This window comes from Rhizobacter sp. P2_H3 (assembly GCF_056403355.1).
This window is the reverse complement of record NZ_JBFUFQ010000016.1, coordinates 1-53,923: the sequence shown is the minus strand read 5'-3', so window position 1 is coordinate 53,923 and position 53,923 is coordinate 1. Positions and strand designations below refer to the sequence as shown.

Sequence of the window (53,923 nt, the reverse complement as noted above, 5' to 3'; positions counted from 1 at the left end):
AAGCGCGCCAAGACCGTCACCGTGCTGATCGAGCGCCGCACCAAGCACGAGCTGTACGGCAAGATCGTCGGCAAGTCGAGCAAGTACCACGCCCATGACGAAAAGGGCGAGTACAAGCTGGGCGACGTGGTCGAGATCGCCGAAGGCCGTCCGATCTCCAAGACCAAGTCCTGGGTGGTCACGCGCCTGATCGAGAAGGCTCGCGAAGTCTAAGAAGGACAACGGAGCCTGAGGGCTCCGCACAAGACGGTCGGAACGCTGGGATACTGGCGTCCGGCCGTTTTTTCATTTGGAGATCGAGATGCTCAAAGTTGGTGACAAGCTGCCCGCAGGTTCGCTGCAGGAATTCATCGAAGTTGAAGGCAACGGCTGCAGCCTGGGCCCGAACACCTTCGACGTCGAGAAGGAAACCGCCGGCAAGAAGATCGCGATCTTCGCGTTGCCCGGTGCCTTCACGCCGACCTGCTCGGCCCAGCACGTGCCGGGCTACGTGAAGAACGCCGAGGCGCTGAAGGCCGCCGGCGTCGACGAGGTCTGGTGCGTCTCGGTCAACGACGCGTTCGTGATGGGCGCCTGGGGCCGCGACCAGCACACGCTGGGCAAGGTGCGCATGATGGCCGACGGCAGCGGCACGTTCACGCAGGCCACCGGCCTCACGCTGGACCTGATCGCCCGTGGCATGGGCGTGCGCTCGCAGCGCTATTCGATGCTGGTCGACAACGGCGTCGTGAAGACGCTGAACATCGAGGCGCCGGGCAAGTTCGAGGTCAGCAACGCCGAGACGATGCTCGCGCAAGCCAAGGCTTGAATCTGGCAACCCGGATTGCCGTCCGGGCTACGACATCCAGCGGTCGGCGGCCTTGTGCACCACGGAGGAGAGCGGCTCTCCTTCGGCCCGCAACCTGCGCAGCCACTGCGCATCGTTGCCGTGCCGCAGGCTGTCGCGGATCAGGTTGCTCGCGTCGAGCGAGCGCAGGTCCAGCGCATGCTCGTCGACCCGCGCGAGCGTGCGCACGATGTTGTCGCGCAGCTTCTCGCGCTGCTTGGTCTGCGGGTCGACGATCTCGCCCTCGAGCCCGAAGCGGCAGGCCTGGAAGCGGTTGAAGGTGTAGACGAGGTAGTCGTCTTCCGACGGCTCGAACGGCCGCTCCTCGCGCAGGTAGCGGCAGATCGCCTGCAGGTAGCACGCGAGTGCCGCGGCCTTGTCGACGTCGAGCGGCGTGTCGCACACGCGCAGCTCGATGGTGCCGAACTCGGGCTTCGGCCGGATGTCCCAGTAGAAGTCCTTCATCGACTGCACGACGCCGGTGCTCGTCATCTTGTCGAAGTACAGCCCGAAGTCGTCCCAGGTCGTCACGAACGGCGCGCGCCCTGACAGCGGAAACGCGAACACCGAGTTCAGGCGCGCCGAATCGAAGCCGGTGTCGACGCCCTGCACGAACGGCGACGACGCGCTCAGTGCGATGAAGTGCGGCACGTAGCGCGACAGCGCGTGCAGCAGCCACAGCGCCGTGTCGCCATCCTCGCAGCCGACGTGCACGTGCTGGCCGAACACGGTGAACTGCTTGGCCAGGTAGCCGTACAGCTCGCTGATGTAGTGGAAGCGCTCGGTCGGGAAGATCTGCTGGTCGCTCCAATGCTGGTACGCATGCGTGCCGCCGCCGGCGATGCCGATGTTCAGCTTGCGTGCCGCCTGCGACAGCTGGCCGCGCAGGTCGTGCAGCTCGGCGACCAGGCCGCTGTGCTCGCGCTGGATCGAGGTGCCGATCTCGATCATGCTGCGCGTGATCTCGGGCTTCACGTCCCAGGCGCCGGTGTGCTTGGCGAGCACGCGCAGCAGGTCCTCGGCCTGCGGTGCGAGGTCGAAGTCGTGCGTGCTGACCAGCTGCAGTTCGAGCTCGACGCCCAGTGTCAGCGGCTCGGAGGTGGTGAATTCGGCCAGGGCCATGTCAGGGAACCTTCGTGTTCGAGATGGGCGGGCACTCCTGGGCGAGGTCGCGCACGGCGCGTTCGGCCAGCAGCGGGCCGATGAACTGCAGCAGGGTGGTGGAGATCAGCAGCGCCTGCAACACGCCGCCATTGGCGCCGGGCAGCTGCGACGGCCAGCCGAAGGTGTCGGCGGTCAGCAGCACCGCGAGGCTGCTCATCGGTTGCAGCGCGATGGTCAGCGCGCCGGCCTGGCGCCAGCCGAGGCCGCTGGGCTTGGCCAGCACCGCGATCGCGATGCCCTTGCCGATCAGGCGCGCGACGACGATGACCAGCACCCAGGGCCACAGCGTCGAGAAGCCGTCCAGCGTGAACAGCATGCCCAGGCAGATGAACAGCATCACGCTGAGCGTCGCGCCGGCCGTACCGAGCTGGGGCTCGACGGTCAGGCCGTGCGCCATCCGCGAGCGGGCCACCATGCCGGCCACCAGCAGTGCGAGCAGCGGCGAGAGCCGCCATTGCGCGGCCAGCATCGCGGCGATGATGACGAGCGCGATCTGCAGCACCGGCGCGGTGGTCAGGCCCCGCACCTGCTTCATGAGTTGCGTCAGCACCCAGCCGGCGGCGACGCCGAGCAGGAACGAGCCGCTGACCACCAGCAGCGCGCTGGTGATGGCCGGCTCGAGGCCCGGCTCGGCTGCGGCCAGCCCGCCGCTCGCGGCGAGCACGCCCCAGGCCTTCAGCGCCACCACCGCGAGCACGCTGTTGATCGCCGACATCATCAGCAGGCGCTCGGTCACCTGCCCGCGCGGGCGCATCTGGTGAACCAGCGCCAGCACCAGGACCGGCGAGGTCGACATCGCGACGGCGCCGGCCAGCGCGGCCGAGAGCGACGGCGCGTCGAACGCGAGCAGGCCGAGGTAGACGCCGAGGCCGGACAACACGCCCTCGAGCACGCAGGTCAGCGCGAGCCACGGGTTGTCGATCAGCCAGCGCGGCCGGATGCGGCTGCCGAGTTCGAACACCAGCACGCCGATGGCCAGGTCGATGAGCGGCTTGACCGGGTCGAGGTCGGTGCGCTCCAGCAGGCGCAGCGCCAGCGGGCTGGCCAGCGCGCCGGTCAGCATGTGGCCGCACAGCCGCGGCAGCCGGAAGCGCCGGCGCAGGATCTCGCCGAGCACCACCGCGACGACCATCACGATCGCGAAGCCCAGCACCGGGTCGACACCGCGCAAGTGGTCGAGGGTCCAGGAGGCGGTGGCAGCGGAGGGGGCGAACCAGTTCTCGAGCGTGGAAGACAAGGACATGCGGGAGCCGGCAAGGAAAGACGAGACGTTCGCCCGGATCGCAGCAAGGATCGGGGAAACTGCGGGGGATCTTGAAGGTAACCGTATCCGACCTCAAGTGCAGCGCCTTCGCGGCGCAACTTCTTGTAAGACAGCGCCTACACGCCGGCGCTCAACAACATTCAGCTTCAGCACGACCATGGACAAGCAAACACTTTCCTTCCAGGCCGAGGTCAAGCAGATCCTGCACCTGGTCACGCACTCGCTCTACTCCAACAAGGAGATCTTCCTGCGGGAACTGGTCTCGAACGCCTCGGATGCCTGCGACAAGCTGCGCTTCGAGGCGCTGAACAACGCCGGGCTGTATGAAGACGCGCCGAACCTCGAGGTGCGCATCGCGTTCGACAAGGCCGCGAAGACGCTGACGATCACCGACAACGGCATCGGGCTGTCGGCCGACGAGGCGGTGGCCAACCTCGGCACCATCGCGAAGAGCGGCACGCGCGAGTTCATGAGCAAGCTCGAAGGCGACCAGAAGAAGGACGCGCAGCTGATCGGCCAGTTCGGCGTCGGCTTCTACAGCGGCTTCATCGTCGCCGACCGCATCACCGTCGAGTCGCGCCGCGCCGGCCTGCCGGCCGAGCAGGGCGTGCGCTGGAGCTCCGAGGGCAGCGGCGACTTCGAGGTCGAGACCATCACGCGGCCGCAGCGCGGTACCTCGGTGATCCTGCACCTGCGCGAGGGCGAGGAGGAGTTCCTCACCGCCTGGAAGCTGCGCTCGATCATCAGCAAGTACTCCGACCACATCTCGCTGCCGATCCTGATGCAGAAGGAGGAGTGGGATGCCGAGAAGCAGGAGCAGGTCGTCCACGACGAGTGGGCGCCGGTCAACAAGGCGGCGGCACTCTGGACGCGCAGCAAGAGCGACATCACGCCCGAGCAGTACACCGAGTTCTACAAGCAGATCAGCTACGACACCGAGGCGCCGCTCGCGTTCACGCACAACCGCGTCGAGGGCCGCAGCGAGTACACGCAGCTGCTGTACGTGCCGGCGAAGGCACCGTTCGACCTGTGGAACCGCGACAAGCGCGGCGGCGTGAAGCTCTACGTGAAGCGCGTCTTCATCATGGATGACGCCGAGGCGCTGATGCCGGTCTACCTGCGCTTCGTGAAGGGCGTGATCGACAGCGCCGACCTGCCGCTCAACGTCTCGCGCGAGCTGCTGCAGGAGAGTCGCGACGTGAAGGCGATCCGCGAGGGCTCGACCAAGCGCGTGCTGGGCATGCTGGAGTCGCTCGCCGACAGCGAGGACGCGGCAGAGCGCGCGAAGTACGCCGCCTTCTGGAAGGACTTCGGCGCGGTGCTGAAGGAGGGCGTCGGCGAGGACCATGCGAACCTGGAGCGCTTGACCAAGCTGCTGCGCTTCGCTTCGACGCAGGCCGACGAAGGCGTCTCGTTCGCCGACTACCTGGGCCGCCTGAAGGAGGGCCAGGACACGATCTACTACATCACGGCCGACAACCTGGCCGCGGCGAAGAGCAGCCCGCAGCTCGAGATCTTCCGCAAGAAGGGCATCGAGGTGCTGCTGCTGGTCGACCGCGTCGACGAGTGGATGCTGAGCCACCTGTACGAGGTCGAAGGCAAGTCGCTGCAGAGCGTCGCGAAGGGCTCGGTCGATCTCGGCAAGCTGCAGGACGAGGCCGAGAAGAAGCAGGCGGAAGAAGTCGCGACGGCGTTCCAGCCGGTGCTCGACCGCCTGAAGGAAGCGCTGAAGGACCGCGCGAAGGACGTGCGCGTGACGACGCGGCTGGTCGACTCGCCGGCCTGCCTGGTCGTCGAGGAGGGCGACATCAGCGGCCACCTCGCGCGGCTGCTGAAGCAGTCCGGCCAGAGCGCGCCGAAGACGAACCCGGTGCTCGAAGTGAACGCCGAGCACGCGCTGGTGAAGCGGCTCGAATCGAGCCCGCAGTTCGACGAGCTCGCGAACATCCTGTTCGACCAGGCGGTGCTGGCCGAGGGCGGGCAGCTCGAGGACCCTGCCGCGTATGTGCGCCGCGTCACGGCGCTGCTGACCGCCTGATCCGGCGCGCTCAGTAGGCGGGGCCGCCGAACGCCGGCGGCTCCCGCAGCGTCGCGATCTGCTCGCGCAGGCGCACCGCCTGGTCCGTCCAGTAGACCGGCGCACCGAACCACGGGAACGCGATCGGGAAGGCCGGGTCGTTCCAGCGGCGTGCGAGCCAGGCGCTGTAGTGGATCATCCGCAGCGTGCGGAAGGCTTCGATCAGCCGCAGCTCGCGCCAGTCGAACTCCATGAAGTCCTCGTAGCCGGTCAGCAGCGCATGCAGCTGGCGGGTCGCGACGCTGCGCTCGCCCGACAGCAGCATCCACAGGTCCTGCACCGCCGGGCCGGACAAGGCATCGTCGAGGTCGACGAAGTGCGGGCCGGCCTCGGTCCACAGCACGTTGCCGGCGTGGCAGTCGCCATGCAGGCGGATCGTGCGGGTGCTGCCGACGGCGTCGAAGCAGGCGGCAATCTCGGCCAGCGCATCGCGCGCCGCGCGCTCCCAGCCGGGCTTCGCATCGGGCGGGATGATGTCGCCGGCGAGCAGCCAGTCGAGCGGGCCTGAGCCGTAGGTCGCGATGTCGAGGGTGAGTCGGTGCTCGAAACGCGATGTCGCGCCGACCATGTGCATGCGGCCGACGAAGCGGCCGATCCACTCCATCGTGGCTTCATCCTCCAGCTCGGGCGCGCGGCCCGAGCGGCGCTCGGTGATCGCGAAGCGGTGCGGGTCCGAGCCGCCGGTGAAGTGGCACAGCGTCGAGGTGACGCCGCTCTGCTCGCTGGTCAGCGACCAGGGGCTGACGATCGGGATCTCGGCCTCGGCGAGTTCGTTGGCGAACGCGTGCTCTTCGAGGATCTGCGCGTCGCTCCAGCGTCCGGGCCGGTAGAACTTCGCGACCACGACGCGCTTGTCTTCGAGGAAGACCTGGAAGACGCGGTTCTCGTAGGAGTTCAGCTGGATCAGCCGGCCGTCGCCGCGCAGGCCGACCGAATCGAGGGCGTCGAGGACGACTTCCGGCGTCAGGCCGGCGTAGGGGGTTTCAATCGGCGAGGCGGATGACATGCCCGCATCGTAAGCGGCAGCCGCGTTGTTGCCGCGAATCGTTCAGTGCCGCGTGCTCGACGCGTAGTGCGGCGGGTCGACGACGACACCGCCGACGTCGTCGCCCAAGGTGCTGTCGCCACCGGGGTTGGTGGTGGCGAAGGCGGGGCCCTGCCGCGGGGCGGCCTTGCCGTTGCGGTCGCCGAGCCCCGAGAACTCGCTGCTCGCGAACGCATCGAGCCGGCTGTCGGGCGAGAAGAAGGAGTCCTGGAACAGCGTCGAATCACTCCACAGCGCGGTGCGCTCGGCGCGCTTGGTCGCGACGGTGGTGGCCAGCGTGTCGCGCGCTTCGTGCAGCGTGTGCGTCGGCGCGGGCTGCGGTGCGCGTGACGCGGCCCCGCTGTGCGGCACCAGCAGCTGCAGTTCGGCGATCGACGGCAGGTGGTCGGTCGAGCAGCGCAGGTAGCGCACGCGGCAGGCGGCCAGCACCGATTGCTTGATCTGCTGCAGCCGGCGCGAACCGCCGCGCTCGACATCCAGGTCGATCGCGGCGAGCACGCGCCCGTTCGCGCTGCAGACCGCGAAGGTCACATGGTTGGAGCCGAGCAGGTCGAACCAGAAGCGGACTTCGGAGGGGTCGTTCGGCTGGCAGAAGCGCACCAGCGGCAGCTTCGACAGCACGATGTGGTGCGGCAGCGCCTCACGCAGCAGGCGATAGATGCGGCGCTCGTCGGTGCTGAAGACGGGGCGGGCAGTGAGTGACCACTCGGTGGGGAGCGGCTTCGGTTGGGGCGGCTTGCGACCGCGCCACAGCAGCACGAGGAGCGCGAGGGCCAGCAGCGTGGTGACTGCCAATGCGGCGATCCAGGGCAGGACTTGCATGATCAGGACACAGACTTGGATGGGGTCCATCGGACCGGGGCCGAAAGGCACCCGTCGAGCGACGAACCGAAGGCATCCTAGCGGTCGGCCTCAGCAGGCGCATCCCCCACATCGGGGCCGTACAGTTGTCAGATTGGTGTCTGAAAACGGATTTCGTCGCTTATTCCGAGGCGACGCGTCGTGTGCTGCTCACGTGGGCCTTCACTTCCGTGACGGTGTCGAGCAGGTCGCTCATGCGCTGTGCATGGCGCTTGAACTGGTAGTTCAGCTCGGCCGCATGGCGCTCCATCAGCTGGCCCATCTGCGATGCGAGGCTGTCGGGCGGCAGCTTCAGCCAGGCTTCCGACTCCGAACCGTCGCGCTCGACCAACGCACCGGCGCGGCGGGCGATCTTCAGCATCGCGGTGTTTTCGCTGAGCGCGTGGATGAACAGGCGGTCGCAGCCGCGGTTGCGCGCCTGCAGCACGGCGCGTTCGAACAGCCGTGCCCCGTAGCCGCGGCCGCGCGCATGGCCGGCCACGGAAACGCCGAACTCGGCCATCGCCGCGTCTTCGGGGTGGCTCACCGGCACGTAGGCCAGGTGGGCCAGCGCGATGAGTTCGAGGCGCCGGTTGAAGATGCCGAACAGCTCATCGCGCTCGAAGTTCAGCGACGCGACGTAGCGCTCGATCTGGGCATCCGTCGCCGGATAGCCGAATCGAAGATAGCGGTCACTTTCGTTAAGTGCCAGCAAGTGTGTAGAAATGCGCTCCCGATGACGCTCGGACATCGAGCGGATCGGCACCCAGCTGAAACGCGGCGCCTCCGGCGCTGAGCCGTGGTTCGACGCCAGTGGCGACGAACGTTCGGGGGTGGCGGTGGTACTGCTCATGGGATGACTCGGTAGAAACCCTAGTGTACCGGTTCAGGCATCCCCTTGCGAGCGGCGCCAACAAGGCGGCCCCTCTAGCCAGCGTTACCCTTGATCAGCTACACTCGAAGGCTTTTCCGCCGTGGCCCGGGGGGAATACGCAAGAGAAGCGCGCCTGAGAGGCTGCCTGAACAAGCAGCACCGATGGCCGTGAGATTTCAGCAATGAAATTTCAGCAGGGCCTTAACCTGCTGGCCGCATGTCGCGGCCGGCTCATTGAAAGAACCTCATGAAGACCTTCAGCGCCAAGCCGGCCGAAGTGACGCACGAGTGGTTTGTGATTGACGCCACCGACAAGGTGCTCGGACGTGTTGCCAGCGAAGTGGCACTCCGTTTGCGCGGCAAGCACAAGGCCATTTACACGCCTCACGTCGACACCGGAGATTTCATCGTCGTCGTCAACGCAGACAAGATCCGCGTCACGGGCAACAAGGCCACCGACAAGGTGTACTACCGTCACTCGGGYCACCCGGGCGGTATCCACGCCACGACCTTCAAGGACATGCAAGCCAAGCACCCCGGCCGCGCGCTGGAAAAGGCTGTCAAGGGCATGCTCCCCAAGGGACCGTTGGGTTACGCGATGGTGAAGAAGCTGAAGGTGTACGCCGGTGGTTCCCACCCGCACACCGCCCAGCAGCCCAAAGTGCTGGACATCTAAGGAGCGGCCATGATCGGAAATTGGAACTACGGAACCGGCCGCCGCAAGTCTTCGGTGGCTCGCGTCTTCATCAAGAAGGGCACTGGCCAGATCGTCGTCAACGGCAAGACCGTCGATGAGTATTTCGGTCGCCAGACCTCCATCATGGTGGTCAAGCAGCCTCTGGTGCTGACCTCCAACGATGGCGCGTTCGACGTCAAGGTCAACGTGCACGGTGGTGGCGAGTCGGGTCAAGCCGGTGCGGTGCGCCACGGCATCACCCGCGCCCTGATCGACTACGACGAGACGCTCAAGCCTGCCCTCAAGCACGCCGGCTTCGTGACGCGCGATGCGCGTGAAGTCGAACGGAAGAAGGTCGGCCTGCACGGCGCTCGCCGCAGGAAGCAGTTCAGCAAGCGCTGATCGACGCTCAGGCGTTGCAGGAAGGGGCCGCTTTCGAGCGGCCCTTTTGCTTTCCGCTCGCCGTTCCGGCAAGGTTTGGAAACAAGCATGCCGTGGGCCGCTTCTACAATCCCTAGCTCCAAGGAGCGCCGGGCTCCGCAGCACGAGCCCTTCACTTCCCCCTGTCCTGACCCATGCGCTGGAAACTGCTTCGTCGTCGCATGTCCATCAGCGCACCGCGCATGATCGTGCGCAGCCACCTGCCCTGGCCCTTGCGCTGGGTCATCGTGGCGCTGGTGTTCGGATTCTCCGCGGCCTTCGCCCTGTGGGCTTTCGAGTTCGGCAAGGACATCGCCGGGCTGGACCGTGATGCGAAGGCCGAGCTGGCGCAGCTGCGTGTCGAGGTCGCGCAGCTGCGCGCCGAACGCGAAGGCGCCCAGTCGATCGCCAACACCGCCGGCAGCCTGCTGCGCACCGAGAAGGTGGCGCAGGACAAGCTGGCCCAGCAGCTCAAGCAGCTCGAGTCCGAGAACATGGCGCTGAAGGCCGACCTCGGCTTCTTCGAGCGCCTGCTGCCGGCCGGTGCCGCCGAGGCGCTGACGGTGCGCGCACTGCAGGCTGAAGCCAAGGCGCCGGGACAACTTCGTTACCAATTGCTGGTGATGCAGGTGGGCAAGTCGGCCCCTGAATTCAACGGCCGCTACGACATCGTGCTGACCGGTCTGCTCGACGGCAAGCCGTGGTCCCTGTCGATGCCCAATGGCGGCTTGCCACTCGCCGTGAAGCAGTACCTTCGTCTCGAAGGAATGATCGATCACCCGCTGCAGGCCGTGGTAAAAACCGTCCAGGTCAAGGTCATTGACAGCCGCGGCACCGTCAGGGCGACGCAGATGCTCAAGCTCTGAAGCCAGCCTCCGAAGAAGCACTCAGCACAGAGCCGGCACAAGAGACGGCCCCCCTCGTTGGATCACGTTGGAGCAATCACCATGTTCGGCAAAACCAAGCAGCCCCCCATCCGCACCCTGATCGGCGAGGGCACCGTGATCACCGGCGAACTGCGCTTCGCCGACGGCCTGCGCATCGATGGCGAGGTGCAGGGCGACGTGATCGCCAGCAGCGAGGCGTACAGCATCCTCGTCATCAGCGAGAAAGCCAAGGTCATCGGCAAGGTCAAGGCTGGCCACGTGATCATCAACGGCACCGTGATCGGCCCGGTCCTGTCGGATCAGCTGCTCGAACTGCAGCCCAAGGCCAGCATCGTCGGCGATGTGCGCTACGAATCGCTTGAAATGCACCAGGGCGCCCGGATCGACGGCGAACTCCACCCCTTGAAGGCCGACGAGAAGGCCCCTTTGAAGCTGGCCACCGCGAACGCGGGGCCGGCGATCAATCCCACAACGGCACAAGCGGCGTGAGCTCGGCGGATAATCGGTCCGTTCGTCCCCCAAGGAATACCCCATGAGCGCAGTTGCAGAGAACCTCCAGAGCCTTGATTCCAGCGAGCCGCCGGTGCCGCTGGTGTTCACCGACAGCGCCGCGAGCAAGGTCAAGGAGCTGGTCGACGAAGAGGGCAATCCCGAGCTGAAGCTGCGCGTCTTCGTGCAGGGCGGCGGTTGCTCCGGCTTCCAGTACGGCTTCACGTTCGACGAGATCGTCAACGACGACGACACGCAGATGAGCAAGAACGGCGTCACGCTGCTGATCGACGCGATGAGCCTGCAGTACCTGGCCGGTGCCGAGATCGACTACAAGGACGACCTCGAAGGCGCGCAGTTCGTGATCAAGAACCCGAACGCGACGACGACCTGCGGTTGCGGGTCCAGCTTCTCGGTCTGAGCCCTGCGGCTCCCGCGACAGGCCGCTTTCGAGCGGCCTTCGTCATTTCAGGCAGGGTAGAGCGCACCCAGCACCCGTGGGCCCCGCGCGCCGGTGACCGACACCAGGTTGCCGGGTTCGCGTCGGACAAGTGCCCGCGCCAGCCACGCGAAGGCAGCTGCCTCGACCTCGCTGGCCGGCAGGCCGCGCTCATCGCTGCGGGCCACCTTGCGACGCGGCAGCAGGGCGGCCAGCCGCCCCATCAGCTGATCGTTGAAGGCGCCACCACCGCACACCAGCACCTCCTGAGCGTCGCCGGCATGGCGATCGACCGAATCGGCGCAGGCCATGGCCGTCAGCTCGCACAGCGTGGCCTGCACATCCTCCGGCCGCAACGCATGGCCAGCGCGTGACAGTTGCTCGTCGAGCCATTCGGGATTGAACAGGTCGCGGCCGGTGCTCTTCGGTGGCGTCAGCGCGAAATACGGATCGGCATGCATCTGCGCCAGCAGGCTGGCCTCGACCCGCCCCGAGGCCGCCCAGGCGCCTCCGGCGTCGAAGGGCCGGTGGCAATGGCGCTGGCACCAGTGGTCCATCAAGGCGTTGCCGGGCCCGCAATCGAAGCCGGTCGTCGACTCGCCATGCCTGGGCCAGGCCGTCAGGTTGCTGATGCCGCCGATGTTGAGCACGGCGCCGGCGCGGTCGGCCTGGCCGAACACCGCGCGATGGAAGGCCGGCACCAGCGGGGCCCCCTGGCCGCCCGCGGCGATGTCGCGGCTGCGGAAGTCGGCGACCACGTCGATGCCGGTCAGCTCGGCCAGCACGGCCGGTGCGTTCACCTGCACGGTGTAGGCGACCTCGTCGCCCGGGCGGTGCCGGACCGTCTGGCCGTGCGCACCGATGGCCCGGATGTCTTTCGCCGCGAGTCCGGATTGCGCGAGCAGCAGGCTCACGACGCCGCCATAGACCTGCACCAGCGCATGGCCCGCGTGGGCCGCGCGGTTCAGCTCGTCGTCACCGGCGCGCTGCAGCGCCATGAACGCTTCGCGCAGATGGGCGGCGAACGGCAGGTGGGCATGCGCCAGCACCGCCAGGCGCGGCCCGCTGAAGTCGACGACCACACCGTCCACGCCGTCCAGCGAGGTGCCGGACATCAGGCCGATGTAGCGTTCCGTGGTGGGATGTGCGGTCATCGCGCGATGGTAGCCGCGCGGCGCGATCGGCGGGCCGTGCTCGGTGTGCGTTACTCGGTGTGCGTTACTCGGCGTCGCCGGTGTAGCTCGCGAGCGATTCCGCACCCTTGAGCTGCTCGCGCCAGGTGCCGGTGACCTTCGCCAGCTCCTGCTGCGCCGAGGCGGTCAGCACGATCGCTTCCGAGGTCTTGGCCACCACCAGCGGATCCTGCTGCTGGCCGCGCAGCTTGAACTCGAAGTGCAGGTGCGGCCCGGTCGCCCAGCCGGTCATGCCGACGTTGGCGATGTGCGTGCCCTGTTCGACCCGCTGGCCGCGCTTCACGTCGATGCGGCTCAGGTGGGCGTACACCGTCTCGCGGTCGTTGCTGTGGCGGATCTTCACGACATTGCCGTAGCCGTTCTGCCAGCCGGCGAAGTCGACCACGCCGTCGCCGACGCTGCGCACCGAGGTGCCGGTCGGTGCGCCGTAATCCACGCCCAGGTGGGCGCGCCAGCTCTGCAGGATCGGGTGGAAGCGCATCGAGAAGCCGGACGTCACGCGCGAGAACTCCAGCGGGCTCGCGAGGAACGCGCGGCGCTTGCTCTGGCCGTCGAAGCCGAAGTAGCCGCCCTTGCCGGACGGGTCCTTGAACCACACGGCCGAGTAGCTGCGGCCGTTGCTGACGAACTCGGCGGCCAGCACGCGGCCGGCGGCCTGGTTCCAGGTGATCACCTCGCCGTCGGCGGTCAGTGCCTCGTAGACGACGCTGAAGCTGTCGTTCTTGCGCAGCTCGCGGTGGAAATCGATGTCGGTCGAGAAGATCTCGGCCATCTGCACGGCCACCGGGTCGGGGATGCGCGACTCGTCGGTGGCAGCGAACAGCGAGCTGCGGATCGTGCCGCTGCCCAGCCGCACCTGCGCCGCGAGCGCTGCCTGCTCCACCCGGGCCTCGAAGCGGCCGTCGACGCGCTTTACGCTGAGCCGCGAGAAATGGGTCGCCCATTGCGCCGGATCGGCGGCCGGGAAGCGGGCCACCAGTTCCTCGAGCTGGCCCGAGGCGTCGCTGCGCACCTGCACCATCTTGCCGGCGCGCCCTTCGAGCAGCAGGCGGGCCGTCTTGTCGCTGCGCAGGAACGCGGCGGCTGCGACATCGGTCACGTTGACGCGGCGCAACAGGCTGTCGGCGGTGTCGGCGTTGCGGGTCAGGTCGCTGCGGTAGAGCGACAAGTCGTGGCTGGCCAGCGCCTCCAGCTGCGATCCGACATCCTCGGGGGTGACGCTTTCCGTCACCACGCGGCGCGGCAGGTCGGATGCATCGGGGGCCATCGGCGCGATGGCGAAGGCGGTGACGCCCGCGCCCATCAACAGCGCGACCACAGTGCCGGCGAGCGTGCGCGGGTGGCGGTGGACGAAGCGCTGGGTGGAGGTGCCGGCCGAGGCCAGCGCGTGATCGAGAGAATCCAACGAGTTCACTGCTGTGAAGGGCGGTGAAGCCCTGTCTGCAAGCACACCGCCATCGGACGCCGCGCTCTGGGTCTGTCTTGCTGCCTGCAGGCGTCCACTAGAATCGCGGTCGCTTGCGGGCCCCTGTCTTCGATGGGGCCGGCACCCGGAAGCGGCGCAGTATAGCCACCGACTTCCGCGCCATTGTTTCCGGCACTATTCCCGGAATACCCCCACAAGTTCGTTCTGCAACCGGCCCCGAAAACCATGTCCGCCCAGCCGCCTTTTCCGATCACCGACCGCACGCGCGAGGCGCTGGCGGTGTCATTGAGGGGCTGTGACGAGCTGTTACCCGAGGGCGAGTGGCTGAACAAGCTTGCACGCTCTGAAGCAACCGGCGTGCCACTGCGCATCAAGCTCGGGCTGGATCCGACCGCGCCCGACATCCACATCGGCCACACCGTGGTGCTGAACAAGATGCGCCAGCTGCAGGACCTGGGGCACACGGTGATCTTCCTGATCGGCGACTTCACGTCGATGATCGGCGACCCGTCCGGGCGCAACAACACCCGCCCGCCGCTCACCCGCGAGCAGATCGAGGCCAACGCGCAGACCTACTACCGCCAGGCCGCGCTGGTGCTGGACGAGAGCCGCACCGAGATCCGCTACAACTCCGAGTGGAGCGATCCGCTGGGCGCGCGCGGCATGATCCAGCTGGCATCGCGCTACACGGTGGCCCGCATGATGGAGCGCGACGATTTCACGAAGCGCTTCAAGGCCGGCACGCCGATCAGCGTGCACGAGTTCCTGTACCCGCTGATGCAGGGCTACGACTCGGTCGCGCTGAAGAGCGACCTCGAGCTCGGCGGCACCGACCAGAAGTTCAACCTGCTGGTGGGCCGCGCGCTGCAGAGCGAGTACGGCCAGGAGCCGCAGTGCATCCTGACGATGCCGCTGCTCGAAGGGCTGGACGGCGTCGACAAGATGTCGAAGAGCAAGAACAACTACATCGGCATCACCGATGCGCCGAACGACATGTTCGCGAAGATCCTGTCGATCAGCGACACGATGATGTGGAAGTACTTCACGCTGCTGAGCTTCCGCCCGGAGGCCGAGGTCGCGGCGCTGAAGGCCGAGGTCGACGGCGGGCGCAACCCGAAGGATGCGAAGGTGCTGCTCGCGAAGGAGATCACCACCCGCTTCCACAGCGCGGCGGCGGCCGACGCGGCCGAGGCCGACTTCAACAACCGCGCGAAGGGCGGCATCCCCGACGTGATCGACGAGATCGCGCTGTCGGGCGCGCCGCTGGGCATCACCGCGCTGCTGAAGCAGGCGGGGCTCGCGCCGTCCACCAGCGAGGCCGGCCGGCTGATCGAAGGCTCCGGCGTGCGCGTCGACGGCGACGTCATCAGCGACAAGGGCCTGAAGCTGAACGCCGGCACCTACGTCGTGCAGGTCGGCAAGCGCAAGTTCGCGCGCGTCACGCTGGGCTGATCGCGATGCGGCGGCGCAGCGTTCTCGTGAGCCTGGCGGCAGGCGTGTTCCTGGCGGGTGCGCAGGCCGCGCCGTCCGAGGCCGAGCGCGCGCGCATCGAGCGCCTGATCGCCTGGGTCGGTGCCCAGAAGGACCTGAAGTTCGTCCGCAACGGCAGCGCCTATTCGCCGGCCGATGCGGCGAAGTTCCTGCGCGGCAAGTTCGACAAGATGGGCGAGCACGTCACGACCGCGCGGCAGTTCATCGACGAGATCGCGAGCCGCTCCAGCACCAGCGGCCAGCCCTACCTGATCCGTTTCGCCGACGGCCGCAGCATCCCTGCGGCGCAGTTCCTCGGCGACGAACTCCAGCGCATGGACCGCTGATGGGTGTCGAGGCACTGCTGCGCCTGTCGGTGGTCGCGGCGCTCGCCACCATCGCGCTGAAGACGGGGGCCTGGTGGGTCACCGGCTCGGTCGGCCTGCTGTCGGACGCGATGGAGTCGCTGGTCAACCTGGTCTCGGCGCTGTTCGCGCTGCTGATGGTGAACATCGCGCGCCGGCCGGCCGACGAAGACCATCCGTCGGGCCACACGAAGGCCGAGTACTTCTCCAGCGGCTTCGAGGGCATGCTGATCGCCGCAGCGGCGGTGAGCATCGTCTGGGCGGCGGTGCTGCGCTTCGCGCACCCGCAGCCGCTCGAGTCGCTGGGCTGGGGCCTGGCGCTGTCGGTCGCCAGCTCGGCGATCAACGGCGTGCTGGCCTGGCGGATGATGGCCGGCGCACGGCAGCACCGTTCGATCGTGCTGGAGGCCGATGCGCGCCACCTGATGACCGACGTGTGGACCTCCGCCGGGGTCATCGTGGGCCTGCTGCTGGTCCAGCTGACCGGCTGGCTGTGGCTGGATCCGGTGCTGGCCGTCGGCGTCGCGCTGAACATCCTGCGCGAAGGCGCGCAGCTGGCATGGCGCTCGGTCGAGGGCTTGATGGACAGTGCCGTCGAGCCGGAGATCCGCGAGCAGATCGATCGCACGCTCGCGCAGTTCGGCCACCACCCGATCCGCTTCGACCATGTCGTCACGCGGCGCGCCGGGCAGCGGCGCTTCATCGATATGCACATGCACGTGCCGGCCGACTGGACGCTCGGCCGCGCGGCGGCGTTGCGCGCCGATGTCGAGCAGGCCTTGATGGGTGACGTGCCTGGCCTGCGGGCCTCGATCCAGCTGCTGCCGACGAATGTCGAGGCGGCGGCAGCATGATCTCCATCACGCAGCGGGTGGCGCAGGCGCGTGTCGAGGTGGCGGGCGAAGTCATCGGCGCGATCGACGCCGGCCTGCTGGTGCTGGTCTGCGCCGAGCCGGGCGACACGCCGGCGATCGCCGACAAGCTGGTCGCGAAGCTGCTGAAGCTGCGCATCTTCGGCGACGAGCAGGGCAAGATGAACCGCAGCGTCACCGACATCGGCGGCGGGCTGCTGATCGTCAGCCAGTTCACGCTGGCGGCGGACGTGTCGGGCGGCAACCGGCCCAGCTTCACCGCGGCGGCGCCGCCGGCGCTGGGCCGCGAGCTCTATGAGCGGGTGCTCGCCACCGCGCGGTCACAGCACCCGACCGTCGCCAGCGGCGAGTTCGGGGCGGACATGAAGGTTCACTTGATCAACGACGGGCCCGTCACGATACCGATCACGTTGCGAGCATGATCAAGCAACTCCCGCGGAACCGGCTTTGCCGGGCCGCTGGGAGGCGCCCCTTGGGGGCAGGAGTGAAGCGACTGGGGGGCCAACAATCAGTCGGCGTATTGACCGGCGGCCTTGATGATCGGGCCCCACTTGTTGATCTCGGCCTCGACGAACTTCTTGTGCTCCGGGCCGTTGACGCGGGCATCGGTCATCACCACCGCGCCCAGGCCTTCTTCACGGTGGATGAAGTCCGGATCCTTCAGCGCGACCTTCAGCGCCGCGTTGATCTTGTCGGTGACGGCCTTCGGCGTGCCCTTCGGCGCATACAGCGCGTGCCAGATGCTGACGTTGAAGCCCTTCAGCCCCGATTCGTCGAGCGTCGGCAGCTTGGCCAGCGCCGGCGTCGTCAGGCGCTTGGTGCTCGTGACCGCGAACGCCTTCACCTTGCCGCCGGCGATCTGGCTGGTGGTGTTGGTGGTCTGGTCGCACATCAGGTCGACCTGGCCGCCCAGCAGGTCGGTCATCGCCGGGCCGGTGCCCTTGTACGGCACGGTCGTCATGTCGACCTTGGTGGTGCTCATGAACAGCAGGCCGCACAGGTGCGAGGCCGATCCGAGCCCGGCGTTCGCCAGGTTGATCTTGCCCTTGTTCGCATCGAGCCACTTGGTCAGCTCGGCATAGTTCGTGGCCGGCAGCGTCGGCTTGCCGATCAGCGTCATCGGCACTTCGTTGATCATGCCGAGGTACTCGAAGTCCTCCAGCGTCTTGTACTGCATGTTGCGGTACAGCGCCGGCGAGGTGCTCATGCCGATGTGGTGCAGCAGCAGCGTGTAGCCGTCGTTCRACGCCTTGGCCACCTTGGTCGCGCCCAGCGTGCCGCCGGCGCCGCCGACGTTGTCGATGATGATGACCTGGCCGCCCAGCGGCTTGCGCAACGCCTCGGCCAGGTCGCGCGCGACCTTGTCGGTCGGGCCGCCTGCGGAGAACGGGACGACGATGGTCACCGGCTTCTCGGGGTACTCGGCCAGGGCGGCGGTCGCCGTCAGCAGTGCGGCGCCAGCCAGCAGGAGTTTCTTCATGGTCGTGTCCTTTCGAGCAAGCGTGTCGGAGAGTCGGAAGACCCGAGCTTAAGGAAGCTCCGAGGCGCCGGCATGGCGGAAACTACGTAACCCGGAGACCCCGCAAGGCCATTCAGATCAGGTGGTCGGCCAGCACCCGCGCGACGTGCAAGGCCTCGCGCTGCGCGCCGTCGGCGATCTGGTGCCTGCAGCTGGTGCCATCGGCAACGATGATCGCGTCGGGCGCCTCGCGCACCGCCGGCAGCAGGCTCAGCTCGGCCATCTGCATCGACACCTCGTGGTGGCTCGCCTCGTAGCCGAAGCTGCCGGCCATGCCGCAGCACGAGCTCTCGATCAGCGCCGGCTGCGCGTCCGGGATCAGCTTCAGCACGTCGAGCACCGGCTGGATCGCGCCGAATGCCTTCTGGTGGCAGTGGCCGTGCACCCGCATCGCCTGCGTCGCCGGCCTGAAGCGCGGCGCGAAGCGGCCCGCCTTCGCCTCGCGCGCGAGGAATTCCTCGAGCAACAGCGCGTGATCGGCCAGCACCTTGGCGTCATCGCCCAGGCCCATCACCAGCATCTCGTCGCGCATCGTCAGCAGGCACGACGGCTCCAGGCCGACGATCGCGATGCCGCGCTGCGCGAACGGCAGCAAGGCCTTCAGCAGCTCGCGCGCATTCGCCCTGGCCTGCTCCGGCATGCCGGCGGCCAGGTAGGTGCGGCCGCAGCACAGCGCCGCGCCCGGCCGGCTCGCGGCATGCACGGCGTAGCCGGCCGCCTGCAGCACGCGCACCGCGGCGGTCGCGTTCTCGCTCTCGAAGGCGCCGTTGAAGGTGTCGACGAACAGCACGACCGGCTTGTCGGCCTGCAGCACCTCGGCGCGCGTGACCAGGCCGATGTGCGGCGCGGCGCGGCGAAAGGTGTCGCGGCGAAAGCGCGGCAGGCTGCGCCTGGCCGAGAGGCCCAGCCAGCGCTCGGCCAGTCCCTTCGCGCCGGGCAGCGTCTCGCGCAGGTTGAACAGCCACGGCGCGGCGCTCGCGAGCCGCGCATAGGCCGGCAGGTGGGCGACCAGCCGGTCCTTCAGCGTGTGGCCGTGGCGGGCCTTGTCGTGCGCGGTGAACTCGAGCTTCATCTTCGCCATGTCGATGCCGGTCGGGCAGTCGCGCTTGCAGCCCTTGCAGCCCACGCACAGGTCCATCGCGTCGCGCACCGCATCGCTCGTGAAGCCCTGTTCGCCGAGCTGGTTCGACAGCGCGAGCCGCAGCGTGTTCGCGCGGCCGCGCGTCAGGTGCTGCTCGTCGCGCGTGACGCGGTAGCTCGGGCACATCGTGCCGGCGTCGAACTTGCGGCAGTGCCCGTTGTTGTTGCACATCTCGACCGCCTTCGCGAAGCCGCCGCTCGCGTCGCCACCGGTGCCGGGCGCCGTCGTGGTCTCGGTCGCCGGGTCGTTCTGCACGTTCCAGGCCGACCAGTCGAAGACCGGCTTCAGCGCGATCGTCCGGTAGCCCGGCGCATAGCGGAACAGGCTCGCATCGTCCATCTTCGGCGGATCGATGATCTTGCCCGGGTTCATCAGGTTCAACGGGTCGAGGTGCTGCTTGATCGCGCGGAAGGCCTCGTTGAGGCGCGGCCCGAACTGCCACTCGATCCACTCGCCGCGGCACAGGCCGTCGCCATGCTCGCCGCTGTAGGCGCCCTTGAACTTGCGCACCAGCGCGCTGGCCTCCTCGGCGATCGAGCGCATCTTGTGCGCGCCGCCGCCCGGGCCGCCCTGGCGCATGTCGAGGATCGGCCGCACGTGCAGCGTGCCGACCGAGGCGTGCGCATACCAGGTGCCCTTGCTGCCATGCCGGTGGAACACCTCGGTCAGCGCGTCGGTGTACTCGGCCAGGTGCTCGAGCGGCACCGCGCAGTCCTCGATGAAGCTGACCGGCTTGCCGTCGCCCTTCAGGCTCATCATGATGTTGAGGCCCGCCTTGCGCACCTCCCACAAGGCCTTCTGCGGCGCCTCGTCGCGCATCTCGACCACGCTGCCCGGCAGCTTCAGCGCATCGCCCATCAGCTCGACCAACTGCTTCAGTTGCGCAAGCAGCACGGCCTTGTCGTCGCCGCTGAACTCCACCAGCAGGATCGCCTGCGGCTCGCCGACCAGGGCCGACTCGATCGTCGCGCGGAACGCCGGGTTCGCGCGCGACAGCTCGATCATCGTGCGATCGACCAGCTCGACCGCGCTCGGGCCCAGCTTCACGATGTGCTGCGCCGAATCCATCGCGGCATGGAAGCTCGGGTAGTTGACGACGCCGAGCATCTTGTGGCGCGGCAGCGGCGCGAGCTTCAGCGTCAGGCTGCGCGTGAAGGCGAGCGTGCCTTCGGCGCCGATCAGCAGGTGCGCCAGGTTGACGCTGCCGTCGGCGGTGTACGGCCGCTCGCTCTGCGGGTGGAAGATGTCCAGGTTGTAGCCGCCGACGCGGCGCATCACCTTCGGCCAGCGCAGGTCGATCTCGTCGCGCTCGGTGGCCGCCAGGCCGCGCACGAAATCGGCGATCGCGGCTTCCTTCGCGCCCAGCTGGTCGACGCGGCCGAAGCGCACGTTGCTGCCGTCGCTCAGCCAGGCCTCGGCGGCGAGCACGTTGTGCACCATGTTGCCGTAGGCGATGCTGCGCGAGCCGCAGGAGTTGTTGCCGGCCATGCCGCCGAGCGTGGCCTGCGCGCTGGTCGACACGTCGACCGGGTACCACAGCCCGTGCGGCTTCAGGAAGGCGTTCAGGTGGTCGAGCACGATGCCGGGCTCGACCTGCACCGTCATCGCGTCGCGGTCGAACGCGATCACCTGGCGGTAGTGCTTGCTGGTGTCGATCACGAGCGCCGCGCCGGTGGTCTGGCCGCACTGCGAGGTGCCGCCGCCGCGCGGCAGCAGCGGGGTCTTCAGGTCGCGCGCGATGTCGATCGCGGTGGCGATGTCCTGCGCGCCGCGCGGCACGAACACGCCGACCGGCATGATCTGGTAGATCGACGCATCGGTCGCGTAGCGGCCGCGCGAGGCGATGTCGAACAGCGTCTCGCCCTGGGTGTGGGCGGACAGGCGCTTCGCCAGCTCGGCCGCCTCGGGGGTGCCGAAATCTCGCAGCGAGCGGCCGGCCTCGCGGGCCACGCCGGCGTCGACCAGCGTGTTCATGCCGACACCTTCGGCGACGAATCCAGCTCGCCGTGCTTCATCAGTTCGAGCACCACGTCGCGCTTGTTCAGCAGGTGCTGCACCAGCAGCTGGCGCAGGCCGGCACCATCGCGGGCCGTGAGCAGCTCGACCATGCGCTCGTGCTCGCCCATCGCGCGGGCCCACTTGGCCTCGTCGCAGTTGGAGCGGAAGCGCAGCGCCTGCAGGCGGGCGTTCACCGTGGCATAGGTCTGCGTCAGCACCGGGTTGCGTGCCGCGGCATTGATGTGCCGGTGGATCACCGCGTTGATGCTGTAGTAGGTGGGCAGGTCGCGCCGCGTGTAGGCCGCGAGCATCTCGAAGTGCAGCGCGCGGATCTCGGCCAGCTCGGCCTCGGTGATGCGCTGCGCCGCCAGCTCGCCCGACAGGCCTTCCAGCCCGGCGATCACCTCGAAGGTGTCGGAGACGTCCTGCGCCGAGAGCTCCATCGCGACCGCGCCGCGGTTCGGCAGCAGCTCCACCAGCCCTTCGGCGGCCAGCATCTTGATCGCCTCGCGCAGCGGGGTGCGCGACACCTTCAGCTGCTCGCACAGCGCGCGCTCGTTCAGCTTGCTGCCGGGTGGGATGTGGTTCTCGACGATCAGCTGGCGCAGCCGCGTGCACACCTGTTGGTGCAGCACCTGGCGAGGGATGGAAATGATGTCGGCCATCGTGGACTTTCTGAATTTGTATTCATTTTCTGTGCAGGTTGATGGTCATCATACGGATGCCATCGCGGGTGGCAACCATTGACAAAAGAATTTTGTATGCAAAACTCAGGCGCATTCGGACCTCGTCAGGAGTCGTCATGATCGCGCTAGACCAGCACCCCAGCGGCCGTCATTTCCTGCAGATCCCCGGGCCCAGCCCGGTGCCGGATCGCATCCTGCGGGCGATGAGCCTGCCCACCATCGATCACCGCGGGCCGGAGTTCGGCGTGCTCGGGCTGAAGGTGCTGTCCGGCATCCAGCAGGTGTTCCGCACGCGGCACCCGGTCGTGATCTACCCGGCGTCCGGCACCGGCGCGTGGGAAGCCGCACTGGCCAACGTGCTGAGCCCCGGCGACGCGGTGCTGATGTACGAGACCGGCCACTTCGCGAGCCTGTGGCAGAAGATGGCGCTGCGCCTGGGCCTGAAGCCGGAGTTCCTGGCGCTGCCCGGCACCGATGCGCTGACCGGCCTGCCGAACAGCTGGCGCCACGGCGTGCAGGCCGACCTGATCGAGAAGCGCCTGCGCGAGGACGCCGGCCATGCGATCAAGGCGGTGTGCGTGGTGCACAACGAGACCTCGACCGGCGTCACCTCCGACATCGCCGCGGTGCGCCGCGCGATCGATGCGGCGAAGCACCCGGCGCTGTTGCTGGTCGACACGATCTCGGGCCTGGCCAGTGCCGACTACCGGCATGACGAGTGGGGTGTCGACGTGACGGTCAGCGGCTCGCAGAAGGGCCTGATGCTGCCGCCGGGCATCAGCTTCAACGCGGTGTCGCCGAAGGCGATCGAAGCCAGCAGGAAGGCGCAGCTGCCGAAGGCCTTCTGGGCCTGGGACGAGATCATCGAGATCAACAAGACGGGCTACTGGCCCTACACGCCGAACACCAACCTGCTGTACGGCCTGAGCGAAGCGCTCGACATGCTGCTCGACCAGGGGCTCGAGACGGTGTTCGCGCGCCACCAGCGCTGGGGCGAGGCGGTGCGCAGCGCGGTGCGGGCCTGGGGCCTGCCGATCCAGTGTGCCGACGCATCGGTCTACTCGCCGGTGCTGACCGGCGTGATCACGCCCGAGGGCGTCGACGCCGATGTGCTGCGCAAGCTGATCCACCAGCGCTTCGACCTGTCGCTCGGCACCGGCCTCGRCCGCGTCAAGGGCCGCATGTTCCGCATCGGCCACCTCGGCGACTGCAACGACCTGACGCTGATGGCGGCGCTGTCGGGCGTCGAGATGGGGCTGAAGCTGTCGGGCATCGTCACCGCGGGCAGCGGCGTGCAGGCGGCGATGGACTACTTCTCGTCGCATCCGCAGAGCCCGGCCCTGAAGGCCGCGGCCTGAAGACATCGCATTCCACAACAGTCAGGAGGTTCGCATGCAACGTCGCTCCCTTCTACAGGCCGCGGCCGGCACGGTCGCCAGCCTCGGGGCACCGCGCCTGTTCGCGCAGGGACTGCCTTCGGGCCCGATCCGCATCATCGTCGGCTTCCCGCCGGGCGGCGGCACCGACGCGCTGGCGCGCGTGCTGGGCCAGAAGCTGGGCGTGATGTGGGGCCAGCAGGTGATCGTCGAGAACAAGGCCGGTGTCGCCGGCGTGCTCGCCGCCGACTACGTCGCGCAGCAGCCGAGCGACGGCAGCACGCTGCTGATGGCGCACATCAACAGCCACGCGCTCGCACCCAGCCTGCAGCCCAAGCTGAACTACAACGTCGAGCGCGATTTCGTGCCGATCATGCTGGTGGGCGTGACGCCCAACCTGCTGATCGCCGGCACGATGCAGCCGGCCGTCACGGTGAAGGACATCGTCGCGCTGTGCAAGGCCAAGCCCGGCGAGATCAGCTTCGGCTCGGCCGGCTCGGGCTCGGCCCAGCACCTGGCGCTGGAGATGTTCAAGCTGAGCGCGAAGGTGAATGCGCTGCACATCCCGTACAAGGGCAGCGCACCGGCCATCACCGACCTGATCGGCGGGCAGATCAACTACGTGTTCGAGACGATGACGGCCGCCACGCCGCACGTGAAGGGCGGCAAGGTGATCGCGATCGCGCAGACGCGCACCAAGCGAGCGAAGGGCCACCCGACGGTGCCGACGATGGCCGAGCAGGGCTTCCCCGATTTCGAGGCCACCACCTGGTATGGTCTGGTCGGGCCGGGCAAGCTGCCGAAGGGGCTGGCGCAGAAGATCAACGACGACGCCAACAAGGTGATGGCGATGCCCGACGTGCAGGAGCGGCTGGAGAGCTACGGCGCCGAAGACGGCGGTGGGTCGTCGGAGAAGTTCACCGCGTTCATCCACGCCGAGATCGCGAAGTGGGCGAAGGTGGTCAAGGAAGGGCACGTGAAGGCGGACACCTGAACGGCATCCGCAGCCAACCGTTCGGGCTGAGCCTGTCGAAGCCGGCGCATCGCGCGGGCGTTTCGACAAGCTCAACGCGACCCTTCGACAAGCTCAGGGCGAACGGGGAGGCTAGGTGTATTTGCGCGCGTCCTCGATGACGCGTCCGTCATTGGGCAGGCTGCCCGGTGCGCACAGTTCCACCTCGCCGCGCAGCTTGGTCACGTCGCGGATCGCATCGGCGATGCGCGTGGCCAGGCCCTCTGGTTCGGCGGTCACTTCGACGCGCAGCGCCATGCGGTCGCTCGCCATCTCGCCGCTGACCACCAGCCGCGCCCGCACGATCTCCGGGAAGCGCCTGGCCACCTCGGCCACCTGCGACGGGTGCACGAACATGCCGCGCACTTTCGCGGTCTGGTCGGCGCGGCCCATCCAGCCCTTGATGCGCGTGTTGGTGCGGCCGGTCGGGCAGCGGCCCGCCAGCACCGCCGACAGGTCGCCGGTGCCGAAGCGCACCAGCGGGTAGTCCGGGTTCAACGTGGTCACGACCAGCTCGCCGACCTCGCCATCGGGCACCGGGTCGCCGGTGCCGGGCCGCACGATCTCGACGATCACGCCTTCGTCGAGCACCAGCCCTTCGCGCGCTTCGGTCTCGTACGCGATCAGACCGAGGTCCGCCGTCGCGTAGCACTGGTAGCCCTCGATGCCGTGGCCGCGCAGCCAGTCGCGCAGCGACGGCGGAAAGGCCTCGCCGCTGAGCAGCGCGCGGCGCAGCGAGCCGGGGACGCTGCCGCCGCCCTCGAGCGCCTTGTCGACCAGGATCTTCAGGAAGCTCGGCGTGCCGGCATAGCCGTGCGGCCGCAGCTCGCGCATCGCCTGCAGCTGCAGCTCGGTGTTGCCGACGCCGCCGGGGAACACGGTGCAGCCGAGCGCGAGTGCACCGCCTTCCATCATCGAGCCGGCCGGCGTCAGGTGGTAGCTGAAGCTGTTGTGCACCAGGTCGCCAGCGCGGAAGCCCGCGGCATGCAGCGCGCGGGCGGCGCGCCAGTAGTCGGTGGCCGCACCCTCGGGCTCGTAGATCGGACCGGGCGACTGGAACACGCGGCGCGCGCCGCTCGGGCGGCGCAGGCCGCGCCAGCCGATGGTCGAGAAGCCGCCGAACGGATCGCTGGCGCGCTGCGCCTGCTGAAGCGCCAGCAGCTCGTGTTTGCGGATCACCGGCAGCGCCGCGAGCGCCGCGCGGTCGGTGATCCGCGCGGCATCGGCACCGGCGGGCAGCGCATCGAACGCCGGCGCATGGGCCTGCGCATGCGCCAGCAGCGCCGGCAGCGCCGCGAACAGCGCGCGCTCGCGCTCGGCCGGCTCCCGTGTTTCCAGCGCGTCGTAGAAGGTGCCCATCACTCGTCATCCGCCCAACGGACCAGGCGCTTGCGCACCTCGTCGACCAGCTTGCGCACGTCGGCGCCGCTCTTCAGCACCTGCGTGTCCCATTCCGGCGTCGTGATCGGCCGGCGGGCGATGCGCGCGGTGATCGTCGCGGCATCGCTCGCGAGCTGCAGCACCGGCTTGCCCTTCCAGTCGAACGCCGCGCCGCGCTCGGCCAGCGGCTTCAGCTCGCGCAGCTGGCGCTTCAGCGTGACCAACGTCTCGTCGGGCTTGAAGGGAGGCAGGGCGAAAAAATCATCGGACATCACATCGCTCCATATTTCGCACAGCACCGTCAATCAAGCGGCCACCGTGGAACCGGCTTTGCCGGGCCACTGGTGGCGCCCCCTTGAGGGGGAGGCGCGCAGCGCCTCGGGGGTGGGTCACGTCAACCAGCGTTTGCGGCGCTTGTAGCTCTTGACGTCGCGAAAGCTCTTGCGCTCCACGTCGTCCTTCGCGCCGCCGGTGCCGAGGTAGAACTCCTTCACGTCCTCGTTCTCGGCCAGCGCCTTGGCCGCACCGTCCATCACGACGCGGCCGTTCTCGAGGATGTAGCCGTGGTCGGCATAGCGCAGCGCCATCGCGGTGTTCTGCTCGGCGAGCAGGAAGGTCACGCGCTCGCGCTGGTTCAGGTCGCGCACGATCTCGAACACCTCCTCGACGATCTGCGGCGCGAGGCCCATCGACGGCTCGTCGAGCAGCACCATCTTCGGGTTCGCCATCAGCGCGCGGCCGATCGCGCACATCTGCTGCTCGCCGCCCGAGGTGTAGGCCGCCTGCGAGCCGCGCCGCGTCTTCAGCCGCGGGAAGTAGCCGTAGACCTTCTCCAGCGTCTCGGCCACCGCCGCCTTGCCGTCGCGCCGGGTCCAGGCGCCGGTCATCAGGTTCTCCTCGATCGTCAGGTGCGCGAAGCAGTGCCGGCCTTCCATCACCTGCACGACGCCGCGGTTCACCATCTCGGCGGTGGACAGCGCCTCGATGCGGTCGCCGCGCAGCTCGATGCTGCCCTTGGTGACCGCGCCGCGCTCGCCCGCCAGCAGGTTGCTGACGGCGCGCAGCGTCGTCGTCTTGCCGGCTCCGTTGCCGCCCAGCAGCGCGACGATGCCGCCCTCGGGCACCTGCAGCGAGACGCCCTTCAGCACCAGGATCACGTGGTGGTAGATCACCTCGATCCCGTTGACGTTGAGCAAGACCGGTGCGCTCATGGGATCAGCTCTGGCAGTCTTCAGGGCTGCGGCGGGTCAGCTTCTTGTCGGTGGCGTACTTGTCCGCCGCCGCCTTCACCATCGGCTTCAGGATCTGCTCGTCGGCCTGGTACCAGTCGGAGCTGAAGTTCCACTTGCTGCCGTCCCAGGTGTGCACCCGCGTCCAGGTGGTGCCCATGTGGTCGAGGCACGAGGTGCTGACCGGCCGCATCACGCCGGCAAAGCCGAGCGCATCGAGCTTCTTCTGGTCCAGCGCCAGGTTCTCCAGCCCCCAGCGCACCTGTTCGCCGGTCATCACCTTGCCCTTGCCAAACCGCTCCTGCGCGCGCCGCACCGCCTCGACGCCGAGCATCTGGATGATCAGCCCGCGCGTGTACAGCACCGAGCCGACCTCGTCCTTCGGGCCGGCGCCCTGGCCCTTGTCGTGCACGTACTTCAGGATGTCCTGGATCACCTTCGGCTGCTGGCCCGAGGTGTTCAGCGCCAGCGCGTTGTAGCCCTTGGCGGCGTCGCCCACGTCCTTCACGTCGGGCTCGGCACCGGCCCACCAGACGCCGTACATCTTCTCGCGCGGGTAGCCGGTGGCGATCGCCTCCTTCAGCGCGGTCGAGTTCATCACGCCCCAGCCCCACAGCAGCACGTAGTCGGGCTTCTGCTGGCGCACCTGCAGCCAGGCCGATTTCTGCTCGACGCCGGGCGCCGTCACCGGGATCTTCAGCAGCTCGAAGCCGTGCGTCTTCGCGCGCTCCTCCAGCAGCGGCATCGGCTCCTTGCCGAACGGGGAGTCGTGGTACACGAGCGCGATCTTCTTGCCCTTCAGCTTGTCGAGCCCGCCTTCCTTCTTGCCGATGTGCTGGATCAGGATGTCGGCGGCCGTCCAGTACGAGCCCATCAGCGGGAAGTTCCACTTGAACACGCCGCCGTCCTGCGAGGCCGCCAGCCCGTAGCCGAGCGTGATCAGCGGGATCTTGTCGGCCGGCACCTTGTCGGTCAGCGCGAAGGTGATGCCGGTGGCCTGCGGGTCGAAGAGCGTGACGCCGGCGCGGCCCTTCAGGCGCTCGTAGCATTCCACGCCGCGGTCGGTCGCGTAGCCGGTCTCGCATTCCTCGTAGCTCAGCTTGACGCCGTTGATGCCGCCATCGCGGGCGTTGATCATCTTCAGGTAGTCCTGCTTGCCGTTGGCCCACGGCGTGCCGTTGGGCGCGTAGGCGCCGGTGCGGTAGACGAGCAGCGGGAAGAACTGCTCCTTGGCCTGGGCCAGCGCGGCCGGCGCGGCGAGCAGGCCGGCCCAACCCACCGCGGCGATCGCGGCAACCCGTGCGAACGACTTGAACTGCATGTCTGTCTCCGTTGGTGGTGGTGGTGATCAGTGGGGGAAGGGCCACAGCCGCAGCTTCTCGCGCGCGGTGGACCACAGCCGCGCGAGGCCGTGCGGCTCGACGATCAGGAAGAACACGATCAGCGCGCCGAAGATCATCGATTCGAGGTGCGACGCGAGCGCGGTCGACAGCGGGATGTCGAACCAGCGCGGCACCTGGTTCAGCAGCAGCGGCAGCAGGATGATGAAGGCCGCGCCGATGAAGCTGCCGCTGATCGAGCCGAGCCCGCCGATGATCACCATGAACAGCAGCTGGAACGAGCGGTCGATGTTGAACGCGGCCGGCTCCCAGGCGCCGAGGTGGACGAAGCCCCACAGCGCGCCGGCCACGCCGACGATGAACGAGCTGACCGCGAACGCGGTGAGCTTGGCGTACATCGGGCGGATGCCGATCACCGCGGCGGCGACGTCCATGTCGCGCATCGCCATCCATTCGCGGCCGATGCTCGCGCGCACCAGGTTCTTCGCGAGCAGCGCGAACACGCAGACGAAGACCAGGCACAGCAGGTACTTGGACACCGGCGATTCGATCGGCAGCCCGAGCACGTTCAGGCCCGAGACGCTGACCGAGCCGGACGACGAGTTGTTGGTGAACCACGAGATGCGCAGGAAGGCCCAATCGGTGAAGAACTGCGCGGCCAGCGTCGCGACCGCGAGGTACAGCCCCTTGATGCGCAGCGACGGGATGCCGAACAGCACGCCGACGCCGGTGGCGCACACGCCGCCCAGCAGCAGCGACGCGACGAGCGGCATGCCCGGGATGCGCACCTGGAAGTTGTAGGCCGCGTACGCGCCCACTGCCATGAAGGCGCCGGTGCCCAGCGAGATCTGGCCGCAGTAGCCGACGAGGATGTTCAGGCCGAGCGCGGCGAGCGACAGGATCAGGAACGGGATCAGGATCGCGCGGAACAGGTACTCGGGCGCGGCGAGCGGCAGCACGACGAAGGCGACGGCCAGCAGCGCGAGGATCGCGGCGCGGTCCTGCAACACCGGGAAGATCTGCTGGTCGGCGCGGTAGCTGGTCTTGAACTGGCCGTTCTCTCTGTACAGCATGGCTCAGACCCGATCGATGATCTTCTCGCCGAACAGGCCCTGCGGCCTGACGAGGAGGAACAACAGCGCCAGCACGTAGGCGAACCAGATCTCGATGCCCCCGCCGAACATCGGTCCGAGGTAGATCTCCGACAGCTTCTCGCCGACGCCGATGATCAGCCCACCGAGGATCGCGCCCGGGATCGACGTGAGCCCGCCGAGGATCACCACCGGCAGCGCCTTCAGCGCCACCAGCGACAGCGAGAACTGCACGCCCAGCTTGCTGCCCCAGATGATGCCGGCCACCAGCGCGACGATGCCGGCCACCGACCACACGATGACCCAGATGCGGTCGAGCGGGATGCCGATCGACTGCGCCGCCTGGTGGTCGTCGGCCACCGCACGCAGCGCGCGGCCGGTGGCTGTCTTCTGGAAGAAGAGCGCGAGCAGCGCGACCAGCGTGGCCGCGACCAGTGCCGCCACCAGGTCCTCCTGGCTGATCAGCACGCCGCCGTCGAACGTGCCCTGCAGCACCAGCAGCGGCTCCTTCGGCATGCCGACGTCGATCTTGTAGATGTCGTTGCCGAACAGCGTCTGGCCGAGCCCGTCGAGGAAGTACGCGATGCCGAGCGTCGCCATCAGCAGCGTGATGCCGTCCTGGTTGACCAGCCGCGACAGGCACAGCCGCTCGATCAGCCAGGCCACCACCACCATCAACGCCGCCGCGGTGATGAAGCCCAGCACGTTGGCGAGCAGCTTGCTGTCGAAGTGGAACCACTGCGGGAACCACTCGGAGAAGCGCGCCATCGCGAGCGCCGCGAACAACACCATCGCGCCCTGCGCGAAATTGAACACGCCCGAGGCCTTGTAGATCAGCACGAAGCCGAGCGCGATCAGCGCATACAGCATGCCCGCCATCAGGCCGCCGAACAGGGTTTCGAGGAAGAAGCCCATCAGTGTTGAACCCCGAGGTAGGCCTTGATGACATCCGGATTGGATCGAACCTCGCCCGGCGTGCCGTCGCCGATCTTCCTGCCGTAGTCGAGCACCACCACGCGGTCGCTGATGTCCATCACTACCCCCATGTCGTGCTCGATCAGCACGATGGTCGTGCCGAACTCGTCGTTCACGTCGAGGATGAAGCGGCTCATGTCCTGCTTCTCCTCGACGTTCATGCCGGCCATCGGCTCGTCCAGCAGCAGCACCTGCGGCTCCATCGCGAGCGCGCGGCCGAGGTCGACGCGCTTCTGCAGCCCGTAGGGCATCTTGCCGACCGGCGTCTTGCGGTACGGCTGGATCTCCAGGAAATCGATGATGCGTTCGACGACGCGCCGGTGCTCGATCTCCTCGCGCTCGGCCGGCCCGAGGCGCAGCGCCTGCAGCAGCAGGTTGCTCTTCATGCGCAGGTTGCGGCCGGTCATGATGTTGTCGAGCACGCTCATGCCCTTGAACAGCGCCAGGTTCTGGAAGGTGCGCGCGACGCCCATCTCGGCCACCTGGCGCGAGTTCATGTGGCGGAAGGTGCGCCCGCGCAGCGCGATCGAGCCCTGCTGCGGCTGGTAGACGCCGTTGATGCAGTTCAGCATCGAGCTCTTGCCGGCGCCGTTCGGGCCGATGATGGCGCGGATCTCGTGCTCGCGCAGGTCGAAGCTGATGTCGGTCAGCGCCTTCACGCCGCCGAACGACAGGCTGATGTTCTTCACGTCGAGGATCACGTCTCCCACGGCTCGTGTCATGCGGCGCTCCTGACCGACGCGAAGGTCTTCGCGTCGGCGATGCGCAGGTCGGCCGCGACCATGCCGCTGCGGCCGTCCTCGAACTTCACCGCGGTCTCGACGTACTGCGAGCTGCGGCCGCCGTACAGCGCATCGACCAGCACCTGGTAGCGCTCGCCGATGAAGCCGCGCCGCACCTTGCGCGTGCGGGTGAGTTCGCCGTCGTCGGCGTCGAGCTCCTTGTGCAGCACCAGGAAGCGCGTGATCTGGCTGCCGGCGAGCTTGTCGTCGGCCGCGAGGTCGGCGTTGACCCGCTCCACGCAGTCGCGCACCAGCTCGTACACCTCGGGCTTCTGCGCCAGGTCGGTGTAGCCGGCGTACGGCAGGTTGCGGCGCTCGGCCCAGTTGCCCACCGCCTCCATGTCGATGTTGATGAAGGCGCAGACCTTCTCGCGCCGGTCGCCGAAGGCCACCGCCTCCTTGATGTGCGGAAAGAACTTCAGCTTGTTCTCGACGTACTTGGGCGCGAACATCGCGCCGTCGTTCGCCCCGCCGACCAGCCGGCCGACGTCCTTCGCGCGGTCGATGATCTTCAAGTGGCCCTGCGCGTCGAGGAAGCCGGCGTCGCCGGTGCGGTACCAGCCGTCAGCGGACAGCACCTCGGCCGTCGCGGCCTCGTTGCGGTAGTAGCCCTTCAGCAAGCCGGCCGAGCGCACCAGCACCTCGCCGTCGGCACCGACCTTCAGCTCCACGCCGTCGATCGGGATGCCCACCGTGTCGGCGCGCGCCTGGTGGTCGGGTTGCAGGCAGACGAACACGGCGGTCTCGGTCGAGCCGTAGAGCTGCTTCAGGTTGATGCCGATCGAGCGGTAGAAGCTGAACAGGTCCGGCCCGATCGCCTCGCCGGCGGTGTAGGCCACGCGCACGCGCGACAGGCCCAGCGTGTTGCGCAGCGGGCCGTAGATCAGCAGGTTGCCGAGCGCCCAGGCCAGCCGGTCGCGCAACGCGAGCGGCTTGCCGTCCATGCGCGCCGGGCCGACGCGCCGCGCAAGCGCCATGCAGTGGCGGAACAGCCAGCGCTTGGGCGCGCTCGCGTCTTCCATGCGGATCATCACGCTGGTGAGCAGCGCCTCGAAGACGCGCGGCGGCGCGAAGTAGTAGGTCGGCCCGACCTCCTTCAGGTCGATGCCGACGGTGGCGGGCGACTCCGGGCAGTTGACGACGTAGCCGCAGGTGAGCCACTGCGCGTACGAGAACACGTTCTGGCCGATCCACGCGGCCGGCAGGTAGGCGAGCACCTCTTCGCGCTCGGTCAGCTTGTCGAAGCGGGCGCCGGCGCGCGCCCGGTCGATCAGGCTCGCATGCGTGTGCACCACGCCCTTCGGCTGGCCGGTGGTGCCGGAGGTGAAGAACATGGCGGCGACGTCTTCGGGCCGGTTGCGCTGCACTTCATCGTGGACGTGCGCCGGGTGCGCGGCATGGAAGAGGCGGCCGGCCGTGACCAGCGCGTCGAGCGGGGCGAGGCCGGGTTCGTCGTAGTGGCGCAGCCCGCGCGGGTCGTCGAACCAGATGTGGGTGAGGGCCGGGGCGGGGCACTGCGGGCGGATCTCGAGCAGCTTGTCGACCTGCTCCTGGTCTTCGACCACCGCGAACGCGACGCCGGCATTGACGACCGGGAAGACGAACTCGGCGGCGGCCGCATCCTGGTACAGCGGCACGGGAATGGCGCCCAGCGATTGCGCGGCGAGCATCGTCGCGTACAGCCGGGGCCGGTTCTCGCCGACGACGATCAGGTGCTGGCCGCGCTGCAGGCCGGCCTGCGCGAAGCCGGCGGCCAGCTCGCGCACCAGCGTGGCGAGCTGGGTCCAGCTCAGCGTCTGCCAGATGCCGAACTCCTTCTCGCGCAGCGCCGGGGCGTCCGGCCGCTGCGCGGCATGGTCGAGCATCAGACGGGGGAACGTCGTCAGCACCGCTGTCTCCTTGTGTGTGCGGCGACTGTACGAACAAGTTTGACGCCAGGTTGTCGTTCTGACGACAATCTTCGGGACATCCCCCTTCGGTCTTACCCGGGGCTACGTGCCGATCGTGCGCAGGCCGTGCGGCGTGTGGATGTGCGCGACCAACTGCGGTCGGGCGCCGGCGGGGAGCGGCGACACCTGCACGGACGTGTCGAGCCCGAGCGTCGCGAGCAAGGCCGTCACGCGCTCAGGCTCCGGATGCCGGGCCTCGAAGCGGTGCAGCGTGCAGCCCACGTCCTGGAGGCCGGCGGCAGGATGGGTGGATGCCTGCCGTTCGATCAGGGCCGGCGCGATGCCGTCCATCGGCAAGCTCCCGTCGAGTGGGATGGTGATGAGCCACTGCAATGCGCCACGGGTGATCGGCTCGATCTCGCCGAGTGCTTCCGGCGCAGCCGCGGTGGCGCTTCGGATGTCGCTGGTGCGCGCGACCCAGTTGGACAGGCGGGGCGGGGCGTGCGGGTGCAACGTGTCGAGTGCGAACCAGCGCGGCCGGCCCGGCGCAGGCGCGGCGGGATTCACCGCGATGACTTCGAGGAAGAGGTCGTCGCCCAGGCGCAGCAGCAGGTTGTGCGTGCCCATGCGCGGATGCTCGCCGCCGGTCTGCAGCTCGACACCGAGCGTGTCACGGACGAACGCGGCGCCCTGCGCCAGCGTCGGGGCGGTGATGGTGATGTGATCGAGCTGGCACGGATGCATCGCGCGTCCTCGCGGCAGGGATCGGCGGATTCTGCCGGTTTGACGATCCCTCGCACCGCTGCCCACAATCCCGAGGATGGCGAGGACATCTTCATGGGAGCCGTGATTCCACCGGTCGTGCCGACCCTGCCGAAAGCCGGGCAGCCGCCGCTGCGCGTGCGTGCCCGCCAGGCGAATGCGGACGAGCTGCGCGACATCCCGTGGCTGCAGTCGCTGCAGGCCGACGAGCGCGAGCGCGCCGTCGACGACCTGAAGGTGGTGCAGGTCGACGCCGGCGAGCTGCTGTGCCGGGTCGGCAAGCCGGCGACCTTCTGGTTCGGCGTGGTCGACGGGCTGCTGAAGATGAGCAACGACTCGGCGCTCGGCATGCCGATCACCTTCACCGGCGTGCCGCCGGGCGGCTGGTTCGGCGAGGGCACGGTGCTCAAGCGCGAGGTCTACCGCTACAACATCCAGGCGCTGCGCAAGAGCGTGGTCGCGGGCATCACGGTCGAGACCTTCCACTGGCTGATCGACCGCAGCATCCCGTTCAACCGCTTCGTGATGCAGCAGCTGAACGAGCGGCTCGGGCAGTTCATCGGGGCGCGCGAGATCGATCGGCTCAACGATCCGGATGCGCGGGTCGCGCGCAGCCTGGCATCGCTGTTTCATCCGGTGCTGTACCCGGGCGTCGGCACGCTGCTGCGGATCACGCAGCAGGAGTTGGGCTACCTGGTGGGGTTGTCGCGGCAGCGGGTCAACGAGGCGCTGCATGCGCTGCAGGCCGAGGGGCTGATCCGCATCGAATACGGCGGGCTGCGGGTGATCGACCTCGAAGGATTGCGGCGGCGCCTGCAGCGTTCCGCCGATGCGGGCGCTACTCCTCCAGCTCCGCCTTCGCCATCTCCACGTCCAGCCGCTCCATCGCATCTGCCGGATTGAACGCGGCCGCGTCGGCATACAGCTGCTCGGCCTCCTTCATCTTCTTGTCGCCCTCGAGCATCACCAGGCCGTTCGCGTACTCCACCATCGCGATCGCCGAATCCGGGTTCAGCTTCAGCGCGGTCTTGAAGGCTGCCAGGCCCGCCTCCTTGCTGGCCCCCTGCGTGCGGCCGAGCAGCGAGCCCACCTTGTCGATCACCTCGGCGTGGAAGGTGCCGAGGCCGATGTGCGCATCGGCATGCTTGGGCTGCAGCTTGATCGCCGTCTCCAGCGCGCCCTTGACCTTGCTGCCCAGCCCCTGGGCCAGCGCCTTCGCGACGCTGATGCCCTGGCTGTAGCGGCCCAGCGCATAGGCCGACAGGTACCAGGCGTTCGCGTTCTTCGGGTCCTCGGCGGCCTGCGCCTCGGCGCGCTCGGCGACCTCCTGGAACAGCGCGAGCTTGGTCTTCTCGTTCGTCTCCAGGTAGTTCGCGTAGATCGCCTGCGCCTTGTTCGCGACCGTGATGCCGGCGCCGCCCGCCTTCAGCCCGGCCTCAGTCGCCTTCTGGAACTCGCCGGCGTGGAACAGCGCCCACGCGGCCAGCACCTTGTCGTCCTTCGGCAGCGGCTCGGCATCGCCGGCATGCAGCCGCGCCCACTTCTTCTTCAGGCTCGCGGCGTCCAAGCTGTACTCGGCGGCGTCGTACGGGAAAGCGGTCCACTTGGCCATGGTTGTCTCCTGGGGTCAGCGCTTGGGCAGCGCATTCTGGTAATTGCCGACCAGCGCGAGCAGGTGCTCGCGCGCGGCGGCGTCGAGGTAAGGCGTCAGCAGGCTCAGCACATGGAAGGCGCCGCGCAGCAACGCGGCACCGGCGCTCTCGGGCTCGAGCGCATGGCGCGGGTCGCGCACGTACTCGTAGCTCAGCCAGTAGGTCAGCACGACCACCATCGCGGTCGCGACCGGCTCGGTCTCGCGGGCGTCGAGGCCGGACCGGCCGGACTTCGCGATGGCACCACCGCGCGCCAGGCCGTCGAGCACCGCACGCACCGCGCGCGACTTCTCGTCGAGGATCTTCTGGAACTGCGTTTCCAGCCGGCGGTTCTTCGACAGCAGGTCGTTCAGGTCGCGGTACAGGAAGCGGTACTGCCAGATCAGCTCGAACAGCATGTGGAAGAACAGCCACGCGTCCTCGACGTGGCGCACGTCGTCGGCCGCGCGCAGCAGCGTGAGCAGCGATTGCTCGTAGCGGCCGAACAGCGTGTTGATCAGCTCGTCCTTCGCCGGGTAGTGGTAGTACAGGTTCCCGGGACTGATCTTCAGCTCGGCCGAGATCAGCGTCGTCGAGACGTTCGGTTCGCCGAAGCGGTTGAACAGGTCGAGTGCGACCTCGAGGATGCGCTCGGCCGTGCGGCGCGGCGGCTTCGGGTCTTTCGAGGCGGTGGCCATCGGCGTTGTCGTTCTGGTGGGTGGCAGGTCCCTGGCGCGGGCAATCTAGCACCAAGTCCCGCGCCCACCGGCCGGTATTTGCCCGTGCCAGCAGGAATGACGGCCGCTGCCTACAATCGCCGCCTCTTCCGGAAGAACATGGCAGCCATCTCGTTCCAGCAGGTCAGCAAGACCTACCGCTCCAAGAGCTCGCACAACGAAGTGCGAGCCTTGTCCGAAGTCAGCATGGACATCGAGCCCGGCGAGTTCTTCGGGCTGCTCGGGCCCAACGGCGCCGGCAAGACCACGCTGATCAGCATCCTCGCCGGCCTGTCGCAGGCGTCCAGCGGGCGGGTGCTGGTGCATGGCCATGATGTCGTCACCGACTATGCCGCCGCGCGCCGCAGCCTGGGCATCGTGCCGCAGGAGCTGGTCTTCGACCCGTTCTTCACGGTGCGCGAGGCGCTGGTGATCCAGAGCGGCTACTTCGGCGTGCGCGGCAACGACGCCTGGATCGACGAGCTGCTGCACAACCTCGGTCTTGCCGACAAGGCGAACGCCAACATGCGCCAGCTGTCGGGCGGCATGAAGCGCCGCGTGCTGGTCGCGCAGGCGCTGGTGCACCGCCCGCCGGTGATCGTGCTCGACGAGCCGACCGCCGGTGTCGACGTCGAGCTGCGCCAGACGCTGTGGCACTTCATCGCGCGCCTCAACAAGGAAGGCCACACGGTGCTGCTGACCACCCACTACCTCGAAGAGGCCGAGGCGCTGTGCAACCGCATCGCGATGCTGAAGCAGGGCCGCGTGGTGGCGCTGGACCGCACGTCGGCGCTGCTGGCCGGCACCGCGAGCACGATGCTGCGCTTCAAGATGGATGCGCCGCTGCCGGCCTCGCTGGCCGCGCAGTCGCGCGTGACCGGGCGCATCGTGCAGATCAAGGCGCATGACGCGCACGAGGTCGAGACGGTGCTGGGCGTGCTGCGCGCCGCCGGCTGCCAGCCGGAAGACCTGGAGATCGGCCGCGCCGACCTGGAGGACGTGTTCCTCGACATCATGAACGGGCCGGCGGAGGTGAAATCATGAGCGCCACGCCTGGATTGCTGTCGGGCACGCGCACGCTGCTCTACAAGGAGGTGCTGCGTTTCTGGAAGGTCAGCTTCCAGACCGTCGCCGCGCCGGTGCTCACTGCGGTGCTGTACCTGCTGATCTTCGGCCACGCGCTCGAAGACCACGTCAAGGTCTACGGCACCGTCGGCTACACCGCGTTCCTGATCCCCGGCCTCGTGATGATGAGCGTGCTGCAGAACGCGTTCGCCAACAGCAGCTCGTCGCTGATCCAGAGCAAGATCACCGGCAACCTGGTGTTCCTGCTGGTCACGCCGCTCAGCCACTGGGCCTGGTTCCTGGCCTACGTGGGTGCGGCCATCGTGCGCGGGCTGGTGGTCGGGCTGGGCGTGCTGCTGGTCACGCTGTGGTTCGCGCCGCTGACGGTCGCGCAGCCGCTGTGGATCCTGGTGTTCGCGATCGCCGGGGCCGCGATGATGGGTGCGCTGGGGCTGGTGGCCGGCCTGTGGGCCGAGAAGTTCGACCAGATCGCCGCGTTCCAGAACTTCATCGTGATGCCGATGACCTTCCTGTCGGGGGTCTTCTACTCGGTGCACTCGCTGCCGCCGCTGTGGCTGAAGGTGAGCCACCTGAATCCGTTCTTCTACATGATCGACGGCTTCCGGCACGGTTTCTTCGGCGTCAGCGACGTGTCGCCGTGGACCAGCCTGGCAGTGGTGGCGGGCAGCCTGGCCGTCGTCTGCGGGCTGTGCCTGCACCTCTTGCGCATCGGCTACAAGATTCGCCACTGAACAACCCGGGTTGGCATCCGGGCTACCGGCCTGGGTGATAATCGCGGTCCTTATGGCCGACCCTACACCCGACGACGTCCAGCGCTTCATCGCGCAAGGGCTCGCCTGCGAGCACTTGCAGGTCGAGGGCGACGGTCGCCACTTCTTCGCCACCATCGTTTCGGCGGAGTTCGAGGGTGCCAGCCGCGTCGCGCGCCACCAGCGCGTCTACCAGGCCCTCGGCGATAGAATGCGCGAGCAAATCCACGCGCTGTCGATGAAGACCCTCACGCCCGCCGAGTGGGCCCACGCTGCCGAGCCCGCCTCGGCCCACCACCACCACTGAACCCAGCCGCAGTGTCCGCTGCGGCTGGCGGGCCTGCGGGTGCAGGTCATTCAGCCGTGTCGGGCCTGGGCGATCCAAGCCATGGACAAACTCCTCATCCGCGGTGGCCGCCAACTGAACGGCGAAGTCACGATCTCCGGGGCCAAGAACGCCGCGCTGCCCGAGCTGTGCGCCGCGCTGCTCACCGCCGAGCCGGTCACGCTGACCAACGTGCCGCGCCTGCAGGACGTGAGCACCACGCTGAAGCTGCTGCGCAACATGGGCGTCAGCGCCGAGCGCAGCGAATCCGCCCCCGACACCGTCGCGCTGAACGCCTCGGCCGTCACCTCGCCCGAAGCCCCCTACGACCTGGTCAAGACGATGCGCGCATCGATCCTGGTGCTGGGCCCGCTGCTGGCGCGCTTCGGCGAGGCCACCGTCTCGCTGCCCGGCGGCTGCGCGATCGGCTCGCGCCCGGTCGACCAGCACATCAAGGGCCTGCAGGCGATGGGCGCCGACATCGTCGTCGAGCACGGCTACATCATCGCGAAGACGAAACGCCTGCGTGGGGCCCGCATCACGACCGACATGGTCACCGTGACCGGCACCGAGAACCTGCTGATGGCCGCCACGCTGGCCGAGGGCGAGACGGTGCTCGAGAACGCCGCCCAGGAGCCGGAGATCCGCGACCTCGCCGAGATGCTGATCGCGATGGGCGCGAAGATCGAAGGCCACGGCGGCAGCAGGATCCGCATCCAGGGCGTCGAGCGGCTGGGGGGCGTGCAACACCGCATCGTCCCCGACCGCATCGAGACCGGCACCTTCCTGTGCGCGGTGGCCGCCACCGGCGGCGATGTCGTGCTGCGCCGCGCCCGTGCCGACCACCTCGACGCGGTGATCGACAAGCTGCGCGAGGCCGGCGTCACGATCGAATCCGGCGCCGACTGGATCCGCGTGAAGAACGCGAAGCGCCCGCGCGCGGTGAGCTTCCGCACCAGCGAGTACCCGGCCTTCCCGACCGACATGCAGGCGCAGTTCATGGCGCTGAACTGCATCGCCGAAGGGCCGGCCAAGGTCACCGAGACGATCTTCGAGAACCGCTTCATGCACGTCAACGAGCTGGTGCGGCTGGGCGCGAAGATCGAGGTCGACGGCCATACGGCGGTGATGAACGGCGTCGAGCGCCTGTCCGGTGCCACCGTGATGGCGACCGACCTGCGTGCCTCCGCCAGCCTCGTGATCGCCGGCCTGGTGGCCGACGGCGAGACGGTGGTCGACCGCATCTACCACCTGGACCGCGGCTACGACCAGATGGAAGCCAAGCTGCGCGGCATCGGCGCCGACATCGAAAGAGTCAAGTGATGCTGACGCTGGCACTGTCCAAGGGACGCATCTTCGACGAGACGCTGCCGCTGCTGAAGGCGGCCGGCATCGAGGTCACCGAAGACCCGGAGAAGTCGCGCAAGCTGATCCTCGGCACCAACCAGCCCGAGGTGCGGGTGGTGCTGGTGCGCGCGACCGACGTGCCGACCTACGTGCAGTACGGCGGCGCCGACCTCGGCGTGGCCGGCAAGGACATCCTGCTGGAGCACGGTGGCCAGGGCCTGTACCAGCCGCTCGACCTGCGCATCGCGAAGTGCCGCATGAGCGTCGCGGTGCGGGCCGATTTCGACTACGCCGCGGCCGTGAAGCAGGGCTCGCGCATCCGCGTCGCCACCAAGTACGTCGGCGTCGCGCGCGACCATTTCGCCGAGAAGGGCGTGCACGTCGACCTGATCAAGCTGTACGGCTCGATGGAGCTCGCGCCGCTGACCGGCTTGGCCGACGCGATCGTCGACCTGGTGTCCACCGGCAGCACGCTGAAGGCCAACCACCTGGTCGAGGTCGAGGAGATCATGCAGATCTCGTCGCGCCTGGTCGTGAACCAGGCGGCGCTGAAGCTCAAGCGCGAGCCCTTGCGCCGCATCATCGATGCATTTTCCACTGCCATAGAGTCCCGACCATGAGCGTGAAGATCCGCCAGCTCACCACCACCGCCGCCGGCTTCGAGGCCGATTTCCAGCGGGTGCTGCATTGGTCGGCGGAAACGGATCATGCGATCGAGGAGCGCGTCGCCGCCATCCTGGCCGACGTGCAGGCGCGCGGCGATGCGGCGGTGCTGGAGTACACGCAGCGCTTCGACGGGCTGACGGCTGCCTCGGTCGCGTCGCTCGAGATCACGCGCGACGAGCTGCAGGCCGCGCTGCAGGCGATCACGCCGGCACAGCGCACAGCGCTCGAAGCGGCGGCGCAGCGCGTGCGCAGCTACCACGAGCGCCAGCTCGACGCCTGCGGCCGCTCGTGGAGCTACCGCGACGAAGACGGCACGCTGCTCGGCCAGAAGGTCACGCCGCTCGACCGCGTCGGCATCTACGTGCCGGGCGGCAAGGCGGCCTACCCGTCCAGCGTGCTGATGAACGCGGTGCCGGCGAAGGTGGCGGGTGTCGGCGAGATCGTGATGGTGGTACCGACCCCGAAGGGCGAGCGCAACGCGATGGTGCTGGCTGCCGCCGCGATCGCCGGCGTCGACCGCGCGTTCACGCTCGGTGGCGCGCAGGCCGTGGCCGCGCTGGCGTACGGCACCGCCACCGTGCCGGCCGTCGACAAGATCACCGGCCCGGGCAACGCCTACGTCGCGAGCGCCAAGCGGCGCGTGTTCGGCAAGGTGGGCATCGACATGATCGCCGGGCCGAGCGAGATCCTGGTGCTGGCCGACGGCAGCACGCCGCCCGACTGGGTCGCGATGGACCTCTTCAGCCAGGCCGAGCACGACGAGCTCGCGCAAAGCATCCTGCTGTGCCCCGATGCGGCCTACATCGCGTGCGTCGCCGAGGCCATCGATCGCCTGCTGCCCGGCCTGCCGCGCCGCGACGTGATCCGTGCGTCGCTCGAAGGCCGCGGCGCGCTGATCCACACCCGCAGCATGGAAGAGGCCTGCGAGATCAGCAACCGCATCGCGCCGGAACACCTGGAGGTCAGCTCGGCCGAGCCGGCGCGCTGGGAGCCGCTGCTGCGCCATGCCGGTGCGATCTTCCTCGGCGCGTTCACCAGCGAGAGCCTGGGCGACTACTGCGCCGGGCCGAACCACGTGCTGCCGACCTCGGGCACCGCCCGCTTCTCGTCGCCGCTGGGGGTCTACGACTTCCAGAAGCGATCGAGCCTGATCGAGGTCAGCGAGGCCGGCGCGCAGGTGCTGGGGCCGATCGCCGCTGAACTCGCGTACGGCGAAGGCCTGCAGGCGCACGCCCGGGCCGCCGAACTTCGACTGAAAGGGAACAGGGCATGAGCGCCGCGCTGGAACAACGCATGAAACGGGTGATCCGCCAGGACATCCAGTCGATGCATGGCTACGCGGTGCAGCCGTCGGCCGGGCTGGTCAAGCTCGACACGATGGAGAACCCGTTCCCGCTGCCGCCCGCCTTGCGCGAGGCCTTGGGCCGGCGCCTGGCCGACGTGGCGCTGAATCGCTACCCGGCCGAGCGCGGCGACCTGTTGCGCGCGAAGCTCGCCGCGCACGCCGGCATGCCGGACGACTGCGACATCATGCTGGGCAACGGCTCCGACGAGCTGATCTCGCTGCTGGCGCTGGCCTGCGACGTGCCGGGCAACAGCGTGCTGGCGCCGCTGCCGGGCTTCGTGATGTACGCGATGTCGGCCAAGCTGCAGGGCCTGCCGTTCATCGGCGTGCCGACCACGGCCGATTTCGAGCTCGACCTGCCGGCGATGCTGGCCGCGGTGCGCGAGCACCAACCGGCGCTGGTCTACATCGCCTACCCGAACAACCCGACCGCGAACCTCTGGGACGATGCGGCGATCGACGCGATCATCGAGGCCGCACCCGGGCTGGTCGTGATCGACGAGGCCTACCAGCCGTTCGCCGCACGCGACTCGATGGCGCGCCTGAAGCGCCACGAACACGTGCTGCTGATGCGCACGATGAGCAAGTTCGGCCTGGCCGGCGTGCGCATCGGCTACCTGATCGGGCGCAAGCCGCTGATTGCCGAGGTCGACAAGCTGCGCCCGCCGTTCAACATCAGCGTGCTGAACTGCGAGGCGGCGCTGTTCGCGCTGGAGCATGTCGACGAGTACGCGCGCCAGGCAGCGATCATCCGCAGCGAGCGCGACAAGCTGCTGGCCGCGTTGCGCGATCTGCCGGGCGTGAAGCCGTTCCCGAGCGAGGCCAACATGATCCTGGCCCGGGTGGCCGATTCGGCCGCCGCGTTCGCCGGCATGAAGGCGCGCGGCGTGCTCGTGAAGAACGTCGCCGGCCTGCACCCGCTGCTGGCCAACTGCCTGCGCCTGACGGTGGGCACGCCGGACGAGAACGTGAAGATGCTGCAAGCCCTGAAGGAAAGCCTGTGATGAGCACCGTGGAACGCAAGGCGGAGGTGGTCCGCAACACCAACGAGACGCAGATCCGCGTCAGCCTGAACCTCGACGGCACCGGCGTCGCGAAATTCCACACCGGCATCGGCTTCTTCGACCACATGCTCGACCAGATCGCCCGCCACGGGCTGATCGACCTCGACATCGACGCCCAGGGCGACCTGCACATCGATGGCCACCACACGGTGGAAGACGTCGGCATCACGCTCGGCCAGGCGATGGCCAAGGCGGTGGGCGACAAGAAGGGGCTGCGGCGCTATGGCCATGCCTACGTGCCGCTCGACGAAGCGCTGTCGCGCGTGGTGATCGACTTCTCCGGCCGGCCGGGGCTGCACATGCGGGTCGACTTCAAGAGCGGCATGATCGGCGCGCTCGACACGCAGCTGGTCTACGAGTTCTTCCAGGGCTTCTCGAACCACGCCGGCGTCACGCTGCACATCGACAACCTGCACGGCGAGAACGCGCACCACCAGTGCGAGACGATCTTCAAGGCGTTCGCGCGGGCGCTGCGGATGGCGCTGGAGATCGATCCGCGCGCGGCCGGCGTGATTCCGTCGACCAAGGGGAGCCTCTAAGTGGCACGCACCGTCGCCGTCGTCGACTACGGCATGGGCAACCTGCGCTCGGTGTCGCAGGCGGTGATGCACGTGGCACGCGGGGAAGGGGTCGACGTGATCGTCACCTCGAAGCCCGACGAGGTGTACGCCGCCGAGCGCATCGTGCTGCCCGGCCAGGGCGCGATGCCCGATTGCATGCGCGAGCTGCGCGACTCCGGCCTGCAGGAGGCCGTGCTGCACGCCGCGGCCCACAAGCCGCTGATGGGCGTGTGCGTCGGCATGCAGATGCTGCTGTCGACCAGCGAGGAAGGCCCGACCGACGGGCTCGGGCTGATCCCCGGCGCGGTGCGGCGTTTCCGGCTTGCCGGGCAGCTGCAACCCGACGGCAGCCGGTTCAAGGTGCCGCAGATGGGCTGGAACCAGGTCTGGCAGCGCGCGCAGCCGCAGGTGCACCCGATCTGGGCGGGCGTGCCCGACGGCTCGTACTACTACTTCGTCCACAGCTTCTACGCGCAACCGGCCGATCCGGCCGACAGCGCAGGTGAAACCGATTACGGCGTTCGCTTTACCTGCGCGCTGGCTCGGGATAACATTTTCGCCACGCAGTTCCACCCCGAGAAAAGTGCCGAGCACGGGCTTGCCCTGTACCGCAACTTCCTGCATTGGACTCCCTGATCGCTCGTTCGCGCTTGCCAGCGTCATCCTTGCGACCTTCTCGGCTTGTTCGCTCACCTCTCCCCACCCCACTGATTCGGCCATGCTGCTGATCCCCGCCATCGACCTGAAAGACGGTCACTGTGTCCGCCTGAAGCAGGGCGACATGAACGACTCCACCATCTTCAGCGAGGATCCGGCCGCGATGGCGCGACGATGGGTCAATGCGGGTGCGCGGCGCCTGCACCTGGTCGACCTGAACGGTGCCTTCGCCGGCAAGCCGGTCAACGAGGCGGCGATCAAGGCCATCCTGGCCGAGGTCGGCGACGACATCCCGGTGCAGCTGGGTGGCGGGATCCGCGACCTCGACACCATCGAGCGCTACCTCGACGACGGGCTCAGCTTCGTGATCATCGGCACCGCCGCGGTCAAGAGCCCTGGCTTCCTGAAGGACGCCTGCAGCGCGTTCGGCGGCCACATCATCGTCGGGCTGGACGCGAAGGACGGCAAGGTCGCGACCGACGGCTGGAGCAAGCTGACCGGCCACGAGGTGATCGACCTCGCGAAGAAGTTCGAGGACTACGGCGTCGAAGGCGTGATCTACACCGACATCGGCCGCGACGGCATGCTCAACGGCATCAACATCGACGCGACGGTGAAGCTGGCGCAGGCGCTGTCGATCCCGGTGATCGCGTCGGGCGGGCTGTCCGACCTGGCCGACATCGAGCGGCTGTGCGCGATCGAGGAACAGGGCGTCGAAGGCGTGATCTGCGGCCGGGCGATCTACACCGGCAACCTCGATTTCGCGGTGGCGCAGAAGCGCGCCGACGAATTGAACGGCAACTGAGCGGCAACTGAGCCGAAACCGAGCGGACCCTGATGCTGGCCAAGCGAATCATCCCCTGCCTCGACGTCACCGGCGGGCGGGTCGTCAAGGGCGTCAACTTCGTCGAGCTGCGCGATGCCGGCGATCCGGTCGAGATCGCCGCCCGCTACAACGAGCAGGGCGCCGACGAGATCACTTTCCTCGACATCACCGCCACCAGCGACGGCCGCGGGCTGCTGCTGCACATGATCGAGGCGGTGGCCTCGCAGGTCTTCATCCCGCTGACGGTGGGCGGCGGCGTGCGCACGGTGGACGATGTCCGCACGCTGCTGAACGCCGGGGCCGACAAGGTCAGCTTCAACTCGGCCGCGGTGGCCAACCCGCAGGTGATCCGCGATGCGTCGGCCAAGTACGGTGCGCAGTGCATCGTGGTGGCGATCGACGCCAAGTCGCGCGAGGACGGCCAGCCCGGCTGGCAGGTCTACACCCATGGCGGGCGCCGCAACACCGGGATCGATGCGGTCGAATGGGCGCGCACGATGGCCGAGCAGGGTGCCGGCGAGATCCTGCTGACCAGCATGGACCGCGACGGCACGCGCATCGGCTTCAACCTGCCGCTCACGCGGGCGGTCAGCGATGCGGTCGACGTGCCGGTGATCGCCTCCGGCGGCGTCGGCACGCTCGAGCACCTGGTCGAAGGCATCCAGCAGGGCGGTGCCGATGCGGTGCTGGCCGCCAGCATCTTCCACTACGGGCAGCACACGGTCGGTGAAGCGAAGGCCTTGATGGCCGCGCGCGGGATCCCGGTTCGGCTGTGAGCACAGTGAAATCGGGCCCGCCGCGCGAAGTGCGCGTGATCGGCGGCAAATGGAAGCGCAGCAAGCTGCCGGTGGCCGACGCCCCGGGCCTGCGGCCCACGCCCGACCGGGTGCGCGAGACGCTGTTCAACTGGCTGGGCCAGTCGCTGGACGGCTGGCGCTGCCTCGATGCCTACGCCGGCAGCGGTGCGCTGGGGTTCGAGGCCGCGTCGCGCGGTGCGGCCGAGGTGACGCTGGTCGAGCGCGACAGCCGGCTGGCCCGCGGGCTGCGCGAGGTGCAGGCCCGGCTGAAGGCCGAACAGGTGCGCATCGAGGCCGCCGACGCGCTGGCCTGGATGGCGCGCAGCGCGCCGGGCCGCTTCGAGCTGGTCTTCATCGACCCGCCGTTCGATGCCGAGGTGTTCCTGCCGGCGCTGAAGGCCGCGGCGCCGCTGGTGGTCGACGGCGGTTTCGTCTACCTGGAGGCCGACCGGGCCTTCGGCGACGCGGAGCTGGCGCCGTTCGGCCTCGTGCTGCACCGCCAGGGCCGTGCCGGCGCGGTGCACTTTCATTTGCTGCGGCGCAGCTACACTGCGCCGCAAACGCCTGTGTGAGCCTGTGAGCCCGATCCGAAGGAGCCTGTCTTGACCTCTGTGACCCGCCTCACCGCCGTCTACCCCGGCACCTTCGACCCGATGACGCTCGGGCATGAAGACCTGATGCGGCGCGCGGCGCGCCTGTTCGAGCGGCTGATCGTCGCGGTGGCCGCCGGCCACCACAAGCGCACGATGTTCACGCTCGACGAGCGGCTCGAGATCGCGCAGGAGCTGGCCGCCAAGCATCCGAACATCGAGGTGATCGCGTTCCGCGGCCTGCTGCGCGACTTCGTGGTCTCGCATGGCGGCAAGGTGGTGGTGCGCGGGCTGCGCGCCGTCAGCGACTTCGAGTACGAGTTCCAGATGGCCGGCATGAACCGCCAGCTGATGCCCGACGTGGAGACGGTGTTCCTGACGCCCAGCGACCACTACCAGTTCGTTTCCGGTACTTTCGTGCGCGAGATTGCCACCTTGGGCGGTGATGTCTCGAAGTTCGTGTCACCCTCCGTCCTCAACCGACTCCAGCAGCGCGTCAAACCCGACGCCTGAGCTCTCGCGGGACCCGTGCCATGGCCTTGATGATCACCGRCGACTGCATCAACTGCGATGTGTGCGAGCCCGAGTGCCCGAACCAGGCGATCTCGATGGGCGCGGAGTACTACGTGATCGACCCGGGCAAGTGCACCGAATGCGTCGGCCACTTCAACGAGCCGCAGTGCGTGCAGGTCTGCCCGGTCGCCTGCATTCCGGTCAACCCGGCGCATGTCGAGACGCAGGAAAGCCTGTGGGAGAAGTACCGGCGGCTGCAGGCGCAGGCTACCGGTTGATGGTCACCTGATCACTTCGCCGGCTTGCCCTTGGCGGCGGGCACGACGATCCGCACCTCGTCGTCGCCCTGACGGTCCCTGGCCGACTTTCCCTTCGTCGACTTGCTCGTCTTGCCTTTGGTGGGCTTCGCCTTCGGTGCCGACGCGGCATGCGAGACGGGTGCGAGGTTCATCGCACTCGACGGCCGGACGGCCGCTTCGCGCGCCAGCCGGTCCTGCTCCATCTCCGAGCCGGTCTCGGCCTGCTTGCGGGCCGCCGCCTCGGACTCGGCGCGCTGCTGCGCGGTGCGGCCATCACGGGCATCGACGGCCTCGCCATCGGCGCACGGCAGCTGCGAGTAGACGTTGCGGTCGGGGCCGCAGCGGTAGACCGTCGGCCCGGCCACCGCACTCGTGCCCGACATCAACCACGACACGGCCCACAGCGTCGCGGTCAGCCGCGGCTTCATTCGGCTTTCTCCACCGGCATGCCAGGGGCATCGGGCGCCGCGGGCCGCGGCGGCTTCGGGCGCGGGGGCTTGGCGTTCAGCTTCATCGTCGCGCGTTCCATCTCGCCGGCGGCGATCAGGTCGAGCACGGTCATCGTCTTCGCGATCGTGTCCTCGATCGCGACACGCGCCTCGGGCTTCGGCTTGCGCAGCACGTAGTCGATGACCTCGGCCTTCACGCCCGGGTGGCCGATGCCCAGCCGCAGCCGCCAGTAGTCGGCGGTGCCGAGTTGCGCATGGATGTCACGCAGCCCGTTGTGGCCGGCGTGGCCGCCGCCGCGCTTGAACTTGGCCTGGCCGGGCATCAGGTCGAGCTCGTCGTGCGCGACGAGGATCTCCTGCGGCTCGATCTTGAAGAAGCGGGCCAGCGCCGCGACCGACTTGCCCGACAGGTTCATGTAGGTCTGCGGCTCCAGCAGCCACAGCGGCCCGTCGGGGCGGTTCACCCGCGCGACCAGGCCAAAGTAGCTGCGCTCGGGCGTGAGCGAGGCCTTCCATTCGCGCGCGACCGCATCGATCCACCAGAAACCGGCGTTGTGGTTGGTCGCTTCGTATTCCGGCCCGGGGTTGCCGAGGCCCACCATCAGTCGAATCATCCGCGGATTATCGGCTGGGGCCCCGGCGGGCCGGACCGGTACAGATTTACTTCACGAGCGGAGCCACGCCGTTCGCAAACGGCCAGCCCTGCGTCTCGTCGGTGCCGATCTCCCAGTCGAACGCGCCGCGGATCGTCGGGTGGTTGGCCTTCACCTGGTTCCAGGTGTCGATCGCCTGCTGGCGCGTCATGTAGTTGGTGACGCCGGCATTGATGCCGAAGCCGACGACCACGTGCTCGGCGCCCAGCAGCCCGACCCATTCCTTGATGCTGTTGACCACGTAGGCCGGGTCGGCCAGGTTCGGGCCGTCGTAGTACTGCGGCGCGCAGTAATCGATCGCACCGGCGTCCACCATCGACTTGCAGAACACCTTGTCGACCGAGTTCCACGGCGCCGGCGGCGCGCTGATGACGAAGCCCGGGAACTGGCGCTTCAGCTCCAGGCTGATCCAGATCATCTCGTTGGTGTCGGGTGCCTGGCTGCCCTCGAAGGTGTTCCAGTCCATGCCGTCGAGGCCGCCGAGCTGGTTGGCGATCCCGACCACGCTGTTGACGAAGGTCTGCGACTTCGTGCGGTTCGGGAAGCTCATGCCGTTGCCGGCACCGCCGACCGACAGGATGATCTTGCGGCCCTGCGTCGTGCGGGCGTACTGGATGTCGGCCTTCAGGTTGGTCGCGGCGCCGCGGCCGTCGCCGGGGGCGCTCCAGGTGACCGCGCCGGTCGTGCCGGGCGAGCCGCCGACCGGACGCGCGGCAAACAGGTAGACGAGGTTGTAGTTCGCCGGCAGGTCGCGGATGCGCAGCGGCGACGGCTTCCAGTCGGGGTAGTAACCGCCGGCGACCTTGGCCGGCAGGCCGCCCGGGTTCCCGTTGTTGCCGCCGTCGCAGGGGGTCGGCTGCCAGTACCAGGTGCTGATCGTCGGGTTGGTCGCGTCGCTGCCGTTCGCGGTGACGTTGACGAGCTTGTAGTAGTTGCCGTTCGGCACGTAGCGCACGACCGTGCCCACGGTGCGGTAGACCGTGCCCTCGACCCAGTCGACGGCGCCGCAGCTCGCGGTCTGCGTGAGCTTGTACGACGACACGAAGTCGTTGAAGCCCAGCGGCACCAGGTTGGCGTTGTCGGCGGCGAGCTTCAGCGAGCGGCCGCCGTAGTTCGAATGCTCGAACAGCTCGACCTGGTAGCCGCTGCGCAGCTTGACCGACGACGCGCGGTCGTTCCAGGCGCTGCCGATCCAGCTGCTGCCGGTGCCGCTGCATGTCGACGCGCCCTGGTAGTTGACGTGCTCATAGAAGCACACCGCGTCGGCGTCGGCCGCCTGCGCGGCGGGGGCAAACGCGGCGCCGAGCGCCAGCAGCGCGGCCCAGCCGGCGCGCCGCCATGAATGGGTGATGGAACTCGACATGCCTTGCTCCCCGGGTTGGTGATGGGGCTGCACGGTAAGGCCACCGGCTCTCGCAAGACGTATCTCAAACGTGACGGCTGAAACCGCTTTCAAATGTGACGCGTACGGTAGAAATGAAAGCGAAGCTTTGCTGAAAGCAAAAAGCCCCGCCAAGGCGGGGCTTCGTGCGGGCAGCAGGCCGAAGGTCTCAGCCTCGGTTCTGCTTCTCGCTCTTCTTGGCCTTGGTCGGGGCGGCGGCCACCGGGGCCACCACCACCGGAGCGGCTTCTTCCTCGACCGGCACCGAGGTCGAGGCGATGACCGGGTTCGGCTTGCCCTGGGTGACGACCTTGATGCCGTCGGCCAGCTTCAGGTCGCTGACATGCAGCGACTGGCCCTTGACCAGCGTGGCCAGGTCGACCGTCAGGAACTCGGGCAGTTGCGAAGCCAGGCACTGGATCTTCAGTTCGGTGGCGACGTGGTTCACCAGGCAACCGTCGGCCTTGACGGCCGGCGAGTTTTCTTCGTTGATGAAGTGCAGCGGCACCTTCTTGACGATCTTGGTGGTGGCATCGACGCGTTGGAAGTCGATGTGCAGCACGATCTGGCGGAAGGGGTGCATCTGGTAGTCACGCAGCAGCACCTGTTCGGTCTTGCCGGCCAGTTCCATCTCGAGGATCGACGAGTGGAAGGCTTCCTTCTTCAACGCATGGAACAGCGCGTTGTGATCGAGTTCGATCATCGAAGGGGTGCCGGCGCCATAGACGATGCCGGGAACTTTTTCAGCCAAGCGCAGGCGGCGGCTCGCTCCGGTCCCCTGCAGCTTGCGCTCGAATGCGACGAATTTCATGTTGACTCCAAAAGATTGGAAGACACCCGCGACCAGGTGTCTCGAATGGGGCCTTGCAGCCCCGCGAACTCGACCGGCACCGAAGCGCCGGTCGTCGTCTGCGGATCAGAAATTGCTGTTCTGTTCCGCGAACAAGGAGGTCACCGATTCACCGTCGGAGATCCGGCGGATGGTTTCGGCGAACAGGAATGCCACCGACAGCGGACGCACCTTCGAGCAGGTCTTGCCCTCGTCGCTGAGCGGGATGGTGTTGGTGATGACGACTTCGTCGAGCTGCGAGCCCTTGATGCGCTCGATCGCCGGGCCGGAGAACACCGCGTGCGTGCAATACGCATAGACGTTCTTCGCGCCGCGCTCCTTCAGCACCTCGGCCGCCTTCACCAGCGTGCCGGCGGTGTCGATCATGTCGTCCATGATCACGCAGTTGCGCCCGTCGATGTCGCCGATCACGTGCATGACCTCGGAGACGTTGGCCTTCGGGCGGCGCTTGTCGATGATGGCGAGGTCGCAGCCGAGCTGCTTGGCCAGCGCCCGGGCGCGCACCACGCCGCCGACGTCCGGCGACACGACCACGAGGTCTTGATAGCGCTTGCTCTGCAGGTCGGACAGCAGCACCGGCGACGCGTAGATGTTGTCGACCGGGATGTTGAAGAAGCCCTGGATCTGGTCGGCGTGCAGGTCCATCGTCAGCAGGCGCTCGACGCCGACGGCCTCGAGCATGTTGGCGACGACCTTGGCGCTGATCGGCACGCGCGTCGAGCGCGGGCGGCGGTCTTGCCGCGCATAGCCGAAGTAGGGGATCACGGCCGTCACGCGGCGGGCCGAGGCGCGCTTCAGTGCATCGACCATGATGCACAGCTCCATCAGGTTCTCGTTCGTCGGCGCGCAGGTCGGCTGGACGATGAAGATGTCGCGGGCGCGGACGTTCTGCTGGATCTCGATGGCGACTTCACCGTCGGAGAAGCGGCCGACCGAAGCCTTGCCGAGTTCGATGCCGAGATGCGATGCGATCTCCTGCGCGAGGGCGGGATTGGCATTGCCGGTGAACAGCACGGTGTTGAAAAGCACGTTTCCTCCGTCGACGCTCTTGCGGGGTGCGTTGCGGGGTGTGTCGAGGGGCGCATTCATGGTCCAGCGCACCCACCCTTCCGTTTCAGCCCCGCGTGCGCTGGTGTGAGCACCGGGAAACAAGACACATCAAAGAATTTGGCAGGGGAGGAAGGACTCGAACCCTCGCATGTCGGAATCAAAATCCGATGCCTTAACCAACTTGGCGACTCCCCTACACCGGTCGACCGCGATCATCGGATCGCGACCCACCTTCAACTTGTCTCAGTCAGCGCACCAGCCCTGCAAGGGATGCTGCACCAGACTTCGGCACATCCGACCCACCCAACCCGACGGCAGGTCCGTCGGCATTGTCGCCGTGGGCAGATCGTCTACGCCAGCCCTGGAAAACACCGCGCTGCCGGAGCCCGTCATGCGGCTGTTGCCGAAGCGGGCCTCGAGCAGACGGGCGGCTTGCGCCACTTCGGAGCACTGGTTCTCGGCAGGCGGCTGCAAATCGTTGCGACCGAACCCTTCGAGAAGACTTTGCATACCGCCGTCCTCAAGGAAGCCTGCGACTATAGCAGCTTCTGTGTTGCGAACCAACAGGGGGCTGAGAAAGATGCCACGGGTTTCGATGCTCGCGGCCGGTTTGACGACCGCCAGCCATTGTGCGGGCAGCTCCAGCGGGGTCAGTTTCTCGCCGATGCCCTCGACCCAGGCGCTGCCCTTTCCAGAGTTCGCCAGGAAGAACGGCACGTCGGCCCCCAGCGTCAGGCCGAGCGCCATCAGCTTCTCGCGTGGCCAGTCGAGCTGCCACAGCCGGTTCAGCGCGAGCAGCGTGCTGGCCGCGTCCGAGCTGCCGCCGCCCATGCCGGCGCCCCACGGCACCTGCTTGTCGATCGAGATGTCGGCGCCGAGCGAGGTGCCCGATGCCGCCTGCAGGGCACGCGCCGCGCGCAGGCACAGGTCGTCGGCCGGCAGCGCAGCCGTCAAGTCATGGCGGGCGAGCCGGCCATCGCGGCGCAGTTCGAAGTGCAGCGTGTCGGCCCAGTCAATCAGCACGAAGACCGATTGCAGCAGGTGGTAGCCGTCGGCGCGCCGGCCGACGATGTGCAGGAACAGGTTCAGCTTGGCCGGCGCGGCCACGTCGTACAAGGCGGTCAGGCTCATCGGGCGGGAAGCGGTGTCAGGGGCGGTCGATGCGGGCGCGCACGACGACGGCGGGCGCCTGCGCGCGTTGCGCGCGTTGGGCGATTACCCAGCCTTCGTCGAAGCGGGCCAGGTTCACGTCCCAGCCCAGTTGCTGGAAGCCGGCGTCGGCCGGCGGCACGGCCGGGCGGCTCGGCGCGCCGGCCCAGACGCGGCCGCGCAGCCAGTCGAACAGCGCGACGATCGGCAGGCTCTCGCCGAGCATGTCCTGCGTCAGCGAATCGAGGTCGGGGTAGGCGCGCTGTTCGCCGCCGGTGGTCAGCAGCGCCTGGCGTCCGGACCACCGGGCCTGCGCGATCGTCGTGCCGAGCGGCGTCGACAGGTCGAGCCGGCCGTCCTGCGGCGTGCCCTGCAGCTCGAAGCTGGCGCTGACCGAGCGCGCCGCGGTCGACGGCGTCGCATCGACCTTCACCGACATCCGCCCCGACAGCGTCTCGGGCGAGGCGGTCGGCGTGACCGGCTGCAGCGTCGCGCAGCCAGCCAGCATCACGCCGGCCAGCAGCGCTGCCAGGGTGCCCAGCTTCACAGGTCGACCCGCAGCCGCGCGAGCGTCTCTTTCAGCACGTCGTTCGCGTTGTCGCGCGTGCGCGCATCGCGCAGCACCTTGCGGGCCTCGTCGCGCTGGCCGCTGATCCACAGCACCTCGCCCAGGTGGGCGGCGATCTCGACATCCGGGCGCGAGCGGTAGGCCTGCTGCAGCAGGCGCAGCGCTTCGCTGCGGTTGCCCAGCCGGTACTCGACCCAGCCCAGGCTGTCGGTGATGAACGGCTCGCCCGGCGCGAGGTCGAGTGCCTTGCGGATCAGGTCGCGCGCCTCGGGCAGGCGCTGGTTGCGCTCGGCGAGCGAGTAGCCCAGCGCGTTGTAGGCGTGGTGGTGATCGGGCTTCAGCTCGATGACGCGGCGCAGCAGGCGCTCCATCTCGTCCATGCGGTTCAGCTTCTCGGCCATCATCGACTGCTCGTACAGCAGGTCGGGATCGTTCGGGAAGCGCTGGTTCGCCTTGGCCAGCACCGTGTTCGCCTCGTTCCATTGCTTCACGTCGCGCAGGATCTGCGCTTCGGCGAGCAGCTTGGAGCGCGCATCTTCGGTCGTCTTCTCGGGGGCGCGGCGGATCAGCTCGCGCGCCTCCTTGACCTTGCCCTGGCGCGCCAGCAGCGACGCGCGCCGGGTCTGCACCTCGAGCGCGCGCTGCGGGCTGTCGACCTTCTTCAGCCAGGCTTCGGCGCCGGCATAGTCGCGCTGCTGCTCGGCGGCCTGCGACAGCAGCAGGTAGGCCTGCACCAGCCCCTGGTCGGCGGTCGGCGGGGCTTCGTCATCGTCATCGTCGCCRCCTGCCACGACCGGCGCCGGCGCTGGCGCCAGGCTGCCGCTGCCGGCGCGCTGCACGTACTGCATCAGCGCGGCCTGGGCTTCCTTCGGGTGGCGCAGTTCCAGGTGCAGCGCGCCGAGCGTGAGCCACGGCGTCGGCAGCTGCGGCTCGGCGCGCGTCACCGCTTCGAGCTGCGGCACCGCATCGGCATAGCGCTGCGCCGAATTCAGCACGCGGGCGTACAGCAGGCGGAACGAGCTGCTCTTCGGCTGGGCCTCGAGGTAGTCGGCGATCAGCGGCTCGACCGGCTGCCCGGCCGTCAGCAGCTCCAGCGCCAGCAGGGCCGGGCCCTCGGCGTCGCGGTCGAGCGCGTGGGCCTGCTG

58 protein-coding genes and 1 tRNA gene (1 of these 59 cut by a window edge) are annotated in these 53,923 nt (G+C 68.3%); 29 read left to right on the top strand and 30 right to left on the bottom strand.

The genetic code is table 11. From position 1 onward, the window contains the following. Positions 1–213, top strand: the 3' portion of a protein-coding gene (rpsQ, locus tag AC1D1T_RS05450; RefSeq protein WP_052211991.1) for a 30S ribosomal protein S17. It extends 75 nt beyond the left edge of the window; 213 of the gene's 288 nt are visible here — the last part of the coding sequence; its start codon lies beyond the left edge, outside the window; it ends in the stop codon at positions 211–213. 88 nt (positions 214–301) lie between these two features. Further along, entirely contained in the window at positions 302–808 is a 507-nt protein-coding gene (locus tag AC1D1T_RS05445; protein ID WP_477826785.1) for a peroxiredoxin, read from the top strand. Positions 809–835: 27 nt separating this feature from the next. Here the strand turns inward: AC1D1T_RS05445 and AC1D1T_RS05440 are convergent, their stop codons facing one another. Both AC1D1T_RS05440 and AC1D1T_RS05435 read right to left on the bottom strand, forming a co-directional pair. Next, positions 836–1,948, bottom strand: coding sequence for a YbdK family carboxylate-amine ligase (locus AC1D1T_RS05440; protein WP_047506373.1), 1,113 nt, complete (start codon positions 1,946–1,948; stop codon positions 836–838). A gap of 1 nt (position 1,949) precedes the next feature. Further along, on the bottom strand, positions 1,950–3,233 hold the full coding sequence (locus tag AC1D1T_RS05435) for a cation:proton antiporter (RefSeq protein ID WP_477826786.1): 1,284 nt from the start codon (positions 3,231–3,233) through the stop codon (positions 1,950–1,952). Positions 3,234–3,411: 178 nt separating this feature from the next. Between AC1D1T_RS05435 and htpG the strand changes: the two genes are divergently transcribed. Next, the gene (gene htpG, locus AC1D1T_RS05430; protein WP_047506375.1) at positions 3,412–5,292 is read left to right on the top strand and encodes a molecular chaperone HtpG; all 1,881 of its coding nucleotides are present in this window, start codon (positions 3,412–3,414) and stop codon (positions 5,290–5,292) included. Positions 5,293–5,302: 10 nt separating this feature from the next. Here htpG and AC1D1T_RS05425 read toward each other — a convergent pair whose 3' ends face one another. From AC1D1T_RS05425 to AC1D1T_RS05415, 3 genes are all read right to left on the bottom strand, one after another. Continuing rightward, entirely contained in the window at positions 5,303–6,337 is a 1,035-nt protein-coding gene (locus tag AC1D1T_RS05425) for a serine/threonine protein kinase (RefSeq protein WP_477842519.1), read from the bottom strand. A 42-nt stretch (positions 6,338–6,379) separates the two neighbouring features. Continuing rightward, a complete protein-coding gene (locus AC1D1T_RS05420; protein WP_477827985.1) occupies positions 6,380–7,198 on the bottom strand; it encodes a DUF2726 domain-containing protein in 819 nt (272 codons plus the stop codon). Between the two features lie 160 nt (positions 7,199–7,358). Further along, entirely contained in the window at positions 7,359–8,069 is a 711-nt protein-coding gene (locus AC1D1T_RS05415) for a GNAT family N-acetyltransferase (protein ID WP_047506378.1), read from the bottom strand. 268 nt (positions 8,070–8,337) lie between these two features. Between AC1D1T_RS05415 and rplM the strand changes: the two genes are divergently transcribed. The 5 genes from rplM to erpA all read left to right on the top strand — a co-directional run bounded on the left by rplM (position 8,338) and on the right by erpA (position 10,983). Next, positions 8,338–8,766 carry a 50S ribosomal protein L13 gene (rplM, locus tag AC1D1T_RS05410; protein WP_047506380.1) on the top strand — a complete coding sequence of 143 codons (429 nt, stop codon included), beginning with the start codon at positions 8,338–8,340 and terminating at the stop codon, positions 8,764–8,766. A 9-nt stretch (positions 8,767–8,775) separates the two neighbouring features. Further along, entirely contained in the window at positions 8,776–9,168 is a 393-nt protein-coding gene (gene rpsI / locus AC1D1T_RS05405) for a 30S ribosomal protein S9 (protein WP_047506382.1), read from the top strand. A gap of 173 nt (positions 9,169–9,341) precedes the next feature. After that, the gene (locus AC1D1T_RS05400) at positions 9,342–10,052 is read left to right on the top strand and encodes a DUF6776 family protein (RefSeq protein WP_047506384.1); all 711 of its coding nucleotides are present in this window, start codon (positions 9,342–9,344) and stop codon (positions 10,050–10,052) included. An 81-nt stretch (positions 10,053–10,133) separates the two neighbouring features. Next, positions 10,134–10,562: a bactofilin family protein gene (locus AC1D1T_RS05395; protein WP_047506386.1), complete on the top strand. Its 429-nt coding sequence runs from the start codon at positions 10,134–10,136 to the stop codon at positions 10,560–10,562. Between the two features lie 43 nt (positions 10,563–10,605). Further along, a complete protein-coding gene (erpA, locus tag AC1D1T_RS05390) occupies positions 10,606–10,983 on the top strand; it encodes an iron-sulfur cluster insertion protein ErpA (protein ID WP_047506389.1) in 378 nt (125 codons plus the stop codon). Positions 10,984–11,030: 47 nt separating this feature from the next. On the opposite strand, the gene AC1D1T_RS05385 is transcribed toward erpA, so the two are convergent. Together AC1D1T_RS05385 and AC1D1T_RS05380 are read right to left on the bottom strand one after the other, a co-directional pair. Further along, the gene (locus AC1D1T_RS05385; RefSeq protein ID WP_465114814.1) at positions 11,031–12,155 is read right to left on the bottom strand and encodes an anhydro-N-acetylmuramic acid kinase; all 1,125 of its coding nucleotides are present in this window, start codon (positions 12,153–12,155) and stop codon (positions 11,031–11,033) included. Between the two features lie 64 nt (positions 12,156–12,219). Beyond that, a complete protein-coding gene (locus AC1D1T_RS05380; protein ID WP_477825176.1) occupies positions 12,220–13,599 on the bottom strand; it encodes a M23 family metallopeptidase in 1,380 nt (459 codons plus the stop codon). A gap of 246 nt (positions 13,600–13,845) precedes the next feature. Between AC1D1T_RS05380 and tyrS the strand changes: the two genes are divergently transcribed. Genes tyrS through dtd form a run of 4 tightly spaced genes read left to right on the top strand, consistent with a single transcriptional unit; the run spans position 13,846 to position 16,749 of the window. After that, entirely contained in the window at positions 13,846–15,072 is a 1,227-nt protein-coding gene (tyrS, locus tag AC1D1T_RS05375; RefSeq protein ID WP_047506393.1) for a tyrosine--tRNA ligase, read from the top strand. 26 nt (positions 15,073–15,098) lie between these two features. Further along, positions 15,099–15,437, top strand: coding sequence for a DUF5329 family protein (locus AC1D1T_RS05370; protein WP_477825175.1), 339 nt, complete (start codon positions 15,099–15,101; stop codon positions 15,435–15,437). Next, on the top strand, positions 15,437–16,309 hold the full coding sequence (locus AC1D1T_RS05365) for a cation diffusion facilitator family transporter (protein WP_477825174.1): 873 nt from the start codon (positions 15,437–15,439) through the stop codon (positions 16,307–16,309). The genes AC1D1T_RS05370 and AC1D1T_RS05365 overlap by 1 nt, the downstream gene beginning before the upstream one ends. Then, positions 16,306–16,749, top strand: a complete 444-nt coding sequence (dtd, locus tag AC1D1T_RS05360; protein ID WP_477825173.1) for a D-aminoacyl-tRNA deacylase — start codon at positions 16,306–16,308, stop codon at positions 16,747–16,749. Before AC1D1T_RS05365 ends, dtd begins: the two co-directional genes overlap by 4 nt. 86 nt (positions 16,750–16,835) lie before the next feature. Here the strand turns inward: dtd and AC1D1T_RS05355 are convergent, their stop codons facing one another. The 3 genes from AC1D1T_RS05355 to AC1D1T_RS05345 all read right to left on the bottom strand — a co-directional run bounded on the left by AC1D1T_RS05355 (position 16,836) and on the right by AC1D1T_RS05345 (position 21,650). Beyond that, positions 16,836–17,807: a tripartite tricarboxylate transporter substrate-binding protein gene (locus AC1D1T_RS05355; RefSeq protein ID WP_477991559.1), complete on the bottom strand. Its 972-nt coding sequence runs from the start codon at positions 17,805–17,807 to the stop codon at positions 16,836–16,838. A 112-nt stretch (positions 17,808–17,919) separates the two neighbouring features. After that, a complete protein-coding gene (locus tag AC1D1T_RS05350; RefSeq protein ID WP_477840628.1) occupies positions 17,920–20,961 on the bottom strand; it encodes an FAD-binding and (Fe-S)-binding domain-containing protein in 3,042 nt (1,013 codons plus the stop codon). Further along, on the bottom strand, positions 20,958–21,650 hold the full coding sequence (locus tag AC1D1T_RS05345; protein WP_465114827.1) for a GntR family transcriptional regulator: 693 nt from the start codon (positions 21,648–21,650) through the stop codon (positions 20,958–20,960). Before AC1D1T_RS05345 ends, AC1D1T_RS05350 begins: the two co-directional genes overlap by 4 nt. Positions 21,651–21,787: 137 nt before the next feature. Between AC1D1T_RS05345 and AC1D1T_RS05340 the strand changes: the two genes are divergently transcribed. Both AC1D1T_RS05340 and AC1D1T_RS05335 read left to right on the top strand, forming a co-directional pair. Then, positions 21,788–23,029: a pyridoxal-phosphate-dependent aminotransferase family protein gene (locus AC1D1T_RS05340; RefSeq protein WP_477991557.1), complete on the top strand. Its 1,242-nt coding sequence runs from the start codon at positions 21,788–21,790 to the stop codon at positions 23,027–23,029. 34 nt (positions 23,030–23,063) lie between these two features. Next, entirely contained in the window at positions 23,064–24,041 is a 978-nt protein-coding gene (locus AC1D1T_RS05335) for a Bug family tripartite tricarboxylate transporter substrate binding protein (RefSeq protein WP_477825168.1), read from the top strand. Between the two features lie 111 nt (positions 24,042–24,152). Here the strand turns inward: AC1D1T_RS05335 and AC1D1T_RS05330 are convergent, their stop codons facing one another. The 9 genes from AC1D1T_RS05330 to AC1D1T_RS05290 all read right to left on the bottom strand — a co-directional run bounded on the left by AC1D1T_RS05330 (position 24,153) and on the right by AC1D1T_RS05290 (position 33,489). After that, positions 24,153–25,418, bottom strand: coding sequence for a phenylacetate--CoA ligase family protein (locus AC1D1T_RS05330; protein ID WP_477840624.1), 1,266 nt, complete (start codon positions 25,416–25,418; stop codon positions 24,153–24,155). Next, positions 25,418–25,711: a hypothetical protein gene (locus AC1D1T_RS05325; protein WP_465114832.1), complete on the bottom strand. Its 294-nt coding sequence runs from the start codon at positions 25,709–25,711 to the stop codon at positions 25,418–25,420. The genes AC1D1T_RS05330 and AC1D1T_RS05325 overlap by 1 nt, the downstream gene beginning before the upstream one ends. A gap of 117 nt (positions 25,712–25,828) precedes the next feature. After that, positions 25,829–26,650 carry an ABC transporter ATP-binding protein gene (locus tag AC1D1T_RS05320; protein ID WP_465114834.1) on the bottom strand — a complete coding sequence of 274 codons (822 nt, stop codon included), beginning with the start codon at positions 26,648–26,650 and terminating at the stop codon, positions 25,829–25,831. A gap of 4 nt (positions 26,651–26,654) precedes the next feature. Then, positions 26,655–27,989, bottom strand: a complete 1,335-nt coding sequence (locus AC1D1T_RS05315) for an ABC transporter substrate-binding protein (RefSeq protein WP_465114835.1) — start codon at positions 27,987–27,989, stop codon at positions 26,655–26,657. A gap of 27 nt (positions 27,990–28,016) precedes the next feature. Continuing rightward, positions 28,017–29,081: a branched-chain amino acid ABC transporter permease gene (locus AC1D1T_RS05310; protein WP_477825895.1), complete on the bottom strand. Its 1,065-nt coding sequence runs from the start codon at positions 29,079–29,081 to the stop codon at positions 28,017–28,019. Positions 29,082–29,084: 3 nt separating this feature from the next. After that, positions 29,085–30,014: a branched-chain amino acid ABC transporter permease gene (locus tag AC1D1T_RS05305; RefSeq protein WP_047506418.1), complete on the bottom strand. Its 930-nt coding sequence runs from the start codon at positions 30,012–30,014 to the stop codon at positions 29,085–29,087. Then, entirely contained in the window at positions 30,014–30,796 is a 783-nt protein-coding gene (locus AC1D1T_RS05300; protein WP_047506420.1) for an ABC transporter ATP-binding protein, read from the bottom strand. Before AC1D1T_RS05300 ends, AC1D1T_RS05305 begins: the two co-directional genes overlap by 1 nt. Continuing rightward, positions 30,793–32,745 (bottom strand): AMP-dependent synthetase/ligase, encoded by a 1,953-nt coding sequence (locus AC1D1T_RS05295; protein ID WP_477825894.1) that lies wholly within the window; start codon positions 32,743–32,745, stop codon positions 30,793–30,795. The genes AC1D1T_RS05300 and AC1D1T_RS05295 overlap by 4 nt, the downstream gene beginning before the upstream one ends. A 102-nt stretch (positions 32,746–32,847) precedes the next feature. After that, entirely contained in the window at positions 32,848–33,489 is a 642-nt protein-coding gene (locus AC1D1T_RS05290; RefSeq protein ID WP_477825893.1) for a VOC family protein, read from the bottom strand. 93 nt (positions 33,490–33,582) lie between these two features. Between AC1D1T_RS05290 and AC1D1T_RS05285 the strand changes: the two genes are divergently transcribed. Next, the gene (locus AC1D1T_RS05285; RefSeq protein WP_477843766.1) at positions 33,583–34,410 is read left to right on the top strand and encodes a Crp/Fnr family transcriptional regulator; all 828 of its coding nucleotides are present in this window, start codon (positions 33,583–33,585) and stop codon (positions 34,408–34,410) included. Here AC1D1T_RS05285 and AC1D1T_RS05280 read toward each other — a convergent pair. Together AC1D1T_RS05280 and AC1D1T_RS05275 are read right to left on the bottom strand one after the other, a co-directional pair. Further along, positions 34,346–35,119, bottom strand: coding sequence for a tetratricopeptide repeat protein (locus AC1D1T_RS05280; RefSeq protein WP_477991554.1), 774 nt, complete (start codon positions 35,117–35,119; stop codon positions 34,346–34,348). The two genes, AC1D1T_RS05285 and AC1D1T_RS05280, sit on opposite strands and share 65 nt — an antisense overlap. A 15-nt stretch (positions 35,120–35,134) precedes the next feature. Next, positions 35,135–35,836: a TetR/AcrR family transcriptional regulator gene (locus AC1D1T_RS05275; RefSeq protein WP_465114842.1), complete on the bottom strand. Its 702-nt coding sequence runs from the start codon at positions 35,834–35,836 to the stop codon at positions 35,135–35,137. 138 nt (positions 35,837–35,974) lie between these two features. On the opposite strand from AC1D1T_RS05275, the gene AC1D1T_RS05270 reads away from it, so the two are divergent. The 14 genes from AC1D1T_RS05270 (at position 35,975) to AC1D1T_RS05205 (ending at position 46,657) form a co-directional block, all read left to right on the top strand. Then, complete coding sequence (locus AC1D1T_RS05270) at positions 35,975–36,898, top strand: ABC transporter ATP-binding protein (protein ID WP_477991552.1); 924 nt, start codon at positions 35,975–35,977, stop codon at positions 36,896–36,898. After that, complete coding sequence (locus AC1D1T_RS05265; RefSeq protein WP_047506432.1) at positions 36,895–37,671, top strand: ABC transporter permease; 777 nt, start codon at positions 36,895–36,897, stop codon at positions 37,669–37,671. The genes AC1D1T_RS05270 and AC1D1T_RS05265 overlap by 4 nt, the downstream gene beginning before the upstream one ends. A gap of 52 nt (positions 37,672–37,723) precedes the next feature. After that, entirely contained in the window at positions 37,724–37,996 is a 273-nt protein-coding gene (locus AC1D1T_RS05260; protein ID WP_477839138.1) for a BolA family protein, read from the top strand. Between the two features lie 81 nt (positions 37,997–38,077). Next, positions 38,078–39,337, top strand: a complete 1,260-nt coding sequence (murA, locus tag AC1D1T_RS05255; RefSeq protein WP_477826410.1) for a UDP-N-acetylglucosamine 1-carboxyvinyltransferase — start codon at positions 38,078–38,080, stop codon at positions 39,335–39,337. Next, positions 39,337–39,981 carry an ATP phosphoribosyltransferase gene (hisG, locus tag AC1D1T_RS05250; protein ID WP_047506435.1) on the top strand — a complete coding sequence of 215 codons (645 nt, stop codon included), beginning with the start codon at positions 39,337–39,339 and terminating at the stop codon, positions 39,979–39,981. Before murA ends, hisG begins: the two co-directional genes overlap by 1 nt. After that, complete coding sequence (gene hisD / locus AC1D1T_RS05245; RefSeq protein WP_477839140.1) at positions 39,978–41,300, top strand: histidinol dehydrogenase; 1,323 nt, start codon at positions 39,978–39,980, stop codon at positions 41,298–41,300. The genes hisG and hisD overlap by 4 nt, the downstream gene beginning before the upstream one ends. Then, on the top strand, positions 41,297–42,376 hold the full coding sequence (hisC, locus tag AC1D1T_RS05240; protein ID WP_477826749.1) for a histidinol-phosphate transaminase: 1,080 nt from the start codon (positions 41,297–41,299) through the stop codon (positions 42,374–42,376). The genes hisD and hisC overlap by 4 nt, the downstream gene beginning before the upstream one ends. Next, positions 42,376–42,975 (top strand): imidazoleglycerol-phosphate dehydratase HisB, encoded by a 600-nt coding sequence (gene hisB, locus AC1D1T_RS05235; RefSeq protein ID WP_047506441.1) that lies wholly within the window; start codon positions 42,376–42,378, stop codon positions 42,973–42,975. The genes hisC and hisB overlap by 1 nt, the downstream gene beginning before the upstream one ends. Further along, positions 42,976–43,632, top strand: a complete 657-nt coding sequence (gene hisH, locus AC1D1T_RS05230; RefSeq protein ID WP_465114853.1) for an imidazole glycerol phosphate synthase subunit HisH — start codon at positions 42,976–42,978, stop codon at positions 43,630–43,632. Positions 43,633–43,714: 82 nt separating this feature from the next. Continuing rightward, positions 43,715–44,458, top strand: coding sequence for a 1-(5-phosphoribosyl)-5-[(5-phosphoribosylamino)methylideneamino]imidazole-4-carboxamide isomerase (hisA, locus tag AC1D1T_RS05225; protein ID WP_047506447.1), 744 nt, complete (start codon positions 43,715–43,717; stop codon positions 44,456–44,458). 32 nt (positions 44,459–44,490) lie between these two features. Next, the gene (gene hisF, locus AC1D1T_RS05220) at positions 44,491–45,255 is read left to right on the top strand and encodes an imidazole glycerol phosphate synthase subunit HisF (RefSeq protein ID WP_047506450.1); all 765 of its coding nucleotides are present in this window, start codon (positions 44,491–44,493) and stop codon (positions 45,253–45,255) included. Next, positions 45,252–45,848 (top strand): 16S rRNA (guanine(966)-N(2))-methyltransferase RsmD, encoded by a 597-nt coding sequence (gene rsmD / locus AC1D1T_RS05215; RefSeq protein WP_477826747.1) that lies wholly within the window; start codon positions 45,252–45,254, stop codon positions 45,846–45,848. The genes hisF and rsmD overlap by 4 nt, the downstream gene beginning before the upstream one ends. 30 nt (positions 45,849–45,878) lie before the next feature. Then, positions 45,879–46,379, top strand: coding sequence for a pantetheine-phosphate adenylyltransferase (coaD, locus tag AC1D1T_RS05210; RefSeq protein WP_047506454.1), 501 nt, complete (start codon positions 45,879–45,881; stop codon positions 46,377–46,379). A 20-nt stretch (positions 46,380–46,399) separates the two neighbouring features. Beyond that, entirely contained in the window at positions 46,400–46,657 is a 258-nt protein-coding gene (locus AC1D1T_RS05205; RefSeq protein ID WP_477991550.1) for a YfhL family 4Fe-4S dicluster ferredoxin, read from the top strand. A gap of 11 nt (positions 46,658–46,668) precedes the next feature. Here the strand turns inward: AC1D1T_RS05205 and AC1D1T_RS05200 are convergent, their stop codons facing one another. The 9 genes from AC1D1T_RS05200 to AC1D1T_RS05160 form a co-directional block, all read right to left on the bottom strand. Further along, positions 46,669–47,106, bottom strand: coding sequence for a hypothetical protein (locus tag AC1D1T_RS05200; RefSeq protein WP_477827460.1), 438 nt, complete (start codon positions 47,104–47,106; stop codon positions 46,669–46,671). Next, positions 47,103–47,741 (bottom strand): aminoacyl-tRNA hydrolase, encoded by a 639-nt coding sequence (pth, locus tag AC1D1T_RS05195; RefSeq protein ID WP_477827461.1) that lies wholly within the window; start codon positions 47,739–47,741, stop codon positions 47,103–47,105. Before pth ends, AC1D1T_RS05200 begins: the two co-directional genes overlap by 4 nt. 46 nt (positions 47,742–47,787) lie before the next feature. Then, entirely contained in the window at positions 47,788–49,143 is a 1,356-nt protein-coding gene (locus AC1D1T_RS05190) for a peptidase inhibitor family I36 protein (protein ID WP_477827462.1), read from the bottom strand. Positions 49,144–49,330: 187 nt separating this feature from the next. After that, positions 49,331–49,972, bottom strand: coding sequence for a 50S ribosomal protein L25/general stress protein Ctc (locus tag AC1D1T_RS05185; RefSeq protein ID WP_047506460.1), 642 nt, complete (start codon positions 49,970–49,972; stop codon positions 49,331–49,333). 105 nt (positions 49,973–50,077) lie between these two features. Then, positions 50,078–51,040: a ribose-phosphate pyrophosphokinase gene (locus AC1D1T_RS05180; RefSeq protein ID WP_047506675.1), complete on the bottom strand. Its 963-nt coding sequence runs from the start codon at positions 51,038–51,040 to the stop codon at positions 50,078–50,080. Between the two features lie 139 nt (positions 51,041–51,179). After that, positions 51,180–51,256, bottom strand: a tRNA-Gln gene (locus AC1D1T_RS05175). 48 nt (positions 51,257–51,304) lie between these two features. After that, positions 51,305–52,192, bottom strand: coding sequence for a 4-(cytidine 5'-diphospho)-2-C-methyl-D-erythritol kinase (ispE, locus tag AC1D1T_RS05170; protein WP_477839151.1), 888 nt, complete (start codon positions 52,190–52,192; stop codon positions 51,305–51,307). Between the two features lie 16 nt (positions 52,193–52,208). Further along, a complete protein-coding gene (locus tag AC1D1T_RS05165) occupies positions 52,209–52,757 on the bottom strand; it encodes a lipoprotein insertase outer membrane protein LolB (RefSeq protein WP_477827611.1) in 549 nt (182 codons plus the stop codon). Next, on the bottom strand, positions 52,754–53,923 hold a 1,170-nt coding region (locus AC1D1T_RS05160; protein WP_477991548.1), incomplete at its 5' end, for a tetratricopeptide repeat protein. The genes AC1D1T_RS05160 and AC1D1T_RS05165, both read right to left, overlap by 4 nt.

What these genes read in the sequence shown, in the direction of transcription:
- AC1D1T_RS05280 (WP_477991554.1), bottom strand. Translation starts at nt 35,119, where the DNA reads ATGGCCAAGTGGACCGCTTTCCCGTACGACGCCGCCGAGTACAGCTTG.
- AC1D1T_RS05385 (WP_465114814.1), bottom strand. Translation starts at nt 12,155, where the DNA reads ATGACCGCACATCCCACCACGGAACGCTACATCGGCCTGATGTCCGGC.
- AC1D1T_RS05440 (WP_047506373.1), bottom strand. Translation starts at nt 1,948, where the DNA reads ATGGCCCTGGCCGAATTCACCACCTCCGAGCCGCTGACACTGGGCGTC.
- AC1D1T_RS05200 (WP_477827460.1), bottom strand. Translation starts at nt 47,106, where the DNA reads ATGAAGCCGCGGCTGACCGCGACGCTGTGGGCCGTGTCGTGGTTGATG.
- pth (WP_477827461.1), bottom strand. Translation starts at nt 47,741, where the DNA reads ATGATTCGACTGATGGTGGGCCTCGGCAACCCCGGGCCGGAATACGAA.
- dtd (WP_477825173.1), top strand. Translation starts at nt 16,306, where the DNA reads ATGATCTCCATCACGCAGCGGGTGGCGCAGGCGCGTGTCGAGGTGGCG.
- rpsI (WP_047506382.1), top strand. Translation starts at nt 8,776, where the DNA reads ATGATCGGAAATTGGAACTACGGAACCGGCCGCCGCAAGTCTTCGGTG.
- AC1D1T_RS05265 (WP_047506432.1), top strand. Translation starts at nt 36,895, where the DNA reads ATGAGCGCCACGCCTGGATTGCTGTCGGGCACGCGCACGCTGCTCTAC.
- hisA (WP_047506447.1), top strand. Translation starts at nt 43,715, where the DNA reads ATGCTGCTGATCCCCGCCATCGACCTGAAAGACGGTCACTGTGTCCGC.
- AC1D1T_RS05445 (WP_477826785.1), top strand. Translation starts at nt 302, where the DNA reads ATGCTCAAAGTTGGTGACAAGCTGCCCGCAGGTTCGCTGCAGGAATTC.
- AC1D1T_RS05320 (WP_465114834.1), bottom strand. Translation starts at nt 26,650, where the DNA reads ATGAGCGCACCGGTCTTGCTCAACGTCAACGGGATCGAGGTGATCTAC.
- htpG (WP_047506375.1), top strand. Translation starts at nt 3,412, where the DNA reads ATGGACAAGCAAACACTTTCCTTCCAGGCCGAGGTCAAGCAGATCCTG.
- AC1D1T_RS05395 (WP_047506386.1), top strand. Translation starts at nt 10,134, where the DNA reads ATGTTCGGCAAAACCAAGCAGCCCCCCATCCGCACCCTGATCGGCGAG.
- hisG (WP_047506435.1), top strand. Translation starts at nt 39,337, where the DNA reads ATGCTGACGCTGGCACTGTCCAAGGGACGCATCTTCGACGAGACGCTG.
- AC1D1T_RS05300 (WP_047506420.1), bottom strand. Translation starts at nt 30,796, where the DNA reads ATGACACGAGCCGTGGGAGACGTGATCCTCGACGTGAAGAACATCAGC.
- hisD (WP_477839140.1), top strand. Translation starts at nt 39,978, where the DNA reads ATGAGCGTGAAGATCCGCCAGCTCACCACCACCGCCGCCGGCTTCGAG.
- AC1D1T_RS05310 (WP_477825895.1), bottom strand. Translation starts at nt 29,081, where the DNA reads ATGCTGTACAGAGAGAACGGCCAGTTCAAGACCAGCTACCGCGCCGAC.
- AC1D1T_RS05190 (WP_477827462.1), bottom strand. Translation starts at nt 49,143, where the DNA reads ATGTCGAGTTCCATCACCCATTCATGGCGGCGCGCCGGCTGGGCCGCG.
- AC1D1T_RS05420 (WP_477827985.1), bottom strand. Translation starts at nt 7,198, where the DNA reads ATGCAAGTCCTGCCCTGGATCGCCGCATTGGCAGTCACCACGCTGCTG.
- AC1D1T_RS05325 (WP_465114832.1), bottom strand. Translation starts at nt 25,711, where the DNA reads ATGTCCGATGATTTTTTCGCCCTGCCTCCCTTCAAGCCCGACGAGACG.
- AC1D1T_RS05365 (WP_477825174.1), top strand. Translation starts at nt 15,437, where the DNA reads ATGGGTGTCGAGGCACTGCTGCGCCTGTCGGTGGTCGCGGCGCTCGCC.
- AC1D1T_RS05345 (WP_465114827.1), bottom strand. Translation starts at nt 21,650, where the DNA reads ATGGCCGACATCATTTCCATCCCTCGCCAGGTGCTGCACCAACAGGTG.
- AC1D1T_RS05305 (WP_047506418.1), bottom strand. Translation starts at nt 30,014, where the DNA reads ATGGGCTTCTTCCTCGAAACCCTGTTCGGCGGCCTGATGGCGGGCATG.
- ispE (WP_477839151.1), bottom strand. Translation starts at nt 52,192, where the DNA reads ATGAGCCTGACCGCCTTGTACGACGTGGCCGCGCCGGCCAAGCTGAAC.
- AC1D1T_RS05315 (WP_465114835.1), bottom strand. Translation starts at nt 27,989, where the DNA reads ATGCAGTTCAAGTCGTTCGCACGGGTTGCCGCGATCGCCGCGGTGGGT.
- AC1D1T_RS05400 (WP_047506384.1), top strand. Translation starts at nt 9,342, where the DNA reads ATGCGCTGGAAACTGCTTCGTCGTCGCATGTCCATCAGCGCACCGCGC.
- AC1D1T_RS05330 (WP_477840624.1), bottom strand. Translation starts at nt 25,418, where the DNA reads ATGGGCACCTTCTACGACGCGCTGGAAACACGGGAGCCGGCCGAGCGC.
- hisC (WP_477826749.1), top strand. Translation starts at nt 41,297, where the DNA reads ATGAGCGCCGCGCTGGAACAACGCATGAAACGGGTGATCCGCCAGGAC.
- murA (WP_477826410.1), top strand. Translation starts at nt 38,078, where the DNA reads ATGGACAAACTCCTCATCCGCGGTGGCCGCCAACTGAACGGCGAAGTC.
- AC1D1T_RS05270 (WP_477991552.1), top strand. Translation starts at nt 35,975, where the DNA reads ATGGCAGCCATCTCGTTCCAGCAGGTCAGCAAGACCTACCGCTCCAAG.
- AC1D1T_RS05415 (WP_047506378.1), bottom strand. Translation starts at nt 8,069, where the DNA reads ATGAGCAGTACCACCGCCACCCCCGAACGTTCGTCGCCACTGGCGTCG.
- hisB (WP_047506441.1), top strand. Translation starts at nt 42,376, where the DNA reads ATGAGCACCGTGGAACGCAAGGCGGAGGTGGTCCGCAACACCAACGAG.
- AC1D1T_RS05435 (WP_477826786.1), bottom strand. Translation starts at nt 3,233, where the DNA reads ATGTCCTTGTCTTCCACGCTCGAGAACTGGTTCGCCCCCTCCGCTGCC.
- erpA (WP_047506389.1), top strand. Translation starts at nt 10,606, where the DNA reads ATGAGCGCAGTTGCAGAGAACCTCCAGAGCCTTGATTCCAGCGAGCCG.
- AC1D1T_RS05425 (WP_477842519.1), bottom strand. Translation starts at nt 6,337, where the DNA reads ATGTCATCCGCCTCGCCGATTGAAACCCCCTACGCCGGCCTGACGCCG.
- hisF (WP_047506450.1), top strand. Translation starts at nt 44,491, where the DNA reads ATGCTGGCCAAGCGAATCATCCCCTGCCTCGACGTCACCGGCGGGCGG.
- AC1D1T_RS05350 (WP_477840628.1), bottom strand. Translation starts at nt 20,961, where the DNA reads ATGAACACGCTGGTCGACGCCGGCGTGGCCCGCGAGGCCGGCCGCTCG.
- AC1D1T_RS05285 (WP_477843766.1), top strand. Translation starts at nt 33,583, where the DNA reads ATGGGAGCCGTGATTCCACCGGTCGTGCCGACCCTGCCGAAAGCCGGG.
- AC1D1T_RS05275 (WP_465114842.1), bottom strand. Translation starts at nt 35,836, where the DNA reads ATGGCCACCGCCTCGAAAGACCCGAAGCCGCCGCGCCGCACGGCCGAG.
- AC1D1T_RS05335 (WP_477825168.1), top strand. Translation starts at nt 23,064, where the DNA reads ATGCAACGTCGCTCCCTTCTACAGGCCGCGGCCGGCACGGTCGCCAGC.
- AC1D1T_RS05185 (WP_047506460.1), bottom strand. Translation starts at nt 49,972, where the DNA reads ATGAAATTCGTCGCATTCGAGCGCAAGCTGCAGGGGACCGGAGCGAGC.
- AC1D1T_RS05260 (WP_477839138.1), top strand. Translation starts at nt 37,724, where the DNA reads ATGGCCGACCCTACACCCGACGACGTCCAGCGCTTCATCGCGCAAGGG.
- AC1D1T_RS05290 (WP_477825893.1), bottom strand. Translation starts at nt 33,489, where the DNA reads ATGCATCCGTGCCAGCTCGATCACATCACCATCACCGCCCCGACGCTG.
- tyrS (WP_047506393.1), top strand. Translation starts at nt 13,846, where the DNA reads ATGTCCGCCCAGCCGCCTTTTCCGATCACCGACCGCACGCGCGAGGCG.